At 59.9% G+C, this 45,574-nt stretch carries 40 protein-coding genes and 1 other RNA gene; 31 read left to right on the forward strand and 10 right to left on the reverse strand.

The window, feature by feature from the left end; genetic code table 11:
* The first annotated feature begins 177 nt into the window (after positions 1-177).
* Both DMP08_RS08710 and DMP08_RS08715 read left to right on the forward strand, forming a co-directional pair.
* The gene (locus tag DMP08_RS08710; RefSeq protein ID WP_211328418.1) at positions 178-528 is read left to right on the forward strand and encodes a hypothetical protein; all 351 of its coding nucleotides are present in this window, start codon (positions 178-180) and stop codon (positions 526-528) included.
* A gap of 275 nt (positions 529-803) precedes the next feature.
* Complete coding sequence (locus DMP08_RS08715; RefSeq protein WP_123192528.1) at positions 804-1,997, forward strand: ATP-binding protein; 1,194 nt, start codon at positions 804-806, stop codon at positions 1,995-1,997.
* Between the two features lie 529 nt (positions 1,998-2,526).
* Here DMP08_RS08715 and DMP08_RS08720 read toward each other — a convergent pair.
* Positions 2,527-3,831, reverse strand: a complete 1,305-nt coding sequence (locus tag DMP08_RS08720; protein ID WP_123192529.1) for a sensor domain-containing diguanylate cyclase — start codon at positions 3,829-3,831, stop codon at positions 2,527-2,529.
* 279 nt (positions 3,832-4,110) lie between these two features.
* Here DMP08_RS08720 and DMP08_RS08725 point away from each other — a divergent pair, with 279 nt between their 5' ends.
* The 9 genes from DMP08_RS08725 (at position 4,111) to DMP08_RS08765 (ending at position 13,192) form a co-directional block, all read left to right on the forward strand.
* Positions 4,111-5,436 (forward strand): ammonia-forming cytochrome c nitrite reductase subunit c552, encoded by a 1,326-nt coding sequence (locus tag DMP08_RS08725; protein WP_123192530.1) that lies wholly within the window; start codon positions 4,111-4,113, stop codon positions 5,434-5,436.
* A gap of 326 nt (positions 5,437-5,762) precedes the next feature.
* Positions 5,763-6,476 carry a cytochrome c-type protein Cgr1 gene (gene cgr1, locus DMP08_RS08730; protein WP_114566505.1) on the forward strand — a complete coding sequence of 238 codons (714 nt, stop codon included), beginning with the start codon at positions 5,763-5,765 and terminating at the stop codon, positions 6,474-6,476.
* A gap of 268 nt (positions 6,477-6,744) precedes the next feature.
* On the forward strand, positions 6,745-7,410 hold the full coding sequence (locus tag DMP08_RS08735) for a cytochrome c maturation protein CcmE domain-containing protein (protein ID WP_123192531.1): 666 nt from the start codon (positions 6,745-6,747) through the stop codon (positions 7,408-7,410).
* Between the two features lie 62 nt (positions 7,411-7,472).
* Positions 7,473-9,692 (forward strand): heme lyase CcmF/NrfE family subunit, encoded by a 2,220-nt coding sequence (locus DMP08_RS08740; RefSeq protein ID WP_123192532.1) that lies wholly within the window; start codon positions 7,473-7,475, stop codon positions 9,690-9,692.
* Between the two features lie 5 nt (positions 9,693-9,697).
* Positions 9,698-10,420 (forward strand): ABC transporter ATP-binding protein, encoded by a 723-nt coding sequence (locus DMP08_RS08745; RefSeq protein ID WP_123192533.1) that lies wholly within the window; start codon positions 9,698-9,700, stop codon positions 10,418-10,420.
* 1 nt (position 10,421) lies between these two features.
* On the forward strand, positions 10,422-11,138 hold the full coding sequence (locus DMP08_RS08750) for a heme exporter protein CcmB (protein ID WP_123192534.1): 717 nt from the start codon (positions 10,422-10,424) through the stop codon (positions 11,136-11,138).
* A gap of 76 nt (positions 11,139-11,214) precedes the next feature.
* A complete protein-coding gene (locus DMP08_RS08755; RefSeq protein ID WP_123192535.1) occupies positions 11,215-11,982 on the forward strand; it encodes a cytochrome c biogenesis protein in 768 nt (255 codons plus the stop codon).
* Between the two features lie 89 nt (positions 11,983-12,071).
* Complete coding sequence (locus tag DMP08_RS08760; RefSeq protein ID WP_114566510.1) at positions 12,072-12,260, forward strand: hypothetical protein; 189 nt, start codon at positions 12,072-12,074, stop codon at positions 12,258-12,260.
* 113 nt (positions 12,261-12,373) lie between these two features.
* A complete protein-coding gene (locus DMP08_RS08765; RefSeq protein ID WP_123192536.1) occupies positions 12,374-13,192 on the forward strand; it encodes a UTP--glucose-1-phosphate uridylyltransferase in 819 nt (272 codons plus the stop codon).
* A gap of 381 nt (positions 13,193-13,573) precedes the next feature.
* On the opposite strand, the gene DMP08_RS12460 is transcribed toward DMP08_RS08765, so the two are convergent.
* Positions 13,574-14,707 (reverse strand): TDT family transporter, encoded by a 1,134-nt coding sequence (locus DMP08_RS12460; RefSeq protein ID WP_161555452.1) that lies wholly within the window; start codon positions 14,705-14,707, stop codon positions 13,574-13,576.
* Between the two features lie 634 nt (positions 14,708-15,341).
* On the opposite strand from DMP08_RS12460, the gene DMP08_RS08775 reads away from it, so the two are divergent.
* From DMP08_RS08775 to DMP08_RS08800, 6 genes are all read left to right on the forward strand, one after another.
* Positions 15,342-16,244 (forward strand): homocysteine S-methyltransferase family protein, encoded by a 903-nt coding sequence (locus DMP08_RS08775; protein ID WP_123192537.1) that lies wholly within the window; start codon positions 15,342-15,344, stop codon positions 16,242-16,244.
* A 3-nt stretch (positions 16,245-16,247) separates the two neighbouring features.
* On the forward strand, positions 16,248-16,520 hold the full coding sequence (locus DMP08_RS08780) for a hypothetical protein (protein ID WP_123192538.1): 273 nt from the start codon (positions 16,248-16,250) through the stop codon (positions 16,518-16,520).
* A gap of 234 nt (positions 16,521-16,754) precedes the next feature.
* Positions 16,755-19,100, forward strand: coding sequence for an anaerobic ribonucleoside triphosphate reductase (locus DMP08_RS08785; protein ID WP_123192539.1), 2,346 nt, complete (start codon positions 16,755-16,757; stop codon positions 19,098-19,100).
* A 175-nt stretch (positions 19,101-19,275) separates the two neighbouring features.
* Complete coding sequence (gene nrdG / locus DMP08_RS08790) at positions 19,276-19,821, forward strand: anaerobic ribonucleoside-triphosphate reductase activating protein (protein ID WP_123192540.1); 546 nt, start codon at positions 19,276-19,278, stop codon at positions 19,819-19,821.
* Positions 19,822-19,871: 50 nt separating this feature from the next.
* On the forward strand, positions 19,872-20,729 hold the full coding sequence (locus DMP08_RS08795; RefSeq protein WP_123192541.1) for a mechanosensitive ion channel family protein: 858 nt from the start codon (positions 19,872-19,874) through the stop codon (positions 20,727-20,729).
* Entirely contained in the window at positions 20,722-21,804 is a 1,083-nt protein-coding gene (locus DMP08_RS08800) for a DUF2804 domain-containing protein (protein ID WP_123192542.1), read from the forward strand. Before DMP08_RS08795 ends, DMP08_RS08800 begins: the two co-directional genes overlap by 8 nt.
* Before the next feature lie 90 nt (positions 21,805-21,894).
* On the opposite strand, the gene DMP08_RS08805 is transcribed toward DMP08_RS08800, so the two are convergent.
* From DMP08_RS08805 to DMP08_RS08835, 7 genes are read right to left on the reverse strand one after another with little or no spacing between them, the layout of a single operon-like run.
* On the reverse strand, positions 21,895-22,968 hold the full coding sequence (locus DMP08_RS08805) for a type IV pilus twitching motility protein PilT (protein WP_123192543.1): 1,074 nt from the start codon (positions 22,966-22,968) through the stop codon (positions 21,895-21,897).
* Between the two features lie 8 nt (positions 22,969-22,976).
* Complete coding sequence (locus DMP08_RS08810; protein ID WP_123192544.1) at positions 22,977-23,441, reverse strand: S4A5 electrogenic sodium bicarbonate cotransporter 4; 465 nt, start codon at positions 23,439-23,441, stop codon at positions 22,977-22,979.
* Positions 23,441-23,908, reverse strand: coding sequence for a hypothetical protein (locus tag DMP08_RS08815; RefSeq protein ID WP_244596894.1), 468 nt, complete (start codon positions 23,906-23,908; stop codon positions 23,441-23,443). The genes DMP08_RS08810 and DMP08_RS08815 overlap by 1 nt, the downstream gene beginning before the upstream one ends.
* The gene (locus tag DMP08_RS08820) at positions 23,905-24,432 is read right to left on the reverse strand and encodes a DUF4860 domain-containing protein (protein ID WP_244596895.1); all 528 of its coding nucleotides are present in this window, start codon (positions 24,430-24,432) and stop codon (positions 23,905-23,907) included. Before DMP08_RS08820 ends, DMP08_RS08815 begins: the two co-directional genes overlap by 4 nt.
* Complete coding sequence (locus DMP08_RS08825) at positions 24,429-24,704, reverse strand: hypothetical protein (protein ID WP_225748662.1); 276 nt, start codon at positions 24,702-24,704, stop codon at positions 24,429-24,431. The genes DMP08_RS08820 and DMP08_RS08825 overlap by 4 nt, the downstream gene beginning before the upstream one ends.
* A 55-nt stretch (positions 24,705-24,759) precedes the next feature.
* Entirely contained in the window at positions 24,760-25,812 is a 1,053-nt protein-coding gene (locus DMP08_RS08830; protein WP_123192546.1) for a type II secretion system F family protein, read from the reverse strand.
* Between the two features lie 45 nt (positions 25,813-25,857).
* Positions 25,858-26,880, reverse strand: a complete 1,023-nt coding sequence (locus DMP08_RS08835; protein WP_123192547.1) for a transglutaminase domain-containing protein — start codon at positions 26,878-26,880, stop codon at positions 25,858-25,860.
* Between the two features lie 435 nt (positions 26,881-27,315).
* On the opposite strand from DMP08_RS08835, the gene DMP08_RS08840 reads away from it, so the two are divergent.
* The 7 genes from DMP08_RS08840 to DMP08_RS08870 all read left to right on the forward strand — a co-directional run bounded on the left by DMP08_RS08840 (position 27,316) and on the right by DMP08_RS08870 (position 34,854).
* The gene (locus DMP08_RS08840; RefSeq protein ID WP_148042348.1) at positions 27,316-28,302 is read left to right on the forward strand and encodes a hypothetical protein; all 987 of its coding nucleotides are present in this window, start codon (positions 27,316-27,318) and stop codon (positions 28,300-28,302) included.
* A 105-nt stretch (positions 28,303-28,407) separates the two neighbouring features.
* On the forward strand, positions 28,408-28,647 hold the full coding sequence (locus DMP08_RS08845; RefSeq protein ID WP_123192549.1) for a hypothetical protein: 240 nt from the start codon (positions 28,408-28,410) through the stop codon (positions 28,645-28,647).
* 303 nt (positions 28,648-28,950) lie between these two features.
* Positions 28,951-29,460, forward strand: a complete 510-nt coding sequence (locus tag DMP08_RS08850; protein ID WP_123192550.1) for a PadR family transcriptional regulator — start codon at positions 28,951-28,953, stop codon at positions 29,458-29,460.
* A complete protein-coding gene (locus DMP08_RS08855; RefSeq protein WP_123192551.1) occupies positions 29,453-29,833 on the forward strand; it encodes a NifB/NifX family molybdenum-iron cluster-binding protein in 381 nt (126 codons plus the stop codon). The genes DMP08_RS08850 and DMP08_RS08855 overlap by 8 nt, the downstream gene beginning before the upstream one ends.
* Before the next feature lie 152 nt (positions 29,834-29,985).
* Positions 29,986-32,700 (forward strand): tetratricopeptide repeat protein, encoded by a 2,715-nt coding sequence (locus DMP08_RS08860; protein ID WP_244596897.1) that lies wholly within the window; start codon positions 29,986-29,988, stop codon positions 32,698-32,700.
* A gap of 54 nt (positions 32,701-32,754) precedes the next feature.
* Entirely contained in the window at positions 32,755-34,131 is a 1,377-nt protein-coding gene (gene hisS, locus DMP08_RS08865; RefSeq protein WP_123192552.1) for a histidine--tRNA ligase, read from the forward strand.
* Between the two features lie 51 nt (positions 34,132-34,182).
* Entirely contained in the window at positions 34,183-34,854 is a 672-nt protein-coding gene (locus DMP08_RS08870) for a hypothetical protein (protein ID WP_123192553.1), read from the forward strand.
* 516 nt (positions 34,855-35,370) lie between these two features.
* Here DMP08_RS08870 and DMP08_RS08875 read toward each other — a convergent pair.
* Positions 35,371-37,137 carry an FAD-dependent oxidoreductase gene (locus tag DMP08_RS08875; RefSeq protein ID WP_123192554.1) on the reverse strand — a complete coding sequence of 589 codons (1,767 nt, stop codon included), beginning with the start codon at positions 37,135-37,137 and terminating at the stop codon, positions 35,371-35,373.
* A 188-nt stretch (positions 37,138-37,325) separates the two neighbouring features.
* On the opposite strand from DMP08_RS08875, the gene DMP08_RS08880 reads away from it, so the two are divergent.
* From DMP08_RS08880 to recR, 7 genes are all read left to right on the forward strand, one after another.
* Positions 37,326-38,843: a helix-turn-helix domain-containing protein gene (locus tag DMP08_RS08880; protein ID WP_123192555.1), complete on the forward strand. Its 1,518-nt coding sequence runs from the start codon at positions 37,326-37,328 to the stop codon at positions 38,841-38,843.
* Between the two features lie 288 nt (positions 38,844-39,131).
* Positions 39,132-40,910, forward strand: coding sequence for an aspartate--tRNA ligase (gene aspS, locus DMP08_RS08885; RefSeq protein WP_123192556.1), 1,779 nt, complete (start codon positions 39,132-39,134; stop codon positions 40,908-40,910).
* Positions 40,911-41,165: 255 nt separating this feature from the next.
* Positions 41,166-41,259: signal recognition particle sRNA small type (gene ffs, locus DMP08_RS08890), an RNA gene on the forward strand.
* Between the two features lie 99 nt (positions 41,260-41,358).
* A complete protein-coding gene (locus tag DMP08_RS08895; protein WP_123192557.1) occupies positions 41,359-42,021 on the forward strand; it encodes a VTT domain-containing protein in 663 nt (220 codons plus the stop codon).
* A 181-nt stretch (positions 42,022-42,202) separates the two neighbouring features.
* Complete coding sequence (gene dnaX, locus DMP08_RS08900) at positions 42,203-44,383, forward strand: DNA polymerase III subunit gamma/tau (protein WP_123192558.1); 2,181 nt, start codon at positions 42,203-42,205, stop codon at positions 44,381-44,383.
* 79 nt (positions 44,384-44,462) lie between these two features.
* Positions 44,463-44,771, forward strand: coding sequence for a YbaB/EbfC family nucleoid-associated protein (locus DMP08_RS08905; protein WP_123192559.1), 309 nt, complete (start codon positions 44,463-44,465; stop codon positions 44,769-44,771).
* A 22-nt stretch (positions 44,772-44,793) separates the two neighbouring features.
* Positions 44,794-45,390 carry a recombination mediator RecR gene (gene recR, locus DMP08_RS08910; protein ID WP_123192560.1) on the forward strand — a complete coding sequence of 199 codons (597 nt, stop codon included), beginning with the start codon at positions 44,794-44,796 and terminating at the stop codon, positions 45,388-45,390.
* Positions 45,391-45,574: the final 184 nt, after the last annotated feature.

Below are 45,574 nucleotides of genomic sequence, written 5' to 3' on the forward strand. Positions count from 1 at the left end.
CAAGGTGAAATCGGACACACTTTTTGAAACACCTAGAAGTTGGTGCGAAACAACTTCTAGGGTCTATTTTCTATTGATGAACTGGTAATACAGGGTAGAAATAGACACACTTTTTGAAACTTAACCCCCTATTTCACTATTGCCGTCAAGAAAAAAGAATGCCCTGATAGAATCCGCTTGAAAAACCGCCTGGCCAGAGAGCTGGCGCTATTCTTCCGAGACTATATGGACTACTTCCTCGCCTTCGATAAAGTCATCGTCTACTACGATAACGGCCAATCTCCGATAACTGAGCTTATCGGTACAGTATGCGGATCTGTTTTCTTCGAAGTGGATTACCGAAAAGTTGCACCGTCTGATTACCGTCTTTTTCAATCAGCAGACTTGCTCTGCACGCTTGAGCTGGCTGGCATTAAAGCTGACGCAGGAAAGCTGTCTCGTTCAGAGGAGATATTCTTTGAAAGCAGGCGAAAGCTTAAGAAGAACTACTTGGACAAGCTGGAGAAGCTAAGGTTTTCTTCTCGCTAGGGAATTTCCACCTTGTAAGCTAAGGGCGCATCACCATTTTAGTTACTAAATCAATTGTGATGGTATACGTACCTTCTGGGAGAGCATCACGTTCGCAACGTGGGGGTCGTGGGTTCGAATCCCATCATCTCCACCACGGAATTTAAATGCAGGTCGGGAAACCGGCCTGCATTTTGGTGTTATCGGACGATTCCGGTGTCGTTGAGCGATGGTTTCTATGATACTCTATTTCCCAATATTAAAACGAAATCAATTTTGGGAAATGAGAATCAACGATGAAGCTTATCGAGAGGAAGAACTATCTGCAGAAGCTGATAGATGTCGAGGGAACCCCCGACATCAAGGTGGTTACCGGCGTTCGCCGCAGTGGCAAATCCAAGCTGCTCGAAGCTTTCAAGCACCACGTCATGAGCTCGGATTCCGGCGCGAACATCATTCACGTCAACTTCAACCTGACCGAATTCGAGGGCCTCATGGAGTATCATGCCCTGGACGAGTTCGTGCAGGCCGCCTACGTTCCCGGAGCGAGCAACTATGTCATCATAGACGAGGTTCAGATGTGCGAGGGATTCGAGAGAGCCATTAACGGCCTCCACGCATCGGAGAACTTCGACATCTACATCACCGGCTCGAACGCCTTTCTGCTCAGCAGCGACCTTGCCACGCTGTTCACGGGCCGTACGTTCGAGATCGAGGTGTTCCCGTTCTCGTTTGCCGAGTACCTCGCCTACTTCGGGGAAGAAGAGGGCATCGACGGCGCCTTCGACCGCTACGTGCACACAGGGGGCATGTCGGGCTCCTACCCCTACAAGAACGAAACCGACCGCTCCACCTACGTGAAGGATGTGTTCGAGACCCTCATCATGCGCGATATTCGCCAGAAGTACGACGTGCGCAATCCCGATCTGCTCAACCGCCTGTCCGAATTCCTGATGGACAACGTCTCAAACGTGACTTCGGCGAGGAGCGTGGCGTCTTCGCTGGAGGGCGACACCGATGCGAACCACAAGACCGTCGGCTCGTACATTGAATACCTTTGCAGCGCCTACGCGTTCTACAAGGTTCGCAGATACGACATCCGAGGGAAGAAGTACCTGTCCTCGGGCGATAAATACTATCTGAGCGACCACTCCTTCCGGTTCGCGAAGCTTGGCACGCGCAACATGGATTGGGGCCGGGTTTACGAGAACATGGTCGCCATCGAGCTTTTGAGGCGAGGCTACGAGCTTTATGTCGGCAAGCTGTATCAAAAAGAGGTGGACTTCGTCGCCATGCGCGGGAGCGAGAAGATGTACGTTCAAGTGAGCGACGACATCTCGGCCCCCGTGACGTTCGAGCGGGAAGTCGATCCCCTGTTGAGGATACGCGACGGATACCCGAAGATTCTCATCGCCCGCACAAGGCATGAAACCTACGATCACGAGGGTATCAGGATCCATGACCTTGCCAGGTGGCTGTCTGCCGAATAGCGGCGATGGCCGCTTTGCGAGGTATCGGAAGATCAGGCTGGCCGTATGTGCCGAAATTCCGCCTTGCCAAATCCCGAAAGAAAGTGATGGAGATGGATTTCCGTATCGAATTAGAGAGCTATTTGGAACTCGGCGCAGAGGACGAGCGGCCAACACCATGTAAAGCGGCTCGGATGGTGAAATGCCCCTGAATTCTGGAAATCTATTTAGGAAGAATTTTAAATTTTCCTAAATAAGCGAAGGGGTTCCCGAATGAGATTTCATACCTTAAGCAAGCGAAGGACGCACCACCATTTTAGTTACTGAACCAATTGTGATCGTATACGGATGACGTGGGAGAGCATCACGTTCGCAACGTGGGGGTCGTGGGTTCGAATCCCATCATCTCCACCACGGAATTTAAATGCAGGTCGGGAAACCGGCCTGCATTTTTGATTTTCTGGACAGGGAGGGTGCGAAGCTGCGAGAGCATACTCGCCCACAGCATAGCCGCGTCGCATGCGGCTCGCCCGATACGGCGCCCGTCGCCTTAGCTCCTCTTCTGCTCGTACATCCTGGAATCGGCCAACTGAAGGACTTCTTCGAAGCTCGACCCTTCGGTCGGGAAGGTGGCGTAGCCGAAACTCAAGGCAATCGGCAATTCGGTCTGCCCGATGTTGACGTGTTCGTTGTTCAGGTTTTCCAGCTTGGAGCAAAACGCGCGAATCTCGCTTTCTTCGGACACGCCTCGAAGCACGATCGCAAGCTCGTCTCCGCCCAGTCGGATGGCCAGATCGTCGCTGCGTATCATCGACCGAATCCTGGCGGCAACGCTGGTCAGCAGTCTGTCTCCGGCATCATGGCCGTAGGTGTCGTTGATGTTCTTGAAGTTGTCGAGGTCCAGGTAGAAAACCGTGTAGGAATCGGAGCCCTCGGTTGTCAAGGATTCGAATTCCTTGAGCTTGCCTCTGTTGCCAAGCCCGGTCAGGTTGTCGACGAACGCTTCGTTGCGCGCGCGGTCGAGTTCGTCCTCTTTTCTTCTCAGGTACCTGAATCGCATGATGGACATAAGCAGGCCCGATAGGAACACAGTCAAAACAACGGTGCCTTCCAAGCTGTCCGGAGGCTTTTCGATGTCAAGCTGCCAAAATCCGTTCGCCAGAGGAATCTCGACGGACACGGCGCCCCGCCCCGTATAGTTATCGCTGGCCTCCATGAGCGTCTTTTCTCCTGCATTGACCGTGGCGCTCAGTTCGTACTCGCATCCCAGCATGTCGACCGTTTCCAGATCGATGGTTTCAAGCACGCTTCGAGTGTCCATCACGAGAGACACCATGCCCCAGAATTCTTCCGTTCCGTTTTCGTCCGGCAGAAACACTGCCTTTCTCAAAATCAGCCCCGACCCTCCCTGGGTAAGCTCGTAGGGTCCGGATAACACGGGTTCGCGGGTTTCCAGGGCGATCTCCGCTTCTTTTTTGCGCTCGGGCATTTCGAAAATGTTGTCGCCGATAGCGCTTTCGTTCCCTTCGCGGGGGAATACGTGCTCGACAATGCCATGAGGGAGAAACGAGATATTGCGCACTTCCGGCTGGCGCGCTATGGGGTCGAGCAGAATTGCCAGTTCGTCGTCGGAAAGCGTATCGTAACTGGATTCCACTACGGCTTCCGCAAGCTCGATCCCCAGGTAGGCTTGGCCAAGGGTGCTCTCTATACGACCGCTGCCAAATTGCAGGAATGTTCTCAGGTCGCCCTGGTCCCTGCTCAGGAATCCAAGGGATACGACAAGCACGACCAGGATGTCGATGGCCAGCATGGCGACCAGCGAAGCTGTCGAGTTTCTGATTCCTGCACGCATGGGGCTCCTATAGTTGAAGCAAGGCCCGCCTGGGCACAAAGTTCTTAGACATGGGAAAGATATGCGCGTCACTCATAAGTCCATGATACCGCATAAACGGGTTGCGGCATTGAGGATCGAAATCGCATTGGCATAGGGCCGATGCAGCGCGTAAGGGTTTTTCCCTAGTACGCAGGGTAAAATCCCCGCAGTTGATCTTGGGATGCTCGCTTTATGTTGAGAAAGCTTGTATATTTTGTGGAGGAGAGATCGTCAGTCAGTCAAAGGGAGGAGATTTGTATGACTAAGGTCAAGAAGAACAAGCTCGCTCTCTGGACCGCATCGCTGTGCGCGTTCGGTATGGTCATGGGCCTTGTGGCATGTGCGCCCCAGGCCGCTACCGACGACAAAGCGGACCAGAAAAACGAGAGCAAGACGGAAAAGGTGGAAACGCCTGCTGCAGACAAGTTCGGAGTTGTTGTTGCCGAGTCCTGGAAGGATATCTATCCCGACCAGTACAAGACGTACATGGAGAACGAGGCGAACTCGCCGGATTCCGGCAAGCATAACTACTTGGAGCTGTATCCGGCTCTGAACACCATGTACAAGGGCTACGCGTTCGCATTGGGCTACGACGAGGCTTCCAGCCACGTGTACTCGCTGAAGAGCGTGAAGGAAACCCCCCGTACCATCAAGAAAGAGCAGCTTGCCGGCTGCATCACCTGCAAGACGCCGCAGTTCACCGCTATGGTGAACGAGAAGGGCGAGGGCGTCTACAAGGAGAAGTTCAACGACATGATCGGCCAGTTCACCGAGCCGATCAGCTGCTACAACTGCCACGAGAACGATCCGTCCCAGGTCAAGTTGACGCATTCGTACTGGGTTAACTCGCTGGGCAAGGCCGCTAACGACGACAAGGCCGCCCCGTTGGGCGCCCAGGCGTGCGGCCAGTGCCACAACGAGTACTACTTCGATGGCGAGACCAAGGCCACCACGAACCCGTACACGGGCCTCGACCAGATGACCCCCGACGCTATCCTGGCGTACTACGACGAGCGCAACTTCAAGGATTGGGAGCATGCTGACACGCTGGCCCCCATGCTGAAGGTGCAGCACCCTGAGTTCGAGACCATCTACGGTGGCAAGCAGACCACGATGGCCAAGAACGGCTACAGCTGCGGCGATTGCCACATGGGCACGGTTGAGGGCGAGAACGGCGAGTACACGTCTCATAACTGGACCAGCCCGCTTGAGAACAAGCAGCTGCTCGAGAACGACTGCAACAGCTGCCACAAGGATCTCAAGAAGCAGGTTGCCGACTGGCAGGCCGAAGAAGAGACTCGCGTGACGGCTATCAGCGAGAAAATCGAGGCTCTGACCAAGGGCATCGCCGAGAAGTACGCTGACGAGATCGCCGCCATGAAGGCTGCCAAGGAAGCTGGCGCCGAGGTTCCCGCGGCTTCCGAGGAACTGGCCTCCTTGCAGAAGATTCAGCGCAACGCTCAGTTCTACTGGGATTTCGTGATGGTCGAAAACAGCGAGGGTGCTCATAATCCCACGCTGACGTTCGAAACGCTTGACAAGGCCGAGAAAGCTGTCGACGAGGGGCTTGCGAAACTCGCATAACGCGACAGGGACGTTCTCTCCAACGTTTCTGAGGGCAGGGGAAGGGGGCGCATGCTTCCTTCCCCTGTTCCAGAGGAACCGGATTTCGGGCATGCGGGGTTATGCGAGGTTATGCAAAAAATTGAGCGAAAAAAGCCGAATCACACGAAAAATGGGGGCAATCCGGGCTAATTCCCCCCAAATGGGTGATAGGTTTTTTCCCGGTTGACCGGTAGTATGCATGTGGTAAAGTTCTTGTGTTTCCGTTTGGTATCGAAAACGATGCCTCTATACGGAAGAAGACGGGAATGCAAGAGACGAGTATGTTCGAAAGGGGGTTAAAGAGTATGAGCGAAGAGGAAACCAAAGTGGAAGCCGCCACCGAGGCAACTGAGGCTGATAACTCCACGACCAAGGAAGCCGCTCCTAAGAAAAAGGGAAAGAAGTGGCCGATCGTCGTGGGTGTCGTCGCGGTTGTTTTGATTGCAGCCGGTGCCGGCTTCTGGGTTTGGCATGAGCAGCCGAGCTTCTGCAACGCCATTTGCCATACGCCGATGGATCAGTACAACGCTACGTACGACCAGGAGCCGAACACGGCAGGCGTTGACAAGTGGGGCAACGAAGTGAAGAACACCAGCTCCATGCTGTGCGTGTCGCATAAGATGCCGACCGATCAGGGCGGCGCCGGCGCAACGTGCATGAGCTGCCACATTCCGACTATGTCGGAGCAGATGTCCGAAGGCATCAACTGGGTTACCGGCAACTACGTGTATCCGCTCGAGGAGCGCACGGGTGCCGATCTGGTTGAGGCTCGCGGTCTTGAGGCTGACCAGTTCTGCCTGAACGAGAGCTGCCACAACCTGACGCGCGACGACCTGGTGAAGGCTACGAGCGGCATGGAGTTCAACCCGCACGTGCCGCAGCACGGCGAGATCGAGTGCACCGAGTGCCATAAGGCACACCGTGCGTCGGTGATGTACTGCACGTCGTGCCACAGCGAGGCCGAGGTGCCCGAGGGCTGGCTGACGGTCGCTGAGGCGAAGAAGCTCCAGACGGCGTAAAGCTTTGCTTTGCACGCTCGCGTTTCGAGCGAACAATTGAATAGCACGAGGGAGCCCGCCTTAAGCGCAATGCGCTTGGACGGGCTCCTTTTGTCAAAGGTCCGAAGAACGAAATGGCTGGCTGTACCGGAGAACGCGGCTTTTGCGTTGAACGCGCGAATGTTGCAGCCGGTTCGCATGGCGAATCCTTGGGCGTTGCGCCATGACGCTCCTCGGAACTTTGAGACAAAAGAGTGGCGGTACGGGAAGAGAACAAGAGGAGGCGAGCGTGAACGCGAAAACGAAACGTCGTATGGTCGTGGTGACGGGGATTATCGTCATGGTGCTGGTCGTGGTCTTGGCCGTGGTCGGGGGATCGAGCTCTGCCAAGAGCGTTTCGATTGCAGAAGCTGCAACCGGGGGATACGCTGACCAGAAGATCCAAGTGAGCGGCAACGTGGTGGAGAATTCCTTCGAAACGAAGGACAACGTGCTGACGTTTGCCATCTACGACCCCGAAGGCGACAAGTCCCAGCAGGTCAAAGTGCGCTTCGAGGGCGGCGTTTCGGCTACGTTCGGCAATGACGTGACGGCAATCTGCACGGGCAAGATGACCGAAGAAGGCGTTTTGAACGCGTCTGAGCTGGTTACGAAGTGCCCCTCCAAATACGAGAACGCTGCGGACGCTCTCACGGTGGCCCAGCTGGTCGGGTACGGGAGCGAGGTGCTCGACAAGCCGGTCAAGGTGGCCGGCGCGGTGAAGGGCGGAACGCTGACCGCCGCCGGTTCGGGCGATCGCTTCGTGCTTGTCGATGCGGAAAGCGGGGAAGAGCTGCCGGTTCTGTTCGACGGCGCTATCTCTGACGAGATCAAAGACGGCACCCAGCTGGTGCTGACGGGCTCCATCAACGCTGGCGGCAAGTTTGCCGCAACCGAAGTGGCTTTGCAGGGCTAGCGGAAACGCGAATCTTAAGACGATAGGCGGCGGCTTCGGCTGCCGCTTCGGAAGGAAACTACATGGCAACTATTGGTGTGATCGGGCTTCTGGTCGCCTTTGCGGGCGTGGCGGTGTCCGTCGCGTGCTTGATTGCGGGCGCGGTGCTCGCGCGCAAGCGCTCCGGCGGCATAGGCGAAACGCTGACTTGGGGCGGCCATATCGGCGTGATCCTGTCGGCGGTGGCGCTGACGTTCTGCTGCGGCATCCTGGTATTCTGCTTCATGACGGGCGACATGAGCATCGAGTACGTTTTGCGTCAGCATAGCGATGCTTCGGGCGAGCTGGCCTGGCTGTACAAGCTGTCCGGCCTGTGGGCCGGCCGCGAGGGCTCGCTTCTGTTCTGGGCGTGGCTTATCGCCGCGTTCAACGCGGTGGTCGCCGTGCGCAACCTGAAGAGCCCGCGCAAGCTGGACTCCATGGCGCTGCTGGTCAGCCAGCTGGTGTTGGCCGCGTTCGTGGGCGTGCTGCTGCTTTCCGAAAGCAACATGCCGTTCACGGCCACGCCGCTCAAGTACTTCAACTCCGATGGCACGCTGACCAGCTCGGCTTCCATGCTGGGTATGAATACGCTGCTGGAACACTGGGCTATGGCCATCCATCCGCCTACGCTGTTCATCGGCTATGCAGGTTTGACCATTCCGTTTGCGTACGCCATTGCTGCGCTCATCGTGAACGACTCCTCTAAAGAGTGGGTGGTTCGTTCGCAGCGCTACACCCTGTTCTCGTGGTTCTTCCTGGGCGTGGGCATCGGCTTGGGCGCGGTGTGGGCGTACGTCGTGCTGGGTTGGGGCGGCTACTGGGGCTGGGACCCCGTGGAGAACGCAAGCCTTTTGTCATGGCTTGTGGGCGTGGCCCTCATCCACAGCTTTACCGTGTATCGTCAACGCGGCGCGTTCAAGCGCTGGAGCGTCATGTGCGCGTGCCTGACGTTCGCGTTCGTAATCGTGGGCACGTTCATCGCGCGTTCCGGCTTGGTTCAGTCGGTTCACGCGTTCGAGGGCGACCCTGTTTCGCTCGTGCTGTTCGGGGCGTTGATCGTGCTGTCCGTTGTGGCCGGTATCGTTGGACTGGTCATCCGTTGGAAGAGCTTCGGTCCCGGCGCTTCGGGTTCCGACGATGTCGAGAACATGTTGTCCAAGGACGCCGCCTACTACTTCAACAACGTGATCATGGTGGTGTTCGCCACGTTGCTGGCGTACCTGACCATCGCCTCTGCGCTGCCCAGTTGGATGCCGTTTGGCGGCCAGGCTATTTCCGCTGGCACGTACAATGCCATCGCGCGTCCTTTGGGCATAGTCTACCTGGCCATTTTGGCTATCTGCCCTCTGCTTTCGTGGGGCAAGACCGAGGGCAAGCAGTTTTGGAAGCGCGCTCGCATTCCGGGCGTCTGTGCGCTCGTGCTGTTCGCCGTGCTCATGGTGTACTTCGCGACGTATCTGGTTCCCAGCTACAACGCGGTCATCGCAGCAGGCGGCATCAATGCCGAAGGCCTGATGGAAGAGGGCCCGGCGTGGTATTACAACGGCTTGGCGGCCGTGGGTCTGCTGGTGGCCAGCTTGCTGTTCTTCAACTCGTTGTTCATGCTGGGCCGCGCTATTCGCGGATACCAGAAGGGCCATGGCGGCAATCCGGTGTCGGCTGCGTTCGGCATGCTGGTGAATCGCGCGTCCACGTTCGGCGGCTTCGTCGCCCACTTCGGCATGGCCGTGATCCTGGTCGGCTTGATCGGCTCGTCCATGTACGTGACCGAAAAGGTTGCCTACGTCGGCTACGACGAGGCCACCGACACCGCTTCCGAGGATTTCGTCATCAAGGACTACACGCTCAAGTACACCGGTAACGAGATCGTGCCGCAGGACAACAAGGACGACATCCTGTACACGGTGCGCTTCGATGCGTACAAGGATGGCCAGTTCCTCGGCTCGGTTGACCCGACCGTGCAGTTCGTGCAGTCCACCCAGCAGCAGAAGCTGGTGGCCAGCGTCATTTCGCTTCCGACCGAGGACCTGTTCGTGGTGTATCGCGGTGTGAACGAGAACGGCGACTTCTCGATGGACGTGCGCGTGAACCCGTTGATCTCCCAGGTTTGGATCGGCTTCTTCCTGCTGATGGCTGGCGTGCTGATTGCCACGGCAGGCAAGCGCGGCGCCAGCCGCAAGCTGACGGGTGCGGATGCCGAGTCGGCAGAGGACTCGCAGGGCGAAGCTGAGAAGCCCCAGTCTGCGAAAGCGGAGGCGTAAGCGCTATGACCGATGTGGAAGCGGCTATCAAGACCAAGAAGCTTTCCAAAGTGTTCGGCAATCGCCGTGCGGTGGACAACGTGTCCATCGAGGTTCCCCAGGGTGCGTTCCTGTCCATCTTCGGGCCGAACGGTGCGGGCAAGACGACGTTTCTGCGCGTGCTGTCCACGCTTGCCCGCGCGTCGTCGGGGTCGGCTACGCTCATGGGCATCGACATCAAGGAGGAGCCTGACAAGGCGCGCGACCACATTGGGCTCATTTCGCACAACTCCATGTTGTACCCGGATTTGACGGCCGAGCAGAACCTGCTTATCTACGCGCGCCTCTACGGGGTGGAAAAACCCGAGGCGCGCGTCCTCGAACTGCTGGAGTCGGTTGAGCTGAAGCATCGCCGCTTGGACGTCGTGCGCACGTTCTCGCGCGGCATGACGCAGCGCCTGAGCATTGCGCGCGCGTTGATTCACGATCCTGACGTGGTGTTTCTGGACGAGCCGTACTCGGGTTTGGATCCGCATGCCGTGGAGATATTCGACGAGCTGATCGAGCAGCAGCGCGAGGGCCGAACCTTCGTCATGGTCAGCCATGATCTGCAGAAGGGTTTTGCCATGTGCACGCATGCGCTGGTGCTGGCGAAGGGCAAGGTGGTTGCGTTCGACCAGAAGGACGCGCTGGATTTCGACGAGTTTTCCGGCCTGTATCGCCAAACCGTCGGCATGGGGGTGGCGTGACATGTCCGTGGTTTTGAAGAAGCCTTCCACGTTCCAGCAATACAAGACGTTGCTGCGAAAAGATCTGGAGCAGGAGTTTCGCACCAAGGAGATGCTCACGTCCATGGGCATCTACGCGCTGCTGGTGCTCATCGTGTACGGCGCTGCGCTCGGACAGACCACGAGCGCCCTTGACGTGCTGCAGATCAGCGGCGGGCTTTTGTGGGCGCTGATCGTGTTCACGTCGCTTTTGGGCTTGAACCGTTCGTTCTCGCACGAGAAGGAGCAAGGCTGCATGGAGGGCATTTTGCTGGTGCCCTTGGATCGATCGGTCATCTTCCTGGCGAAGGCCACGTCGAACCTTTTGTTTTTGCTGGTGGTAGAAGTTTTGGCCGTGCCGCTGTTCTACTTCTTCTTCCTGACAACGGTTTCGCCGTCGGAGCATTTTTGGCTGCTCGTAGTGCCGTTGCTCGTGGGAACCGTGGGCATGGCGGGCATCGGCACGCTTTTGTCCACCATCACCATCAACACGCGCGGCAAGGACGTGATGCTGGCGGTGCTGTTCGTGCCGCTCATCTTCCCGCTGCTGTACGCGTGCGCGTCGGCCACGACGGCCGTGATCGTGGGGGCCGAGGGGTATATGGACGCGTTCTCGCTGTCGCTTATGCTGGCGGGCGGCTACGATGTGATCATGCTGCTGCTGAGCTGGGTGCTGTACGATTTCGTTATCAGCGCGTAGGCGCTTCGCCGACCTGATGGTCGCCGAAGCCGCTCAATGCTGCAAGGTGTTGGGGCGCTCGACAAAAGGAGGGTTTATGACTGACGAGAAAAAGCCGATCAGGCTGCCGGAGGCAGGGCAGTGGCCCGACCGGGTGGCGCCATGGGCGTTGCTGGCCGGGGCCGTGCTGACCACGGTCGGCTTCCTTATGGCGTTTCTTTACGCGGGGCCGGTGAACGGGGCCGCGGTGAACGGCGTGGAACTGATCGGCGGCCAAATGGTGTCGTCGAAGCTGCTGCTGTCCCAGAAGATCTTCTATTTTCACATGCCGGTTGCCTTGGTTTCGTTCGGCGCGCTGGCGTTTGCAGGTTATTACTGCGTTCGGTTCCTCATGACGAAGAACCAGCGTTTCGACACGTGCGCGAAGGTGTGCATGGAAATTGCGCTTTTGTTCGTGACGTGCACCATGATCACGGGCGATTTGTGGACGCGCTTCGAGTGGGGCGTGTGGTGGACGTGGGATCCGCGCTTGACCACGTACCTTATCCTGATGCTGATCATCATTGCGTACTTCGTGCTGCGCAATGCCATCGACGAGCCTGAGCGACGTGCTACGTACGCTTCTGTCCTGGGCATCATCGCGTGCGTGGACGTGCCCATCTGCTACATGGTGACGCGCCTTATTCCGTCGAGCATCCATCCCGTGGTGCTGCGCGAAGGCGGCATGTCGGCCGATATGGGCATGACGGTGGGCGTGGTCATGGCCGGCATGATTTTGGTGGGCTTCGCGCTGTACCGTCTGCGCTTCCGCCAGGTGCGTTTGGCGCAGCGCGTGGAGGCCGTGAAGGAACAGCTCGAAGACTAACGTGCTCGACTGCCGCGTCTGGCCGATAGGCGATGCGGCAGCGAAGAATTGCGCGAACATGACGAACGACTCGTTGATAAGGAGCATCCATGAATCCGGTTCTTGTTGAAATCTACAGCACCATCATTCCGTCGGCCCCGTATATCATTGCGGCGTATGCCCTGATGTGGGCTGCAATTCTGGTGTACGTGTTCATTATCGTGCGCGGTCTGAAGAAGACCGAGGCGCACATGGCCGTGCTCGAAGAGGCCCTGGCCGAGAAGACCGCGGCGAAATAGCGAGACGTCCGACGCGTCTTGCGTCCGTGCTACAATAGCGAAACGAATGAGACGAAGCGCCGCTCTTGCGGCGCTTCGCGTGTGAAATGCGACTCAAGAAAGGTCCCGAAGCCATGAAAGCTCTGATTCCCGCCGCCGGTTTGGGCACGCGCTTCCTTCCTGCCACGAAGGCGCAGCCGAAGGAAATGCTGCTGGTTGTTGATCGTCCGGCCATCCAGTACGTTGTCGAAGAGGGCCTTGCATCCGCCGCCGACGAGGTGGTCATCATCAACAGCCGCGAGAAGCAGGCTATCGAAGATCACTTCAGCCCGAACCCGGAACTGGTCGCTACGCTGCGCGCCCGCGGAAAGGATGCGTACGCCGACGTGGTAGAGCAGGTGGGCAGCTACAACGTGAGCTACGTGTACCAGGATGAGGCGCTGGGCTTGGGGCATGCGGTGCGCTGCGCTCACGAGAAGACCGGCAACGAGCCGTTTTACGTGCTTTTGGGCGATGTGCTGGTGCCGGACAACAAGATGCTGCCGCGCATGCAGGAGGTTTCGGATGCGCACGGCGGAGCTAGCGTGATCGCGGTCATGCCCGTTTCCGAGGACCAGGTGAGCCGTTTCGGCGTGATCGCGGGCGCTCCCGTTGCCGATGACGTATGGAAGATCGATGCCTTGGTGGAGAAGCCGGCGGTCGAGGATGCGCCGTCGAACCTGGCCGTGTTCGGCCGCTACCTGCTGTCTGCTCGCGTGATGGAGCTTCTGGCCGATGTGGAGCCGGGCGTGGGCGGCGAGATCCAATTGACCGATGCGCTCGATGCCGTTCTGCGCGAAGAAGAGATGTACGCGCTGGTTATCGATCCGAGCGACGGCTTCGATACCGGCACGGTCGAAAGCTGGCTGGAAACGAACAATATTCTATTCGAGCGCAAGAACGCAGGAAAGTAGTCGCTGGCGGGCGAGGCAAAGCCCCTGGGGCTGCTGCCTCGCCGACTGAGACAAAGGGACGGGGTCAATGACTCATTTTCTGGCCTGCGGCCGAAAATGAGTCATTGACCCCGTCCCTTTGTCTCAGCCTGAAAAAAAGATCGGCCCGGGGAGAGGGGAGCTCCGCCGGGCCACAAGGAGGGGTGTACGGTGCCTCTTGGGCACCGACTCTGCTTTAAGGGGTAAGCAGAAGCAAATTGAAAAGGAGGGGAGCCTTTCATTTGCTGGTACCCAGTATAAAAGTTGACCTTGAAAAACATATGTGTCGACCGTGCACGTTTTGTGAATTGATCCCTCTTAAAGTAACAAAAAGGTAACCATGAGGGAAGAGCGTGGGGAACGCTAGCTTTCTTCGGCCGCGCCCGGTTCTTCGCATGCTGCGTTGCAATCGATTCCCGCGGCTACGGGGACGAAGGCTTCGGCTTTCGCGGGGTGCTCAAGTGCGTTCGATCCGCGCTTGAGGTACGCTCTGAGCGCGCGTAGCGCTGCAGTTTGCTCGGGGGCCAGCTTTCCGTTGGCGCGGTCGTTCTTCAAGCCCGCCGCAAACATGCCGAGGAAGCGTGCGTACACTACGGCTACGATGGACGTGGCCAGCAGCAGCTGGACGCCCTCCACTTGCTGCACCATCGACGCGGCGCTGGCGAATCCGGCGGCGGCGAGCGTCGAAGCGAACCCGTGGGTTGCCAGCAGCCCTACGGCCATGGGAAACGTCATGCCGGCGAATCCGGGGTGAAACTGCACGCTGAAAAACTTCGGTAGCTTTGCTACCACGTACGCAAGCGATACGGCCACGCAGGCGAACAGCGCTGCGAGCACGATGAGGTTCGGCTCGCTTGCAACGTTGACGTACGATACCAGGCACATGCTGCACGGACCGAGCATGATTGCTTGCGAATGCATGGTAGCTTCGGCAACTTCGCAGCGCTTCATGCGCCAAAGCATGAAGGGCGTAAGCGCGACGTACGCTGCGATGCCCCAAACCACTATGCCTATTGCCAGCGGCTCGGGCATGAACGGCATGCCGACGACTGTGGCTACCATGACGCCGTTGGTGGTGACGTACCAGCTGGGCATGAACGTCTTCCACTCGAATCGCCGCAGGAAGAAGCGGACGAAGAACACCGCAACGTGCACGATCAGCAGCCCGAGCATCGCGAAGAACACCACTCGAGCGCCGTCGTGCAGGACGGGCGCGAGATCTGCGTAGTATACGCACAGCACCATGATCAGCATGGGGAGGGTGGGGTACAACGCGGCGAGCATGGGGTTCGCGTATTCTGCTGCTATCACGCTTTTGAGATGGAAGGCGATCTTCAGGCAATACGCCAGCGCTACGACAGTCGAGATTACGGCGGCTATCCCATGGACGAACGGGTATCCGATCGTTTCGTAAAACCCTCCCAGCACAAGCAGGCCCAAGGTGGCGGGCACTACGGGAAGCGGGAGCCGTGAAACCTTGTCTTTGAGGTACTTCATGAGGAGCCCTTCATCGCGGCTTGCGGACGCATTCCTTCCCTGAAAAAGGATCGGCCCGGGGAGAGGGGAGCTCCGCCGGGCCACAAGGAGGGGATGTACGGTGCCTCTTGGGCACCGACTCTGCTTTAAGGGGTAAGCAGAAGCAAACTGAAAAGGAGGGGAGCCTTTCATTTGCTGGTGCCTAGTATACGTGCCGAGGTTGCAGATGATATGTGACGCACGTGCGCGTTTTGTGAATTGGTGGTCTTGTAAGTAACAAATAAGCAAATTTCTTGGCAAATCGTCGCAAGCCCTCGATGCAGCGGCGAAAGCGCGGCACGGGTCGGCGGCGGTTTCGCAGCGGAATTCTAGGGTTATCGCGAAAAAAGATCGGGCCGCGAAGAGGGGAACTTCGCGGCCCACAAGGAGGGGGATGATGCGACGCTCGATGGCGTCGCTACTGCTTCTACGCAGTGCAAACGGAAAGGAGGGGAGTCTTTCGTTTGCGGTACTCAGTATAAAAGTCAGCCTTGAAAAACATGTGACCGGTACATGTTCGTCTTGTGTAACGGGTGCGGACGATCGGTGAACGTCAACTCGCGCCATGCAGCACCGTTCTTTTGCTATCATAAGCACTCGACGAAAGGAATCTTCCATGCCTGATATCGATCTTCGCTTCCACCGGGATATGCTGGTTTTGTCCGCTCCGGTTGCTGCCGTGCTGCAGCGACAGGGCTTCGACATCGACCGAGATCTGGAGTACGCCACGCTGGTGGAGCCCGAGGCTGTTCGCGACGCGCTGCGGCTCAACAAGGTTGCCGGCGCTCAGTGCCTGGTGACTAGTACAGCGGGCATCACGGCGGCTCGTCTGGCGCACCATGGCCTGGAGGAGCGCGCGCAAGAGGTCGTGAAGGCGGGGCTGGATATCGCCTGTCAGCTGAAGCCCCAGCACGTGCTGGTAGAGGTGGGCCCGTGCGGGCTGCCGCTTGATCCTTCCAGTAAAACGTCGTTGAACGAGAATCGCGGTCAGTACGCCGACGCTGCGCGCGCATGCGCAGGGGCGTCGTTCGACGCGTTCTTCTTGAACGGTTTCGCGAACCCGTCGGATCTCAAGTGTGCGCTCATGGGCGTTCGTCAGGTGAGCGATGCGTTGGTGTTCGCTTCGGTCGACGTGGACGCTGGCGGCGTGCTTTCCGACGGCCGCCATACGTTCGCAGAGGCGTTGGAGGTCATGGTGGACTTCGAGGCGTCGGTTGCGGGCTTTGCGACGCGCGCTCCCCTTGAGGCCGCAACCAATTTGGCCCGGCAGGCATGCGCGGCCGGCTCCCTGCCGGTCTTGGCTCAGTTGATCGTGGGGGCGCACGACCCGAAGCAGGGCGGCGTCACGGAGTCCAATCCTTATTTCTGCCCGGATGTCCTGGTGGCGGCCGGTGCGCAGCTGCGCGGTGCGGGCGTTCAGTTCCTGCGCGCTTGCGGCGCCGCCACGCCGGCGTACACGGGCGCCCTTGTTGCCGCAAGCGAGGGGTTCGATGTCGTTCGTTCGGACGTGGAGGCGTAGTTCATGGCTGGCTCTTTTCGGACGAATACGGTGCGCAGCCCTCACTACGGTGCATTGCAGAGCGTGGTCGATTCTTTGTTCGCGGATCGAGACGTAAAGTCCGTGCGGCGACTCGATGTGGTTGTCGCGGCGGAATCGGCGGATCTTCCCGAAGATCTGGCCGAGATCATCGCGCTGCTGCCTCCGGGCACGTACACTCGCCAGCGTTTGTGCGATCAGCTGAACTCGGCTATCGGCGGACACGCGTGGGGGCAGGTGTACGGGACCGTCGAATAGCGGCGACCGAGCCTGTTTGCTGCGTGTAATAACTGTGTACGCCTTGCACGGGCGTAGGCGGGCCGGTACTATATCTGAACGTTTGAAACGCATTCACCCACTATATATTGTGGAAAATCTTGGGTAGATCCTGTGGAAAGATTGCGCATAAACCAAGCGAAACCACAGATCGCGCCCTTAAAAGCACGCATTTGGAAGCGATTGAATAAGACTGGCGAAGAGAGGATCAGGCGCATGGTCACGACCATAGTAAAGCGCGACGGCCGTACGGCGGAGTTTAAGGCGGACAAGATCGCCGAGGCGGTGGAGCGGGCGTTCCAGGCATGCGGCGCCATGCAGGACCGTTCGGTTGCCGACGGCATCGCTCAGGCTGTCGTGGACAAGCTCGAGGCCGGCGCCATCGAGGGCATTCCCACGGTGGAGGGCGTGCAGGACCTGGTGGAAGAGACTCTTATCGAAGACGGCTTCGTGCAGACCGCCAAGTCCTACATCCTCTACCGCGCCGAGCGCAACCGCGCTCGCGACGTGAACAGCCGCCTCATCCAAACGCTCAAGGACATCACGTTTTCCAAGGCGTCCGATTCCGACATGAAGCGGGAGAACGCCAACATCGACGCCGACACGGCCATGGGCACCATGCTCAAGTACGGCTCCGAGTCCGCCAAGCAGTTCTACGAGATGTGCGTCATCGATCCGAAGTTCGCCCGCGCCCATCGTGACGGCGACATCCATATCCATGACATGGATTTCTACACGTTGACCACCACGTGTTGCCAGATCGAGCTGAAGAAGCTGTTCAAAGGCGGCTTTTCCACGGGCCATGGCGTGTTGCGCGAGCCCAACGACATCACCAGCTACGCGGCGCTTGCCTGCATCGCCATCCAGTCGAACCAGAACGACCAGCATGGCGGCCAGGCCATCTGCGACTTCGATTACGGCCTGGCCGAAGGCGTGCGCAAGACGTATCGTCGCCTGTACAAGAAGCATTTGGCGGAAGCGGTCGATCTGCTGATGAACGCAGAGGACGCCCGCGCGTTCGCGCAGGACACGCTTGACGCGGTGGAGGCTCAGACGGGCACGATCGCCAGCCTGCACAGGGACGAGCAGTTCGAGGCCGCCGTGCGCGTCGCGCTTGTAGAGGCGGGTGCCGACGATGCTACGGCCGATCGCGCGCTTGCGTATGCCGTGAAGAACGCCACGGCCGACACCGATCGCACGACGTTCCAGGCTATGGAAGCGCTTGTGCACAACCTGAACACCATGCATAGCCGCGCCGGCGCGCAGACGCCGTTCAGCTCGGTCAACTACGGCATGGACACCTCTCCCGAAGGCCGCATGGTGGTCAAGAACATGCTGTTGGCAACCGAGGGCGGCCTGGGATCGGGCGAGACCCCCATCTTCCCCGTGCAGATCTTCCGCGTGAAGGAGGGCGTCAACTACAATCCCGAAGATCCGAACTACGACCTGTTCAAGCTGGCCATGCACTGCTCCGCGAAGCGCCTGTTCCCCAACTTCAGCTTCCTGGATGCGCCGTTCAACATCCAGTACTACAAGGGCACGCCGGAAACGGAAGTGGCGTACATGGGCTGCCGCACGCGCGTCATGGGCAACGTGTTCGATCCCGATCGCGAGGTGACGCCCGGTCGCGGCAACCTCAGCTTCACGTCCATCAACCTGCCGCGCTTGGCCATTCGCGCCAAGGGCGATCTGGACCTGTTCTTCGATCTGCTCGACGCGAAGCTGGCGCTGGTGGTGGGGCAGTTGGACGAGCGTTTCGAGATCCAGGCGCGCAAGCGCGTGTACAATGCGCCGTTCTTGATGGGCCAGGGCGTGTGGATCGACTCCGAGAAGCTTGCGCCCGACGACGAGCAGCGCGAAGTCCTCAAGCACGGCACGCTGTCGCTGGGCTTCATCGGCCTGGCTGAAGCGCTGGTGGCCCTGACCGGCCAGCATCACGGCCAGTCGAAGTCGTCGCAGAACCTGGGCCTGGAGATCATCGGGCACATGCGCGGATACCTGGACAGGCTGTCGCAGGAGCGCGGGATGAACTACGGCTTGATCGCCACGCCTGCCGAGGGCTTGTCGGGTCGGTTCGTGCGCATGGACCGCGCGCGCTACGGCTCCATCGAGGGCGTGACCGATCGCGACTACTACACGAACGGATTCCACGTGCCGGTGTACTATCCCATCAGCGCGTTCGACAAGATCGAGATCGAGGCGCCCTACCATGCGCTCACGAACGCGGGCCACATCTCCTATGTGGAGCTTGACGGCGACCCGTCCGACAACCTGGAGGCCTTCGAGGCGGTCATCCGTCATATGAAGGACAGCGGTATCGGCTACGGCTCCGTGAACCATCCGGTCGACCGCGATCCGGTGTGCGGCTACAACGGCATCATCGGCGACGTGTGCCCCAAGTGCGGCCGCACGGAGGCCGAGCACGGCACGTCGTTCGAGCGCATCCGCCGCATCACGGGCTACCTGGTGGGCACGCTCGATCGCTTCAACGACGCCAAGCGCGCCGAGGAAACCGACCGCGTGAAGCACTTCATTGCGTCGGCTGATCAGCCGACGCAATAGCCGACGCTGCGGAGCGCTCTCGCACCCCATCTTCAGGCGATCCCGGAAGCTCGCGTACGCAGTACGCTTCGCTTCCGCGATCTCCCGAATCTGGGGCACGAGAGCGCTCCTCGCTGACGTACTACGCCCACCTGCGAGATCAGTATGCGCCCTTCGGGCGCATGCGAGGTTGCCCATGACTACGCCTGCCACCATTCGTCTGTACGGTACGGCCCCGGACTCCATCGTCGATGGCCCGGGGCTGCGCTTCGCCGTGTTCGTGCAAGGATGCACGCATGCTTGTCCGGGTTGCCACAACCCCGACAGCCAGCCGTGCGCGGGCGGCGAGGTTCGCCGCATCGACGAGCTGGTGGCGCAGATCGTCGCCAACAAGCTGGCGCGCGGCGTGACCATTTCGGGCGGCGAGCCGTTCGAGCAGGCGGCGGCATGCGCCGAGTTGGCTCGTCAGCTGCGGCGGCGGGGCCTCAGCGTGTGGACGTATTCCGGCTATCGCTACGAGCAGCTTGCCACCGGCGTGCCGGACCCTGCCGCGCTTGACCTGCTCGCACAAACCGACGTGCTGGTGGACGGTCCGTTCGTGCAGGCGCTTCACTCTTTCGATCTGCCGTGGCGCGGCTCTTCCAACCAACGGTTGATTGACGTTCCCGCAACAAGGAGCCAGGGACGTATCGTTTTGTGGGAAACTCAAGAAGACGTGTTTCAAAAGCCTCCGTCATGGTGAGGCGTTCGCCTTTCAGGGCGATGAGGATTGCAAGAGGGTAGGACGGCGGCATGGGACAACTCGAACAAGCCATCGAAGGCTTCGTGCGAAGCGATTGGGTTATCACGGCGATAACGGTTGTGGTGATTCTTTCCTTGACGGCGGTGTGCGCGCGGTTGGTGATGCGGTTCATGCGCAAGCTGCTGCATTTCAACGAAGAGAAGAACCTTCCTTCAAGCTCCATTTTCGTCAACATCGCACGTGCTTCAGTGTGGGTCTTGGGCATCTGCATCATGCTGTCCACCTGCTTCAACGTAGACGTGAGCGCCGCTATAACGGCCATGGGCATTGGCGGTATCGCCATTTCGCTTGGCTTTCAGGATACGATATCCAACCTGATCGGCGGCTTGCAGGTAAGCCTCATGCGCATCGTCAAGCCGGGCGACAACATCGAAGTGGGCTCGTCTTCGGGCGTGGTCAAGGATGTGACGTGGCGTCATACGACCATCAGGAACAGCGCTGGCGCAGAGGTCATCGTTCCCAACTCCATCATCAACAAGACGGCGCTCGTCCATCTTCCTCCCACCAATCAGGTATCGATTCCCGTTGTCGTGGCAACCGACGGGTCGCGTCTTGACGATTTGGCGGAGGCTATCGAACGGGTTGCCGCCGAGGCCGCATCCGAAGTGGCGAAGCTGACGAAGCAGCCAGCCCTTTCCTTTTCGGCTGTCGAAGATGCGGGCTTCAAGGGGTCCCTTGTGTTTCGCGTGGCGGATAGCCGCACGGGTGCCCGGGCAGGCGATGCCGTGTTGCGTGCCATTGCTCCATTGACCAGGGAGGACGGTATCAACCTGATCGACGGTGTTTTGGCGGGGAAGCAGCAAGCAGCCCAGGATTCCGCAAACGAGGGAGGGAGGACGAATGGCTGAAACGCGATTGACCGAAGGCCCTTTGCATAACGACGATGGTTCTCTGGCCCAATGCGGTTGGGCTACCACGCTCGTTCGTTCCTACGACCGCGCACGTGTGAAGGCACCGGCTTTGCGCATCAAAGAATGGGACTACTACCTGGTGAACGACGACGAGTACGCCGTGGCGCTCACCTTGGGCGATTTGGGGTACGGCGGGCTTATCTCGGCGTCCGTCATGGACTTTGCCGAGGGCGTTTCGCATACGGCCAGCACCATGGTTCCCTTGATCCTGGGTCGGTTTCGGCTGCCGTCCTCGTCGTCTTCCGGCGTGTCGCGGTTCCAGAACGGGCGCGTGTCGTTCGACTTCGAGGTGAAGGGCGGGTGCCGTCGCATAAAGGCCCAGTTCGCTCGATTCGACGGGCGCGACGACCTGACGTTTGAGGCGGTGCTTGACGAAGAGCCGCGCGACACGATGGTGATTGCCACGCCGTGGGCCGAAGACCCGCTCGCGTTCTACTACAACCAGAAGATCGTTGCCATGCGAGCGCAAGGCAGCTTCAAGAAGGGCCTGCTCGTACATGGCTTTTCTCCGGAGCGTTCGTTCGGCTTGCTCGATTGGGGCCGTGGTGTATGGACGCGCGACAACACGTGGTACTGGGCCGTCGCGCAAGGTTGGCAGGATGGGCGCGGAGGGGCGCAGCCCGGTGCTCATCGGTTCGGACTCAACTTGGGGTACGGTTTCGGCGACACGTCCGCTGCGTCCGAGAACATGGTGTTCGTGGACGGCGTTGCTCACAAGCTGCATCGCGTTGACTTCGGCATTCCCGAGAAAGCGGGGGCTGCGGTTGCGAAGAAGACCGAGGATCGTTACCAGCTTGACCAGCCTTGGCATGTGACCGACGACGAGGGTCGTTTGGATATGGTGTTCACGCCGATGCTCGATCGCGTCGACTGGATGGACTTCAAGGTGATCCGCACCGATCAGCACCAGGTGTTCGGGCGTTTCGACGGTACGGCGGCGCTCGACGACGGCACCGTGTTCGAAGTGGCGAACCTGTTAGGTTCCGCCGAGGTCATCCACAACGTGTATTAAAGCATGGCGAAGGGCCGGCCGGATCTTCCAATGGCGAAGGCCTTCCATCATGCGCCCGATCACGCCAAGGCTGACCGGGCGCGGATGCTACTACAGCCCGGATGCTTCCAAGCGCTTCTTCAATGCTTCCTGGTGGATGCTGTACTGCAAGGCCATGTCCTTTGTCACACGACCTTCTTTTACCAGGTCGAACAAGCTTTGATCCATGGTTCGCATGCCTTCCGCGCCGCTGGCGGCTATCACGCTGTCGATCTGGTGCGTTTTCTCTTCGCGGATGAGGTTGCGAATGGCGGTGTTCGCGAACATGATCTCGAACGCGGGCACCGCGCCGCCGTCGATTGCGGGAACCAGCTGCTGGCTGACGATAGCTTGCAGCACCATGGACAGCTGGATGCGGATCTGGCGCTGCTGCGAAGCGGGGAAGGCGTCGATGATGCGATCGACTGTGCTGGCTGCGCCCGTGGTGTGCAGCGTCGACAGTAAAAGCTGCGCCATTTCGGCAGCGGTCACGGCGGTGCCGATCGTGTCGTGGTCGCGCATCTCGCCAAGCAGGATCACGTCGGGCGCCTCGCGCATAGCCGACCTCAGCGCTTCGGAATAGCTGGCCACGTCGGTGGGCACCTCGCGCTGCGTCACGATGCAGCTGCCGTGCTTGTGCACGTATTCGATGGGGTCTTCCATGGTGATGATATGGCCGCTGCGCTCGTGGTTCAGGCGATCGACGATGCAGGCCAACGTGGTCGACTTGCCTACGCCGGCAGGGCCGGTGACCAGCACCAGTCCCTTTTGCAGTTGCGAGAGGCGCAGGACTTCCTCCGGTATTCCCATCGCTGCGGGGTCGGGCAGTCCGAAGGGAATGACGCGGATCACGGCGCCGAGCGATCCGCGCTGACGGAAGATGTTCGCGCGGAAACGCCCGATTCCGGAAATGGCGAACGAGAAATCCTCGTCGTGATTGCCGTTGTCGAGGAAGCGATCCATGCTGCGCCCGGATACTTCGTAGATCGCGCGCACGAACGCTTCGGTGTCGGCGGGCTTGAACGGGGGCGTGTCCAGCCGAACTTGCTGACCGCTCGCTTCGTAGGCCAGGGGAAGCCCTGCTATGATGAAGACGTCGGACGCCTTCGCGTCAACCATCTCCTGCAAAAGCTGTTCCAGTTTCATGGTGTCTCCTATCGTGTTTGAGCGGCGCCCGACCAGAGCGTTTCGCCCGAGCTCGCGTTCGTCCACTGCGTCGTTGCTTTCCATGCCGTTATCTCGTACGTTGCGTCGGCGCGCACGGTTAGTTCGACGTCCAGCGCGCGACCGCTTTCGGTGCTGAACTTCGCCGAAACGGTCGCTCCTTCGCGCTTGGCGTTGCTCGGCAGCATGCCGTCCACCGCGGCGAGGGCGGCGTCGAGGTTGCCGCCGGTTTTCCGTACGCTTGCCAGCGTTTCATCGACGTTTGCGAGCAGGTTCTGTGCCGCGCTTTCGTTGGCGTAGGTGTCTGCGGCGAACGCTGCCTGCTTCTCCGCTGCCGCGTACGTTGCCTGGGCCGTGCTGATGGACAAAACTCCCAGTACAGCCAAACACAAGACGGTCATCAGGGTAAACAGGCTGATGGGCCCGATGCGTACCGATCCTTTCGATCTGCTCATCAAGCCTCCTCTGCACCGGTCGAGTAGCGGGACGTGTCCAACGTGTATACGGTTTCAGTGCCTTGCGTTACCGCGATATGGGCGGTGTACAGAGTTCCGCCGCCCTTGTCATGTTGCTCTACCGTGCGGTTAACCTGGTACGTTGGGCTTTCGTTTCCAGCATCCGGCGTACCGTCGACTTCCACCAGGCTGCCGTTTGCAATGGCGAACGATGCAGTCATGTTCCCGGATGCGGGGTCGGCTGCGAAGGCTTCGGCGTTGTTCGCGGCAATCGTGACGGCGTTCGAAAGGCGGTCGGCTTCCGTTCCGCGCTCGTGCGCGATTCCCGTAAGCTGAACCACCACGGCAAGCGCGGCCATCAGAAATGCAAGAAGCACAAGCGATTCAACGATGAACGCGCCGCCGTGCCATGAACGGCGGTTCTCTTCGCGTGCGCGCCCGTGGCGTGGAATCTGCACGACCATCATGAACCTCCTCGCACGCTGCGCAAGGCGACGGAGGTCGAGCCCTGGTCGGTGTACACGGTTAGCAGGCCGTTCTCGTATGCGAAGTCGAATCGCTTCGATTTCACGATTTCACGCGCTTTTTCCGGCGTGAAGGCGGCGTCGGCGCGAGCGTACTCTTCGACGATCGATCCTTGGTAGGCGTACAGCCTTGTTTCGTACACGCCGCTTTCCAGGCGCTCGGTCAGCACGAGCGCCGACCCCTCCGGTCCTTCGGCCACTCCTACGGCGTCGGTCGCATCGTTTGCGCGAATGGAGTTCCCTATGAGCGACAATCCCAAGCGCGTTTCATCGGAGGCGGTGCGTACGGCGTTGATGGATTTGTACGCGTTCGTTCCTACAAGCAGCGAGATCAGGAGAAACAGCGAAAGCACCGCGAACAAAACCGTGATGAACACGCGGTCGCGACTTTGGCTCGGGCGGCTTGCGGCTTGACCGGGGTGCGTGGCCCGAACAAGCGCTTGTGCTATGTTGTCGTTGCTTCTCATTTTGCCAACACCACGACGTTGGGCATGACGTTGTCGGCGAACACCTCGTAGGTGATTGCGTAGTCGCTCCGGTTTACGACAAGCCCGTAGTTTTTCTCGAGATACGCCAAGGACGGCGGATACGTGCCCTCGATTGCGCAGCACTGTTTCGCGCTGTTCAGTATGGCGTTTCGCACCGAAAGCTCGCCTTGCTCGCGTAGGGTTGCGCTGACGAAACCGTAGGCGACCCAAATGAGCGCTGCTGCTGCAACGATGGCGAAAAATATCGACATGCGTTTGCGCGTTCGCTTTCTGATCTCCTGTTTTGTCATCTCGCGGTACATGGCGTTATCCGATCGATCCCATGATGCCGATAAGGGGGAGCATGACGGCTATCAGCGTTGCCCCCACGCTGACGGTCAAAAAGGCCGCCAAGGTGGGCTCCACGCTGTCGATGAGGCGATCGAGGCGGATGGAGGAGTCGTCGAAGAACGTGTCCGACAAGCTGGCCAGCACGGTTTCCAAGCTTCCTGAGCGGGTGCCTACCACAAGCATGCGCGCATAGACGGGTTCGAACACGTTGTTGTCGAATACTGCTTGAGCCAGGCTTTTGCCGAGCGACGGGTCGATCATTTGGCTGCGCACGCTCTCAAGCTGGGATTTCAAGGCGGAATGGTCGACCATGGCAACGGCGCGCTCCATAGCGGTGTCGGTGTTTACACCGGCCGCAACGAAGGTGGCGAGCGCTGCCGTGAACCGTCCGACGGCCATTTGGCGCAGCGGTTCGCGCGTGAGCGGCATGCGTTCGAGCAGCCGTACAAGCTTGCTGCGGCCTTGGGGCGAGCGGCTGGCAACGATGCCGGCAAACACCAGTACCGTGCAAAGCAGCGTAATGCCCAAAGCGGTCCATCCGATGATGATGGACGCGTTCACGTAAGCGAAAGATCCGCTGGTCAGGTTGCCGGTCAAGCCGGTGTAAACGTCAACGAACACGGGCAGGATGACGGCTACGGTGAATAGCAGGATCACCGTCATCACGGATAGGAGCGCGGCGGGGTAGGCAACGGCGCTTTTGGTTTTAGCGTACAGGCGGTCTTCTTCGTCGTAGTACTTCGCCAGGCTCCACAGCACGTTCTCCAAGCGTCCCGAGTGTTCGCCGGCGGCAACCATGTCCACCACGTGATGGGGGAAGCTCCCTGACTCTTCCAAAGCCTCAGCCAGTGATTTCCCGGAGATCAGCTTCGCGTATACGCTGTCGCAGGCGTTCTTGAACGCGGCGTCCTGCATGTTTTCGCCTAGCAGGTAGACGGCTTCGTCCATCTGAATGCCGGCTGAGTGCATGACGGCGGCGCTTTCGCAAAATGCGGCGATCGCACTGCTTTCGAGCATCTTCGTGGCCATGTCCCTACTCGCTCCTTATCTTGCCCTCATGCGCAAACTAGCATGTCAGTACGTGTAACGATCGGTGTAGCCGGTTCCGTCTCCGATGAAGCTTGACGCGCCCCCTGCGGCAAACGTGGTATCGATGCGCGTCCAGGTGTTCTGCCTGACGTCGATACCGGCGCCGATCCACGTGCCATCAATATATATCATGTTCCATGCATGGTATATATTATCAGGCGAGACGTTTCCGGTGATTATCTTGCAGGGAACGCCTTGGCTACGAAGCATAGCCGCTGCAAGGGATGCGTAGTCGAAGCAGATGCCGGTTTTGGCGTTGACGGTTGCGTCAGGGGAGGGAACGTATCCGGTTGCGTCGGCAAGCGCAGCGGCTTTCTCCTCGTCGTACGCTACATTGTCCACGATCCAAGTGTAAACGGCGCGCACCACGTCCCCTTGGTTCTGCGCGTTGGCGCATAACTCGTTCGCCAGCTTTGCCGCGGCGCTGTCTGGCCCGTAGTTGCAATAGACGCTGGGCCTGATGAACGGTTGGAACTCGTCGGAAAGGGCCACGTTTTGGTCGGGCAGGCTGGCCAGTTCGACATAGCGGTTTCCCGACGTGTTCTCCCATACGGTGAAAGAGTAGGTTGCGTTGCCCTCGCTGAGCGGGCACGATATGGGCGTGCCGTCGTTGGGAAGGTCGTAGTTGTACTCCAGGCCCCCGCTTTTCACCTGGAATTTCAATCGAGATTGCGATGCGGCGCTGACCGAAACGTAACCCTCCGAAAGATGGGAAGCGTCTATGAGCGCCCCGTTGAGGTTGATGGCGGCCGATTCGTCGAAGGAGGAGAGGGCGGGTTCGGTTTGCGTGAAGGCTGGCCCGGATGTTTGCCCCCCATTGCCGCTTGACGGAGAGTCGGTTTCTCGACCGCCTCCGTTGCAGCTTGTCAAAAGAGCCAGGAGAGCGCAGGCGAGCGCAGCCGCGCACAGGCAGCGAAGGATGCGGTGCGCGCGAATCCTCCGGGGCATGGAAGCCGCCGATTTCGCAGACTGTCGACAAGGGACGACTATCGCAGCGTCTTCCTGCATGCACGCCTTTCTGGGGTTGAGCCGTATTGGGCATTATACCGCTATGCTGCAGCGCGCATCGCAGGGTACGCCAAGCTGCGGGAAAGGCATGGAGGATGCGTTGTTTCGAAGAGCGTCCCCTGGCTCGATTCGCTTGTTTACGTGCGTTCATCGGGTTTTACCGCTTATTCAACAGTTAGGTAAACAGCCGAAAAATGCACCCGGCAAAGAGACATTTTAACGCTTGCATGGTAAACTAATTAAGGGTTTGTACGGTTTCCGCATGAACGGAAGCGCGGGCAAGCCTACCACGGAAGTCACGAACACGAGCATGCTCGATAACGTAACGGCACACTGACAGGGGAAGCGCTGGTCGCGCTTCATATCGTGCGGGCTAGTTGCCCGGCGCAAGCGTCAATCCGGAATGGCGATCCGGTAGAAGTGTGGGTGATACGCATGTTAGAGAAAATGCTCGATCTCAAAAACACGTTTGAAGGCAAATGCCTGGCCGTGTTCATGGCGGTTGTCATGGTGCTGACCATGACGAATTTCGCCGCGTTTGCAGAAGGGGGTGCCGACGGAGCGTCGGCTGGTTCTTCTGCGCAGAAATCGGCGGAAACCATTGAAGCCTCTCAGGATCGGCAAGCGGTTCAAGACGCCGTGCAACACGGTGCCGATGCCGCTGGATCCGACTCGTCCGCATCGCCGGCCGGGCCTATCGTTGCGCCCGAGGTTGACGAAGCGGTGGTCACGTTTGAGGTTGAGCATGCCTACGTGTCCGTGAAGGACCAGATTCTCTACGCCAAGACGCTTACGACCGAGCTGCATAAAGAGCTGAAGTTCGCCGCTTCGGCTGATGCGGGCTACAAGGTTTCCCAGGTTGTTGCCCGGAATTCCGCGAACGCGAACGTGCCCGTCCAAGGGATCGACGGCGGCTGGGCCATTGCCGCCGAGTACGTGGACAGCACGCTGGTGGTTACCGTGAACGCAGAGGCCGCAGAGGCCGAGCAGCCTGCGGCCGAGACTACGCCTATTACCGGCGACTCGAAGGTTGATACGACTGGGAATTCCAATGCTCCGGCTGTTTCTCTCTCCCAAACGGTCGGTGCGACCACGGTCTCTTTGGAGGCGCCCGCTGGCGTGCTCCCTGCGGGCGTTGCCATGAAGGTCGTTCCGCTTGGGGGCGAGGACGTTCGCCAAGTTGCCGAGGAGAAAGCTTCGGCCGAAGGAAAGAAGCTGGTCGGCTTTGTCGCCGTGGATGTGACACTGTTCGACGCCGCGGGGAATCAGATCCAGCCTAAAGGCGACGTTTCCCTGACGTTGGCGAACGCTGATTTGAAGGCCGGGTCCACGTCTTTGTATCACTCCGAGGGCAATATAGCAGACGTTATTAGACCGTGTGGCAAGGCGCGTCGTACCGTCGAATACGCATGCCCTTCCTGAGTGCGTTCCTCGATCTTTAATAAAATACGATAATAGCCGACCGTTTCGAAAAAGTCTGCTATTTCAGCCGGAAGATGGGCAAGGGCAGAGGGAGGAACGCTTGTTGTGATCATGTCCCTGCTTGATTATCTGGTTTTGAATACATCCGCCGCTTACCTGTCTGATCTGCGCTTTAGGCTGGGGGAATGCGCTCATGCCCTGCGGGAGCTTGACAGCCCGGAGGCATTCACCCTTGACGAATGGAACAGGACGGGCACCTATCTGGTTTCCGCATACAAGCCCCAATCTTCATGTCGTGCCGCTCAGGACGCGATTGTGCGCTCTTTGGACGCGGTTTCGTTGTAGCTTTTTGCTTCATCGGGGCTTGTCGCATTGCGAAGTCGGTGCGTCGGCGAAGCACCTGCTTTCTGAAAACCGCCGTGAGATCGCGTGCGGTTTCGATGTGAGCCGAATCCTCAAGGGCAGCCATTCTTGAATTCGCCATTGTTCAATGAGCGGGCGAGGATCAGGCGAAAAAGGCGCATTGTCGCGCCACGTTCCGTTTTGTCGTTCGTAAAAAACCCCTTTCGACATCTATATGTTGACAGCATGCATGTTGAAAGAGTATATATGTTCATGTCATATAGTACCCTGCACGAAGGAGGCGCTATGTCGCAAAGCGATTGCGAAACGTCGGGCGCCCGAAATGGCGCTTCTTGCGGTGGATCCAGCTTGGGAGCGGGCCGCAAGCCTTGTTGCCGCAGGCGAGGCGGCGGCGGTGGCGCGTTGGTGGAGCCGGCGGCGCTAGCCGCTCTTTTGCATGCGGGTGGATACGGGTACGACATGCGCAAGATCATTCTTGAGAAAACCGACGGTCACGTGGACGTTGACGTGGGCGGTCTGTACCGCAGCTTGCGTCGATTGGAAGAGGCTGGCGCGGTGGTGTCTCGTTGGTGCGACGAGGAGTCGGGCCCGCGAAGGCGGGAATACGAGTTGACGCACATCGGCGTGGAGATGGCCGAGCAGTGGCTTGAGGCGCTTCGCGATCGGCAGCGTCTTGACGAGTTGCTCGTCGGGTTGTTGGAGAGCGGTTTGGAAGAATCCGACCGGAGCGTTTCCGCGTCGGATGATGCGGATCGAAGCAGCATCGCTTCGAAGAAAGAAGGAACAGATGAGTGAAACCATGAAGCTGGCCGTGCCCACGATGGGCCAAGCGGGACTCGAGTCTCAACGAGCGGGCCACTTCGGCCATTGCGATTGCTTTACGGTGGTCGAGATTGCCGACGGAGAGATTACAGGAACGACCGAGGTTGCAAATCCGCCGCATGAGGAGGGCGGATGCTTGCGCCCGGTGGGCCTTCTTGCCGACGCCGGCGTGGACGCGATCGTGGCTGCCGGCATGGGGATGCGCCCGCTTATGGGCTTCAACCAGGCGGGCATCACGGTCTACTTCGACAATCAGCATCCTATGGTGGGCGATGCCGCCAGGCTGGTTGCAGCTGGCGACGCTCCGGTGATGTCCGCTGATCAGGCATGCAACCATCATCACTAGGATTCCTCCCGTCCGGCGGTGTCCTTGCCGCCAACGGCGATGCTCTTCTTCTGGAGGCGCCCCCGGAAAGCATGTGCGATCCGGGGGCGCTCGATGTTGTACGGTGCTTCTGTCGTGCTATGCTGCTCGGATACGACCAGGAAGGAACATCCGTGCAGCAGGTAGCAGGGCAGGACGGTCTGTATCGCATGAATGTGGGCGACAGACTCTTTAACAAAGTGCATGTGCTTGAGGCCGGAATGCCTCCCATTCCGGGTGCGTTGGACGAACCCGGTTCGTACGGGTTCGTCTCTCGAGGGCTGCCGACGCCCGGTACGGGCGGATCGTACGTTGTTGCGATTCCCGACAAGCTTACGGTGCGCGTTCTGGCTTACATCGATCCGTACGGACGCGTGTTTTCGACATCCGAAGCGTTGAGCGCGCCGCCCGCGCGCCAGCCCGATCTCTCGTTCGCTCGCTACTCCGATCAGCCTTCTTCGTCGCGCGAAGAACGCGGTTGCGTGTACGTGCACGAAAAAGATACCAAGCGCGAGGTCGCGCAGTACCTCAGCGCTCAGGGGAGGTACGCGCTGTTCGACTCCTGGTACGATTTCGGGCCTTATGCCGGAGGACTACGCTACGATCATGCGATGGCTCGGGCGTACCTGGCTTTCGTGCATCGGCCTTCCTTGGGCGCGCCGGCGGTACCCGAGCGTGGCCTTGAGAGCGTGTTCGAACGCTTGCGCGGCGACAAGCCTTTGGCGGCCATGCGTTCCGTTGTTCTTGATGCGCGCAAAGCCGAGAGCGATCCTGCGTTTCGTCCTCCTGCGCTTGTGCGGTGCTTGGCGCAGTGGCTGGAAGACGCGGGGTTGGACGACCTCAAGCGCGATGCGGGGGACGAGTCGGTGCGTCTTGTGCGGACTTCTCGCTACGCTGATACGTATTATGTGGCGGTCGATGACGAAGAAGCGCGGATACCTGCGCCTACGATATGGGCGCTTGAAGCTGCCCTCAATAGGTTTTTGCTGGTCAAAGAGGCGTTTGGGGATCGTGCGGCGTTTGCTACCGACATTGATTGCGCGCGATGGGACGCGTACCTCATCGAGGCGGTCGCCGTGCAGCGCCCGCAGCTCGATCGGGCGGTTGACGCGCCCGAAGGCGAAGAAGGTGGCGAATGGGATGCTCGCTGCAGGATTGCCGCTGCGATCGAGCGTCTGCGTTTGCCGTTTCGGATCGACGCGTCCTTTCGATTGGACGTTGCAGCAGGCGCGGTTGCCTTTGACGTGACGGTTCCCGACGCCTTGCTTATGCCGACGTGGATTTGGAGCGAAGGCGTCGGTCAGGATTCGTCGGGGAGCTGGGTCGAGGTTGATGGGGAATTTCGCGATGCGCAGGCGCGCCGGTACGCTCTGCACCTTGGTTTGGTCTTGGTTTCGATCGCGTTCGAGGCGGTAGCGTCGGCGAGCAGGGTGGACGTGGTGGTGCGCCTTCTTCCCCGGAAGCAGGGCGACCAGGCATCGGAAGGGGGAGAGTTCCCGCAGGAAGATCGGGCCCCCGCGTATGTTCAGGCTGCGTTCGACCGTGCGACGTACGAGCGTTTCGACGGCTTCGAGCAGGCCCGTGCGTTCGATCCCCTGCCTGCGTATCAAGCGTGTGCCGCCTGCTTTGATGGCGATGATGCTCAGGCGTTCGCGCACCTTGAAGGGCTCGCCTCCAGTTCCTTGCGCGCCGATCTTCCTGAAACGTGCGACAAAGAGCTTTCTGGCAGCGCCCGTCCCGTGTTGGGAGCGGATGGCAGCCGCGACATGCGCATCAGCTACGATGCGGCGTACCGTCGGTTGGCGGAAGGGCTAGCCGATCGTATCGTGCAAGCTGAAAGCGCTTCCGATGCCATTCGCATCGTTCGCGCAGCCCAGGAAGAGGCGGCTGCGGCTTCTGACGATCGTGCCGTTTCTTCGTGTACGCGCTTGATGGCGGCGCTGGCCGCTGGCAGCTTGGATGCACGCGACCAAAACGTCGTGGTTGGCCGGTATTTGGGGGAAGATCGCTGTTTGGTTGCGCTTGGCCGTGCGAAAGCGCTTGCCGAGCATGATCTTGGTCAGGCGGTTGACGTGTTGATCGATGCGGTGGCCGAGGCCGCCGCGCTTGATGGATTCGTCGACGGATCGTCGACGGTGTACCGAACGTTCGACTCGTACGTTGCCCGCGTTTTGTACAACCGAGCGCGATATGCAGGCACGGGCTATCCGTCGCGCGCCGCACGCGATGCGGGCAAGCGCGTGCGGCTTGCCACGGATACGTTCTACCTCTGCCATCTGGAGATCGTGCGCCTGCTGGAGCATTCGTTCGAGCGTGCCGACGAGGCGCAGCGATACGGGCGTCGCGCCGTTGAGATAGCGCCCGCGACGGCCGCGGGCTATCGTCAGCTGGGCCGCGCGTACATGTTGGTAGGGGACATGGAGAACGCTTCCGCAACCCTTCAGGAGGGTTTGCGCATAGCTTTTCAGCCAAGCGATATAGCTATGGCTTACTACCAGTTGGCGTACGTGCTGTGGAAGATGGGGCGGGTGCGCGATGGCGCGGCTTGCTATTTGAAATCGCTCGCAACGTCGTCTATGGTGGCCGTTCAGGCTACGGCCGAGTTGCAAGAGCTTGTCGGGGAAACGGGCATCGATCTTCCCGCGCGCGATCAGGTGGATCTTGAATTGACGCGTGCGGGGATTCCCGTGGCGCCAACGTCGGACGTGGTGGAAGCTTTGGGGGAGGCCGCGGTTGCGGCCACCGACGAGGGGATGTTTCGCGTGGCTCGCAGCTTGGTGGCCGCGCGGTCGCGCTACCGGCCAGACGATGCGCTCGTGAACGTGCTTCGTTCTTTGGAGAGCTCGTAGGTCTTTTACGTTACAATAGCAAAATTCCGAACAATAGAAACGAAGGGTCGACCCATGGCAATTCAATCTCCCGAGGGAACGCGCGATCTTCTGCCGGACGAGGCGAAGTTCTGGACGCATTTCAAGGCGACGGCGGCGGAGATTTTCGGTCGCTACGGATACCTGCCGATCGAAACGCCCGTCTTCGAGCAGACGGAGCTGTTCGTGCGCGGTATCGGCGAGGCTACCGACGTGGTGTCCAAGGAGATGTTCACCGCAATATCCGGCGAGAACCTGAAAAAGCTTCTGGAGGGCGGCAGCGTGAAGGCGAAGAGCCGCTTGTCCATGCGTCCCGAAGGAACTGCCGGTACGGTGCGAGCCGTGGTGCAGCACGACTTGGTTCCTCAAGGAGCTGCTCCTGCGAAGCTCATGTACGCCGGCCCGATGTTTCGCGCCGAGCGCCCCCAGAAGGGCCGTCAGCGCCAGTTCAACCAGGTGGGCATCGAGTGCTTGGGTGCCGAAGATCCCAGCGTTGACGCCGAGGGCATCATCATGCTCATGCGGTTCTACGCCGCGATTGGCATTCCCGTGCGGGCCACTCGCCTGCTGGTGAACTCCATGGGGTGCGAGACGTGCCGTCCGGCGTACCGCGAAGCCGTGAAGGCGTACATGGACGCGCACGCCGACGAGCTGTGCGACGAATGCAAGCGCCGTGCGGAAATCAACCCGCTGCGCGCTTTCGATTGCAAAAACCCTGGTTGCACCGCCGTTATGGAGAGTGCTCCGAAAATCACCGAGCATTTGTGCGACGATTGCCGTGAGCACTACCTGTCGGTGAAGACGTATCTTGACGGCGCGGGCCTGTCGTACGTCGAGGATCCGACGCTCGTGCGCGGCTTGGACTACTACACGCGCACGGTGTTCGAGGTTCAGGTGACCGAAGGAATGGGAAGTCAGAACGCTATCGGCGGAGGCGGTCGTTACGACAAGCTGACCGAAGAGGTCGGCGGACGTCCGACGCCGGGATTCGGCTGGGCTCTGGGTTACGAGCGGTGCGTGCTGGCGCTCGAGGCGGCCGGGCATGCGTTCCCCAAGGCGCAGCGCTGCGATTTCTTCGTTGCGTGCGTTGACGCGAGCGTGCGCGCCGAGGCGTTCTCTTTGGTGCAGGCGTGTCGCGATGCGGGGCTTGTGGGCGAGATGGACCACCAGCGTCGCAGCTTGAAAAGCCAGTTCAAGCTTGCCGACAAGCTGGGGGCCTCCATGGTTGCCGTGTTGGGACCTGACGAGCTTGCCCGGGGCGAAGTGACGGTTCGCAACATGCAGACGCATCGCGAACGCGCGATAGAGCTGCCCAAGATCAAGGCTCTGCTCGCTCATTTCGGCGGCGAGCCGTTCGATGGGCGTGCGCCTTCGGTTGATGAGGTGTTCGGCGGTTTGGACGACGCGGAATAGACGCGCTTGCGCGTTCGGGGCGTTTGGGCGCGTTGTTTGAGGAGGCTTGGAATGGCTGCTGGCAAATGGAGCGGTGTTGCGAAGGGCGCGGGCGCCGCGGCGAAGTTCGTGGCGACCCATCGAAGCGAGATCAAGGTGGCAGCTGAAGTTGCCGCAGGGGTAGCTGCCGAGGTGGCGCCCAAGGTTGCCCCGGTTGCCAAGTCGGCTGCGGACAAGGCGGCCGCGGCAGCCAGACAGGCCCGGGCAAGCGTCGAGCAGGCTGCGCAGGGAGTTTCCGATGCGCGGACGGAGGCCAAAGGGCAGAGGGAAGAGCAGCGGGTTCGACGCTCGGCAGTGAAAGACGTGCTCCAGGCGGCCGCGGTAAAGCTGTCGTCGCGAGAGTTTTTGGAATCTTGGGACAAGATGGCGGGCTTCGATCCGGAAGGCGTGGCCCATTACCTGGAGATTCCGGGGTGCTACGTGATCCTTCGTTGCAAGCACGCCGTGAGGGACGACGACTACTCCTCGTACCACGGCGTGTACGTAGGGAGCTCGGTCAATCTGGGAGCGAGCATTCGCGAGCACTTGATCGGGTTGGGCAATCCGGACGTGTACGCAGACGTAAAGTATCGCCAGCCCGTTTACGTTTTGGCGTTCACCCAGGCAGAAGGAATCGAGGAGAACCGAAAAGGTTTGGTTGATCTGCTGGGTGCGGACGAGTCGTACAACAAGCCGAAAGCATAGCATTCGCCGGTTGCCTGTCGGTCGGTTCCTGCGAGCGGTCATTGTCGATCCTAAAACACGTTTTTCCAGCAAAAAACGTGTTTTAGGATCGACAATGCTTTTCCGGGGCGCATTTTGCATGAAAAGACGCGATAGCGCCGCATGCGCGGCAAGTGTCTTGCGCTTGCGGCTGGTCCCTTGCGTTCGCGATTCCGGCGTTCTTGGTAGGTTTTGACGGGTCGCGGTCGTTGGAGCCCCTTTCCTGAGCACGCGAAAAATCGATCCGCATTTCCCCAGGTAAAATACCATCTCCGATAAGGGCGGCATGCAAAGCGGCATCAAGAGCCTATCGCTACGACCTCAAACTGCAAGAAGTTGCTACGCAGGACGGTTTTTCGCGTGCAACCTCTTGGCAGCGGGGGCGCGGGCAGGGCGTCGGGCCCGTGGACGCAAGGTGCTCTGCCTTCCTTTTCGAAAGCGCTGCGAGGCCCGAACAGGTCGGGCCTCGCGCAAGGGAGGGAGATGGTGGTCAGGGTTCTACCACGTGCCGGCGTGCAGGTTCTTTCCTAGGAGGTAGCCGAATGTAGTGCACGCGCCGCCCAGGTTGATTCCGGGCACTTTGTAGTCGTACACGTCGCCGTACATGTCGCCCACAACCGTGCCTACTCCGTACAAGCCCGGGATGGGGTCGTTGTTGGAATCGCAGACATGCATCTGGACGTCGGTGTTCAGGCCTCCCGTGATGCATAGCGTGTAGGGTTCGTTCTTTATGCCGTAGAACGGCGGCTGCTTGACGGGAAGCAAGAAGCGCTTGTCCTTGTGGAATTCGTCGTCAAGACCCGTTTCGCAGTATTCGTTGTAGCGCTTCACTTGGGCGAGGAATGCCTCACGAGGCAGGCCCAATCCATCGGCCAATTCTTCGAGCGTGTTTGCCTTGACGGCGTTCTCGGCCATCGTAGCGTCGAATCCGGCGTATTCGTCAGTGGTTGTCCAGTCAGTGTTGGGATCGAACAATGCGGCGATGGCATCGTAGACCTCTTGCGTGTCGCGCGGCTTGCCCCCTACGCGATCTCCCTGCCACGGGGCGGAGTCGCGCACCCAATTTTCGTCCCAAATCAGGAAGGCGCATCCGTCCGGCTGAACGCGCTGAGGGTACGGCATGTAGCCATACGTGCAGTTTTCGTTGCTGTAACGCACGCCTTTGCTGTTGACCAAAAGGCCGGGGAACGTGGTTAGCGCGCCCTCTGCCCACCAGCGACAGGGCAGCACTTCGTCGCCCATGGTAGCCAGCATAGGTGCGTTGGGCGTGTATTTTTGCCATGCAGCGCCGATCCATAAGGCGAGTTTCAAGCCGCTTCCATCGTAAACGCCGCCGTTGCCGAAGGGCAGGGCGATGGGGCAGTACTTTGCCACCATATCGCGATCTTGGGAAAAGTCTCCCGTAGCCAACACGACGCCTTTTGAAGCGGTGTATCGGGTGTATTCTCCATTGTGTTTTGCCACGCAGCCGGTAACGCGCCCGGTATTGCCTCCTTCGCGATCGAGCTGCACAGCGGTGGTGCTGTAGAATAATTTTCCGCCTGCTTTCTGGATCTCTTCAGCGAGCGCTTCGACCACGATTTGCTGCGAGGCGCCTGCGGCCTGCGCTCCTTCGGCGACGAACGAATGAGAAACGTTAAGCGTTTTGAGCGGGCCGCCATCCCACCAGTCCGTGCCGCCGTCGCGCTGGTTGTTCTCGATTACCGCAGATATGCCGTAGGGTTCCATTTTGTCCATGAGCCAGTTCATGGCATTGCCAGATTCGTCGTAGACCAGCCACCGTTTCTCCTGGTCGAGACGGAAGCTGTTCGAGGCGAATATCTCTTGGAAGATGGGTTCGATCTGCTCTCGGGTGAAGTCAAGTCCCAGTTCGTGGGTTAGACGCGTGTTGAAGGCGGCATTCGATCCACCTCGGGAAACGGGACCGTCACTCGAGGCGATCATGACCACGTTGGCACCTTCTTCGACGGCAGAAGCGGCGGTGACGAGGCCGCCCACGCCGGCGCCGATGACAAGGATCTCGCATTCCACGGTGTTCGTGATTTTGCTCTCGTCGATGGGCTCGGGCGGAATCTCGAAGTTCCACTTCGCGTTCGTGAATTTCTCGGCGTCCAGGACGAGGTCGCCTGACGAGGCTGCGACGCTTCCCTTATCCTGCGGCGCGCATCCGGCTAAACCGAGCGTTCCCGCTGCTGCGGCGGCCGCTCCAGCCACAGCGGTGCCTTTCAGGAAGCTTCGACGATCCATCGATTTTGCTGTCCCCATGATTCCCTCCTCGTATCGGTGATTCGACGGGGCCAGCTTAGACGCTGATGCGCTGACGCGCGTCACTCAAAACGTGGCATTGGCGTTGTTTGTGCTTTGGAACTGCGGTATCACTCGAAATGAGTTATTTTCCGTTGAACCCATCCTCTATACTGGCACTACGGGATCGCGCCCATGGAAGGGGAGTCATGGATAAGGGGATTGCCGTACGCGACGAAAAGGGCGAGGGAGCCCCCGTGCTTTTCGTTCGCCCGACGATACTTGATGTGGGAATTGGGGTGCTGTACTTCTTTACGTCACACATGGTCATTCGGGCTTTGTACTTCATCGGGGTTGATCGCACCGCCGTTGAGCTTTCGACGTTTTTTCTCGTAGTTATCGTATCGACTATTCTGGCGCACTTGCTGGCGCGTCCCTTGTTGAAGGCACGGCGGTTCGCGGAGTCGGCATTAGGGGTTCCGGCGGTTAGCGTGGTTGCGGCATTGGGGGCGACGCTTGCGCTTGTGTCGATGCTGCCGGTAGTGAGTGTATTGCTGTTCTATGTAGCGGGGGCGTTGCTGGGGCTGGCGTGCGGATGGATCATCGTTATTTGGACGTCCACTATCCATGTGTCGCGCCTCGAGAGCGCGTCGTTCTTTCTTGACCCCGCATTGGTGGTAGCCGTTGTGTGCTACTTCCTCTTTCGTTTTGTCAGCTCGTTTTCCGAAACTATTACGCAAGGGTTTTTGCTGGCGCTGCCGCTCGTTACCATCGCATGCATCATTCGCGCCAGTCAACCGACGGACGGGGGCGAGACGACGGGCTTGGGCGAGGGCGCTCGCGCGTTGCAAGTGCTCGTGGTGGTGGCTGCCGCATTTGCTATAGGGTGCGCTGCATGCGTGTATCTATCGGGTCGCGAAGACGACGTGCTGTCGTCGGGGCTTAACTATATGGTGCTGTTTGAGGTTCTTGCGGTGATCCTCATGGCATTTTGCTGTTGGTTGATGGGGAGGATCGCGCAGCATCGCACCACGCTGTCGTCGCGGAGTTCCGCTGTGCTCGCGTTTTGCATATGCTACGTGCCCTTGTTTTCCATTGGGTTGGTGATGGGCAGCGCAGCCATTCCCGCGAACGCACCGGATGCGCTATGGGAGAGCAACATGTGGGTACTGCTCATCGCTATCTTCGCTTACGACATTCGTGAGTCGGTGTACGCCATCCGCGGGCTGGCGGTGGGCCTTATGTTTGAAGCGATGTGCATCGGCCAGCTGATCGCGCATGTGTCAACATTGGATCTATCGCCGTATGCGCTCGCGGCAGCGGGCGGATTGACGGTGCTGTATTTCTTCAGCGTGGGACGGCAGCTCGCCCGTTCGGTGCCGAAGCGGAATCCGAAACGTACGAAGGAGACGAAGGTCGAGGAGCTGCGAGACGAACTTGCGGTTGCGGAAGGGGATGGCAACGTGATCGGAAGCGGAAGCGAGGAGCTGCCGTCGGAATTGCTGGCGTATTGCCAGAAACTTGCGATGGAGAACGGGTTGACGCCCCGCGAAGTAGAGATCCTTGGGCTCATTGCGATGGGGCGCAGTGCGAAGTACATCGCCGAAGAGCTGATGATCTCGCATAACACGACGCGCACTCACATCAAGCACGTGTACGAGAAGCTTAACATCCACTCCAAGCAAGAGCTGCTCGACCTTGTGTTGTTTGGTTCGGGGGTTATGTGAGGGCGTCCGTGCTGCCTTGATTTCGACGCCGAGGGAGAGCGCGATGCGGTGTGGCCGCATCGTCCGCACTTGGCCGCAAGTTGCAGCTGTGCCTGCGCAGTGGAGTGAACCGCATGTTGGCGGATACGGCGTTCTGGCGGGTTGTTCGCGCGCATTTTGCATGAAAAGACGCGATCAGGGGTTTGTTTTCCCTCGTTTGCCAGTACAATGACTAGGTTTGAGTAACGTCTGCCGCAACTACGAACGGCAGATGCAGATAGCAGTGCCAAGGAGCAAGGAACCATCATCATGACGGACTTCAGGAACGAATACTGCATGCATACCGCCACGTGCGGCGAGCTGCGCAAGAGCGACGTGGGACGCGAGGTCGAGCTGTGCGGCTGGGCGTGGCACAATCGCGACCACGGCGGTCTTATCTTCATCGATCTGCGAGATCGTACGGGCTATACGCAGGTGGTCGTCGACCCCGATTGCGTGAGCGTTGACGACTTCGCGAAGGCCGAACATCTGGGTCGCGAGTACGTGCTCAAGATTTCCGGCACGGTGCGCGAGCGCGGCGCCGAAGCCGCAAACCCCAATATGGCTACGGGCGAGATCGAGGTTCTGGCGAAGGCCGTGGAGGTCTTGAACACGTCCGTCACGCCTCCGTTCTCGATCGAGGACGGCATCGAGACCGATGAGACCACCCGCATGAAGTGGCGCTATCTGGACATTCGCCGTCCTGAAATGTTCGAGGCGCTGCACTTGCGCCACAAGGTTGCCCAGGCCATGCGAGGCGCGCTCAACGATCGCGGCTTCCTGGAGGTGGAAACCCCCATCCTGGCGAACTCCACGCCGGAGGGCGCGCGCGACTACATCGTGCCCAGCCGTCCGAACCCGGGTCGTTTCTACGCGCTTCCTCAAAGCCCTCAGCAGTTCAAGCAGATGCTCATGGTGGCCGGCGTCGAGCGCTACTACCAGATTGCCCGCTGCTTCCGCGACGAGGACCTGCGCGCCGATCGTCAGCCCGAGTTCACGCAGGTGGACATCGAGATGAGCTTCGTGCGTGGCGACGACGTCATCGACATGATGGAAGACGTCATGGCCGAGACGCTGAAGGCGGTAGGCGTGGACCACGAGTTCCCGCTGCAGCGCATGCAGTACGCCGAATCCATGGAGCGCTTCGGCAACGATCGTCCCGATACGCGTTTCGGCATGGAGCTCAAGGATATCACCGACATCGTGAAGGACACGGGCTTCAAGGTGTTCTCGAGCGTAGCCCAGTCCGGCGGCGTGGTGAAGGCCATCAATGCGAAGGGCGCGGGCGATTGGAGCCGCGGCGAGGTCGAGAAGCTGGCCGACATTGCTGCTGAAAACGGCGCGAAGGGCATGGCTTGGATTGCGTTCACGACTGACGGCAACGAGAAGAGCCCCATCATCAAGTTCTTCAGCGACGAGGAGTTTGCAGCCCTCAAGCAGGCCATGGACGTGGAGCCGGGCGACCTGCTGTTGTTCGCGGCCGACAAGCCCGCCGTGGCGAACGCCGTGCTGAGCGCGCTTCGCTTGCGCATGGCCGACGCGCTCAACGTTCCGCGCGAGGGGCATCAGCTTCTGTGGATCGTGAACTTCCCCATGTTCAAGTACGACGAGGACGAGAAGAAGTACGCTGCCGAGCATCACCCGTTCACGCATGTGCTGGACGAGGACGTAGACAAGATCGAATCCGCTCCGCTCGAGTGCGGCAGCTACTCCTATGACCTGGTCATGGACGGTTTTGAGGTGGGCGGCGGCACCATCCGTATCCACAACGCCGACGAACAGCGTCGCGTGCTGCGCGTGTGCGGTTTGACCGACGAAGAGATCGACGAGAAGTTCGGGCACCTGATCCATGCGCTGGAGCTGGGTGCTCCGCCGCATGGCGGCATCGCTCTGGGCCTCGATCGTCTGGTCATGCTGTTGGGCGGCAAGTCGTCCATCCGCGACGTTATCGCCTTCCCGAAGACGTCGAGCGCAAGCGACCCGATGACGGGTGCTCCGAGCGCCGTGACGGGTCGTCAGCTCAAGGAAGTCAACCTGCGCACGCTGTAAAGGCGCGTAGTCTCGCATCTTGTCGGGAGCCCGCCATGTAAAAGGCGGGCTCCCGTTTGTCGGGTCGGCGTCTACTGTAACGGGGTCGATGACTCATTTTCTGGCCTGCGGCCGAAAATGAGTCATCGACCCCGTCCCTTCGTCTCATCTCCGGTCTGTGTGCTTTTGGTTGCTTCAAATAAGTCGGTTGGCTTGGGTTTTGCGAGATCGTATATACTAATGCCTCGCATGCACGAGCATGTTCGAGAATATCTCGGATGGGCCGGGGCGGCGCCATGTTCCGAACCTGGTCAGGTCCGGAAGGAAGCAGCCATAAGGGACCGCTGACGAGCGCCCCTGCCTATCCGGGATATTCTTTTATCTTGACGGCTTGCGGCCGACGGGTTGGCCTGCCTTTCTAGCCGACCGGGCGCGACTGCAGTTTCGAGTGCGCTTCGAGGAAAACCCCATGGAAATCATTCAGTTTTTCATTGACTTGCTGCAAGACCCTCGCGGCTTCATTGCCGAATGGATTGCGGCGTTCGGCATGGGCGCGTACATCCCCATCTTCTTGATCATCTTCATCGAGACCGGCGTGGTTATCATGCCGTTTCTGCCCGGTGACTCGCTCCTGTTCACGGCGGGTTTGTTCGCAGCCGATGGCGGCGGCTTGAACTTGGCGCCACTGCTTCCGGTGATATGGGTGGCTGCGATCTTGGGCGATTCGTGCAACTACTGGATTGGTCGCGAATTCGGCAAGCACATCATCGATTCCGGACGTGTCAAGTCGATGACACCCGAGCGCATCGAGAAAACCGAAGGTCTTATTAACAAGTACGGCCCGCTGGCGATCTTCCTGGGTCGTTTCTTCCCGTTCATCCGCACGTTCGTGCCGTTCTTTGCGGGTTTCGGGCACATGCACTACCGCAAATTCTTGCTGTTCAACATTATCGGCGGCATTACGTGGTCCACTGTCTTCGTGCTGTTGGGCTACTTCTTCGGCGGCATCCCGGTGGTGCAGGAGCATTTCGAGCTGGTGATCGTGGGAATTGTGGCCATTTCCCTCATACCGGCCGTAGCGGGCGCGATCAAGGCGAAATTGAGCTCCTCCAAGGCGAAGGCCGGTCAATAACGCGACCGCAGCCTTGCAACGCCGCCCCTGCTGATGCTGTGGTGGCGGGCTGCGGCGGCTGCGCGGAAAGCGCGCTTCTTCTATAATGGGCAAGAACGCAGAAAACGCGGGCGCATGCCAGTGCAGGGCGCCCGCGTTCGCATAACCACGGATGCATACGGGAAAGCGGGAGCCGCGCGCTATGGCAGAGGCATTGTACAGAAAATACCGGCCGCAGATATTCGAGGACGTCGTTGGCCAGGAGCATATCGAACGCACTATCAAAAACGCGATCGAGCAGGATAAGGTAAGCCATGCGTACCTGTTCACCGGCCCGCGCGGCACCGGCAAAACCACCACGGCGCGCTTGCTTGCCAAGGCGCTCCTGTGCGAGCACGGCCCTACGTCCGAGCCTGACGGAACGTGCGATGATTGCACGATGATCGCCAACGGCGAGCATCCCGACGTGTACGAGCTGGACGCCGCAAGCCGCACGGGCGTGGAGAACGTGCGCGAGGAGATCATCGGTCGCGTTCAGTTCGCTCCTACGCGCGGTCGGTACAAGATCTACATCATCGACGAGGTTCACATGTTGTCGACGGCGGCGTTCAACGCGCTGCTCAAGACGCTTGAAGAGCCGCCGAGCCACGTGGTGTTCGTGCTGGCTACCACCGATCCCCAGAAGGTTCCCGAAACCATCCACTCGCGTTGCCAACGCTTCGATTTCCGTCGTATTTCCGCCGAGTCCATCGTGTCGCGACTGGGCGCTATCTGCGTGTCCGAGGACGTGGAGTTCGAGGGAGAGGCGCTTGACCTGATCGCTCATCGCGCTGAAGGCGGGATGCGCAACGCGCTGACCTCGCTCGAGCAGCTTATCGCGTTCGGCGAGGGCAAGGTTACGCTTGAGGTGGCCGAGCGCATGCTGGGCGGGGTGGACACGAACGACCTGGCCGAGATCATGCAGGCCATTGGCAAGCGCGATGTGGCCACGTGCTTTCGCTGGACGGCGGAGTTCGTGGAAACAGGGGCCGATCTTGCTCAGTTCACGCGTGATCTGGCTGAGCACGTCCGCAATCTGTACGTCATGTCGCTGACTGATGCCGACGTTGCCTTGGAGGTGGGCGATACCGAGCGGCGCGAACTGGTGAGCGAACTGCCGCTGTTCGGAGCGGACCGTCTGTCGCGTTTGCTCGGCGTGTTGGGCGACTTGTCTGCCGAGTTGAAAACGTCGACGAATCCGCGCCTGTCGTTCGAGATTGCGCTCACGCGTATGGTTCGTCCCGATTCGGATCTGACGCTCGAGGCGCTTGCCGAGCGCATCGAAGCGCTGGAAAGCGGGCATTCGGCCGTTGCCCACGTGACGTCGGCGGCGGCTTCGGTGGCCGTTCCTGCGGCGGCCCCGGCATCTGCGCCTGTCGCCCAGCCTGTCCAACCTGTTCAGCCTGTTCGGCCTGTTCAACCCGTCGCGGCTGTTCACGTTGCGCCCCAGCCTGCGCTCGCTGCCCAGCCTGCGCCCGTGTCGCAGAGTCCGGTGTCTGCGCCTGCTCCGTCCGTGTCCGCTTCTTTGGCTTCTGCCGCGCCTGCGGCTTCCGCGTCCGCCGCGGCCGTCCAGGTGGATCCCGGCGTGCAGGCGTCTTCGGGCCAAGTTGCCGACAGCCTGCAAAACCCCGCAGCTCTCCAGCGCGTTTGGCAGGCTGCTCTCGCCACGCTCAAGAAGAACAAGGCTGCTTACGGCGTTTTGTTCCTTAACACGAAGGCCGTGTACGATGCGAACAAGCGCATCCTCTTGATCGAATTCCCTGCGGAAAACGCCTTCGCGTTCAAGGCCGTGCAGAAGCAGGATGTCCAAGATGCCGTGTCCGCCGCGTTGGCGCAGGCGTGCGGCTCCACGGTGCCGTTCGCGTATTCGCAGGCCGGTGCGAGCGCCCCTGCATCTCCGGTTGCCGCTTCTGCTGCTCGGCCCGCTTCTGCGACCGCTGCGTCTCCTGCGGCCTCCGCTGCGCCTCGTGCGCAGGCGGCCGCATCCCACGCGCAGGCTCCGGCCGCTTCGGCATCTCGTCCGCAGCCCCAGTCCCGGCCCCAGCCGCAGCCGTCTGCGGCGATGGCGGCCTACGACGTTCCTCCGTACGAGGACGAGCAGGTGCCCTACGACGACTTCGACGTTCCTGCGCCCTCGCCTGCGATGCCCGACGTTTCGCCGGCGCCTGCCGCGCAGTCGGTTGGAGCACCGCGCCCGCAGAGCGCGCTCGCTTCCATCCCGGCTTCGGCACCTGCTTCAACCCCCGCGCCCGCGCAGGGCGCTCCGGCTGACCCCAGCGATCTGCAGGCCATTCTTGCCGCCGGTTTTGGAGCTGGCGTGGTTGTGGAAGAAGTGAAAGAATAGGAATCCGCGCCGTTCGAGGTTCGGTTGATGTGCCGGACAAGTCGATCGCGTGCTAACGAATCTGAAAGGAAACCGTACCATGGATATGAAGAAGATGATGAAGCAGGCTCAGAAAATGCAGATGGAGCTTGCTCGCGCGCAGGAGGAGATCAAGGACATGACGTTCGAGGCTACGGCCGGCGGCGGCATGGTCAAGGTTGTTGCGACGGGCGACATGGCCATCAGCAGCATCACGATTGACCCGGAGGCCGTTGACCCCGAGGACGTGGAAATGCTTCAGGATATGGTGACGGCTGCCGTCAACGAGGCGCTTCGCGGCGTGTCCGACATGAGCGCCACGCGTCTGAATGTCGCGACGGGCGGCATGAACATCCCCGGCCTCATGTAGATCGGGCGAAGGGAAATTTGTCATGCACGCAGCGCCGTCTATCCAGAAACTACTCGACGAGCTGGAGCGTTTGCCTGGAGTTGGCCCGAAGTCCGCTCAGCGCATAGCGTACTGGATATTGAACGCCGACAAGGCGACGGCGCTGCGTCTTTCCGAAGCTATCGCCGAGGTGAAAGACCAGGTTTGCTTCTGCAGACGCTGTTTCAACTACGCCGAGAACGATCTGTGCGAGATATGCCGCTCATCCAAACGCGATGCGAGCACGATCTGCGTGGTAAGCGAGCCGCGCGATATTCCTCCCATCGAGCGAACGACCGTCTACTCCGGGGTCTACCACGTGCTGGGGGGCGCGCTTTCTCCTATGGAGGGCATCGGGCCGGACAATCTGCGCATCGCCGAGCTTATGAAGCGCTTGGCAAGCGACGAGGTTCAGGAGGTTGTGCTGGCGACGAATCCCAACGTGGAAGGCGAGACCACGGCCGCGTACCTTGCGCGCCTTATCAAACCGTTGGGGATTCGCGTCACGCGCCCCGCAAGCGGTTTGCCCGTGGGCGGCGATTTGGAGTTTGCCGACGAAGTCACGCTTGGCCGCGCCATCGAAGCAAGGCGTCCGCTGTAGCAAGGACAAGGCGAGCGTTCGCGCGTGACGGTTGACGCTTACGTGACGGTGTTTTCGGGGTTATAGGCAGAAATGTGTGTCTGGTTTTGTGCATATACCCTGATGAACCACCGGAAAATCGGGTTTTAAATTTCTGGCCGCTTTTTAACCGCCCGGCAGGAATGTGTGTCCGGTTACGACTTGA

Source organism: Paraeggerthella hongkongensis, from assembly GCF_003726035.1.
GTDB lineage: Bacteria > Actinomycetota > Coriobacteriia > Coriobacteriales > Eggerthellaceae > Paraeggerthella > Paraeggerthella hongkongensis.

Excerpts from the sequence above, each read along its gene's own strand:
- dnaX (WP_123192558.1), top strand. The coding sequence starts at position 42,203 with ATGGCAGAGGCATTGTACAGAAAATACCGGCCGCAGATATTCGAGGAC.
- DMP08_RS08750 (WP_123192534.1), top strand. The coding sequence starts at position 10,422 with ATGTCCGTGGTTTTGAAGAAGCCTTCCACGTTCCAGCAATACAAGACG.
- DMP08_RS08805 (WP_123192543.1), bottom strand. The coding sequence starts at position 22,968 with ATGAAACTGGAACAGCTTTTGCAGGAGATGGTTGACGCGAAGGCGTCC.
- DMP08_RS08775 (WP_123192537.1), top strand. The coding sequence starts at position 15,342 with ATGCCTGATATCGATCTTCGCTTCCACCGGGATATGCTGGTTTTGTCC.
- DMP08_RS08720 (WP_123192529.1), bottom strand. The coding sequence starts at position 3,831 with ATGCGTGCAGGAATCAGAAACTCGACAGCTTCGCTGGTCGCCATGCTG.
- recR (WP_123192560.1), top strand. The coding sequence starts at position 44,794 with ATGCACGCAGCGCCGTCTATCCAGAAACTACTCGACGAGCTGGAGCGT.
- DMP08_RS08840 (WP_148042348.1), top strand. The coding sequence starts at position 27,316 with ATGTTAGAGAAAATGCTCGATCTCAAAAACACGTTTGAAGGCAAATGC.
- DMP08_RS08755 (WP_123192535.1), top strand. The coding sequence starts at position 11,215 with ATGACTGACGAGAAAAAGCCGATCAGGCTGCCGGAGGCAGGGCAGTGG.
- DMP08_RS08870 (WP_123192553.1), top strand. The coding sequence starts at position 34,183 with ATGGCTGCTGGCAAATGGAGCGGTGTTGCGAAGGGCGCGGGCGCCGCG.
- DMP08_RS08760 (WP_114566510.1), top strand. The coding sequence starts at position 12,072 with ATGAATCCGGTTCTTGTTGAAATCTACAGCACCATCATTCCGTCGGCC.
- hisS (WP_123192552.1), top strand. The coding sequence starts at position 32,755 with ATGGCAATTCAATCTCCCGAGGGAACGCGCGATCTTCTGCCGGACGAG.
- DMP08_RS08815 (WP_244596894.1), bottom strand. The coding sequence starts at position 23,908 with ATGATGGTCGTGCAGATTCCACGCCACGGGCGCGCACGCGAAGAGAAC.
- DMP08_RS08825 (WP_225748662.1), bottom strand. The coding sequence starts at position 24,704 with ATGTCGATATTTTTCGCCATCGTTGCAGCAGCAGCGCTCATTTGGGTC.
- DMP08_RS08780 (WP_123192538.1), top strand. The coding sequence starts at position 16,248 with ATGGCTGGCTCTTTTCGGACGAATACGGTGCGCAGCCCTCACTACGGT.
- DMP08_RS08795 (WP_123192541.1), top strand. The coding sequence starts at position 19,872 with ATGGGACAACTCGAACAAGCCATCGAAGGCTTCGTGCGAAGCGATTGG.
- DMP08_RS08715 (WP_123192528.1), top strand. The coding sequence starts at position 804 with ATGAAGCTTATCGAGAGGAAGAACTATCTGCAGAAGCTGATAGATGTC.
- nrdG (WP_123192540.1), top strand. The coding sequence starts at position 19,276 with ATGACTACGCCTGCCACCATTCGTCTGTACGGTACGGCCCCGGACTCC.
- aspS (WP_123192556.1), top strand. The coding sequence starts at position 39,132 with ATGACGGACTTCAGGAACGAATACTGCATGCATACCGCCACGTGCGGC.
- DMP08_RS08895 (WP_123192557.1), top strand. The coding sequence starts at position 41,359 with ATGGAAATCATTCAGTTTTTCATTGACTTGCTGCAAGACCCTCGCGGC.
- DMP08_RS12460 (WP_161555452.1), bottom strand. The coding sequence starts at position 14,707 with ATGAAGTACCTCAAAGACAAGGTTTCACGGCTCCCGCTTCCCGTAGTG.
- DMP08_RS08835 (WP_123192547.1), bottom strand. The coding sequence starts at position 26,880 with ATGCAGGAAGACGCTGCGATAGTCGTCCCTTGTCGACAGTCTGCGAAA.
- DMP08_RS08725 (WP_123192530.1), top strand. The coding sequence starts at position 4,111 with ATGACTAAGGTCAAGAAGAACAAGCTCGCTCTCTGGACCGCATCGCTG.
- DMP08_RS08875 (WP_123192554.1), bottom strand. The coding sequence starts at position 37,137 with ATGGGGACAGCAAAATCGATGGATCGTCGAAGCTTCCTGAAAGGCACC.
- DMP08_RS08765 (WP_123192536.1), top strand. The coding sequence starts at position 12,374 with ATGAAAGCTCTGATTCCCGCCGCCGGTTTGGGCACGCGCTTCCTTCCT.
- DMP08_RS08850 (WP_123192550.1), top strand. The coding sequence starts at position 28,951 with ATGTCGCAAAGCGATTGCGAAACGTCGGGCGCCCGAAATGGCGCTTCT.
- cgr1 (WP_114566505.1), top strand. The coding sequence starts at position 5,763 with ATGAGCGAAGAGGAAACCAAAGTGGAAGCCGCCACCGAGGCAACTGAG.
- DMP08_RS08810 (WP_123192544.1), bottom strand. The coding sequence starts at position 23,441 with ATGAGCAGATCGAAAGGATCGGTACGCATCGGGCCCATCAGCCTGTTT.
- DMP08_RS08800 (WP_123192542.1), top strand. The coding sequence starts at position 20,722 with ATGGCTGAAACGCGATTGACCGAAGGCCCTTTGCATAACGACGATGGT.
- DMP08_RS08905 (WP_123192559.1), top strand. The coding sequence starts at position 44,463 with ATGGATATGAAGAAGATGATGAAGCAGGCTCAGAAAATGCAGATGGAG.
- DMP08_RS08820 (WP_244596895.1), bottom strand. The coding sequence starts at position 24,432 with ATGAGAAGCAACGACAACATAGCACAAGCGCTTGTTCGGGCCACGCAC.
- DMP08_RS08745 (WP_123192533.1), top strand. The coding sequence starts at position 9,698 with ATGACCGATGTGGAAGCGGCTATCAAGACCAAGAAGCTTTCCAAAGTG.
- DMP08_RS08855 (WP_123192551.1), top strand. The coding sequence starts at position 29,453 with ATGAGTGAAACCATGAAGCTGGCCGTGCCCACGATGGGCCAAGCGGGA.
- DMP08_RS08880 (WP_123192555.1), top strand. The coding sequence starts at position 37,326 with ATGGATAAGGGGATTGCCGTACGCGACGAAAAGGGCGAGGGAGCCCCC.
- DMP08_RS08830 (WP_123192546.1), bottom strand. The coding sequence starts at position 25,812 with ATGGCCACGAAGATGCTCGAAAGCAGTGCGATCGCCGCATTTTGCGAA.
- DMP08_RS08740 (WP_123192532.1), top strand. The coding sequence starts at position 7,473 with ATGGCAACTATTGGTGTGATCGGGCTTCTGGTCGCCTTTGCGGGCGTG.
- DMP08_RS08785 (WP_123192539.1), top strand. The coding sequence starts at position 16,755 with ATGGTCACGACCATAGTAAAGCGCGACGGCCGTACGGCGGAGTTTAAG.